The organism is Microbacterium sp. PI-1 (assembly GCF_004337555.1).
In the GTDB taxonomy this organism is placed as follows: Bacteria; Actinomycetota; Actinomycetes; order Actinomycetales; family Microbacteriaceae; genus Microbacterium; species Microbacterium aurugineum.
This window is the reverse complement of record NZ_SJYZ01000003.1, coordinates 108,635-161,978: the sequence shown is the minus strand read 5'-3', so window position 1 is coordinate 161,978 and position 53,344 is coordinate 108,635. Positions and strand designations below refer to the sequence as shown.

The 53,344-nt window shown below is 67.0% G+C and carries 66 protein-coding genes and 1 pseudogene (2 of these 67 cut by a window edge); 25 read left to right on the top strand and 42 right to left on the bottom strand.

The features are described from left to right. Positions 1-182, bottom strand: the 5' end (the start) of a protein-coding gene (locus tag E0W80_RS04710; RefSeq protein WP_052193458.1) for a M23 family metallopeptidase. 556 nt of this gene lie to the left of the window's left edge; 182 of the gene's 738 nt are visible here — the first part of the coding sequence; the start codon lies at positions 180-182; its stop codon lies off the left edge, out of view. Positions 183-532: 350 nt separating this feature from the next. Beyond that, positions 533-1,234, bottom strand: coding sequence for a metal-dependent transcriptional regulator (locus E0W80_RS04705; protein ID WP_131491500.1), 702 nt, complete (start codon positions 1,232-1,234; stop codon positions 533-535). Between the two features lie 101 nt (positions 1,235-1,335). On the opposite strand from E0W80_RS04705, the gene serC reads away from it, so the two are divergent. Beyond that, positions 1,336-2,448: a phosphoserine transaminase gene (gene serC, locus E0W80_RS04700; protein WP_131491499.1), complete on the top strand. Its 1,113-nt coding sequence runs from the start codon at positions 1,336-1,338 to the stop codon at positions 2,446-2,448. Positions 2,449-2,458: 10 nt separating this feature from the next. Here the strand turns inward: serC and E0W80_RS04695 are convergent, their stop codons facing one another. Next, the gene (locus E0W80_RS04695) at positions 2,459-3,103 is read right to left on the bottom strand and encodes a DUF3027 domain-containing protein (RefSeq protein ID WP_131491498.1); all 645 of its coding nucleotides are present in this window, start codon (positions 3,101-3,103) and stop codon (positions 2,459-2,461) included. Then, positions 3,087-3,467, bottom strand: coding sequence for a cold shock domain-containing protein (locus tag E0W80_RS04690; protein ID WP_047522525.1), 381 nt, complete (start codon positions 3,465-3,467; stop codon positions 3,087-3,089). Before E0W80_RS04690 ends, E0W80_RS04695 begins: the two co-directional genes overlap by 17 nt. Positions 3,468-3,585: 118 nt before the next feature. On the opposite strand from E0W80_RS04690, the gene E0W80_RS04685 reads away from it, so the two are divergent. The 3 genes from E0W80_RS04685 to E0W80_RS04675 are packed head-to-tail and all read left to right on the top strand — an operon-like array spanning position 3,586 to position 7,261. Continuing rightward, on the top strand, positions 3,586-3,861 hold the full coding sequence (locus tag E0W80_RS04685; RefSeq protein ID WP_131491497.1) for a multidrug ABC transporter ATPase: 276 nt from the start codon (positions 3,586-3,588) through the stop codon (positions 3,859-3,861). Positions 3,862-3,871: 10 nt separating this feature from the next. Continuing rightward, positions 3,872-5,584 (top strand): helicase-associated domain-containing protein, encoded by a 1,713-nt coding sequence (locus tag E0W80_RS04680; protein WP_131491496.1) that lies wholly within the window; start codon positions 3,872-3,874, stop codon positions 5,582-5,584. 36 nt (positions 5,585-5,620) lie between these two features. Next, complete coding sequence (locus tag E0W80_RS04675; protein ID WP_047522531.1) at positions 5,621-7,261, top strand: DNA repair helicase XPB; 1,641 nt, start codon at positions 5,621-5,623, stop codon at positions 7,259-7,261. Positions 7,262-7,296: 35 nt separating this feature from the next. Here E0W80_RS04675 and E0W80_RS04670 read toward each other — a convergent pair whose 3' ends face one another. Further along, on the bottom strand, positions 7,297-8,304 hold the full coding sequence (locus tag E0W80_RS04670; protein WP_131491495.1) for a type II CAAX endopeptidase family protein: 1,008 nt from the start codon (positions 8,302-8,304) through the stop codon (positions 7,297-7,299). Positions 8,305-8,466: 162 nt separating this feature from the next. Between E0W80_RS04670 and E0W80_RS04665 the strand changes: the two genes are divergently transcribed. The 3 genes from E0W80_RS04665 (at position 8,467) to E0W80_RS04655 (ending at position 11,378) form a co-directional block, all read left to right on the top strand. Continuing rightward, positions 8,467-9,159 carry a response regulator transcription factor gene (locus E0W80_RS04665; RefSeq protein WP_047522533.1) on the top strand — a complete coding sequence of 231 codons (693 nt, stop codon included), beginning with the start codon at positions 8,467-8,469 and terminating at the stop codon, positions 9,157-9,159. 62 nt (positions 9,160-9,221) lie between these two features. Then, positions 9,222-10,928 carry a HAMP domain-containing sensor histidine kinase gene (locus tag E0W80_RS04660; protein WP_131491494.1) on the top strand — a complete coding sequence of 569 codons (1,707 nt, stop codon included), beginning with the start codon at positions 9,222-9,224 and terminating at the stop codon, positions 10,926-10,928. Between the two features lie 162 nt (positions 10,929-11,090). After that, a complete protein-coding gene (locus E0W80_RS04655) occupies positions 11,091-11,378 on the top strand; it encodes a WXG100 family type VII secretion target (RefSeq protein ID WP_131491493.1) in 288 nt (95 codons plus the stop codon). Between the two features lie 66 nt (positions 11,379-11,444). Here the strand turns inward: E0W80_RS04655 and groL are convergent, their stop codons facing one another. From groL to E0W80_RS04635, 4 genes are all read right to left on the bottom strand, one after another. After that, on the bottom strand, positions 11,445-13,064 hold the full coding sequence (gene groL, locus E0W80_RS04650) for a chaperonin GroEL (RefSeq protein WP_047521477.1): 1,620 nt from the start codon (positions 13,062-13,064) through the stop codon (positions 11,445-11,447). Positions 13,065-13,188: 124 nt separating this feature from the next. Then, the gene (locus tag E0W80_RS04645; protein ID WP_227991732.1) at positions 13,189-13,767 is read right to left on the bottom strand and encodes a LytR C-terminal domain-containing protein; all 579 of its coding nucleotides are present in this window, start codon (positions 13,765-13,767) and stop codon (positions 13,189-13,191) included. Positions 13,768-13,846: 79 nt separating this feature from the next. Next, positions 13,847-14,104: a DUF3263 domain-containing protein gene (locus tag E0W80_RS04640; RefSeq protein ID WP_047521479.1), complete on the bottom strand. Its 258-nt coding sequence runs from the start codon at positions 14,102-14,104 to the stop codon at positions 13,847-13,849. 9 nt (positions 14,105-14,113) lie between these two features. After that, positions 14,114-15,106, bottom strand: coding sequence for a DUF2332 domain-containing protein (locus E0W80_RS04635; protein WP_131491492.1), 993 nt, complete (start codon positions 15,104-15,106; stop codon positions 14,114-14,116). 71 nt (positions 15,107-15,177) lie between these two features. On the opposite strand from E0W80_RS04635, the gene msrB reads away from it, so the two are divergent. Further along, positions 15,178-15,582: a peptide-methionine (R)-S-oxide reductase MsrB gene (gene msrB / locus E0W80_RS04630; protein WP_047521486.1), complete on the top strand. Its 405-nt coding sequence runs from the start codon at positions 15,178-15,180 to the stop codon at positions 15,580-15,582. After that, positions 15,579-16,172, top strand: a complete 594-nt coding sequence (locus E0W80_RS04625; RefSeq protein ID WP_131491491.1) for a nitroreductase family protein — start codon at positions 15,579-15,581, stop codon at positions 16,170-16,172. Before msrB ends, E0W80_RS04625 begins: the two co-directional genes overlap by 4 nt. A 4-nt stretch (positions 16,173-16,176) precedes the next feature. Here the strand turns inward: E0W80_RS04625 and E0W80_RS04620 are convergent, their stop codons facing one another. Beyond that, positions 16,177-17,088, bottom strand: coding sequence for a DMT family transporter (locus tag E0W80_RS04620; protein ID WP_131491586.1), 912 nt, complete (start codon positions 17,086-17,088; stop codon positions 16,177-16,179). A gap of 106 nt (positions 17,089-17,194) precedes the next feature. On the opposite strand from E0W80_RS04620, the gene E0W80_RS04615 reads away from it, so the two are divergent. From E0W80_RS04615 to E0W80_RS04585, 7 genes are all read left to right on the top strand, one after another. Further along, a complete protein-coding gene (locus E0W80_RS04615) occupies positions 17,195-17,827 on the top strand; it encodes an SOS response-associated peptidase family protein (RefSeq protein WP_131491490.1) in 633 nt (210 codons plus the stop codon). 79 nt (positions 17,828-17,906) lie between these two features. After that, positions 17,907-18,878 carry a metalloregulator ArsR/SmtB family transcription factor gene (locus E0W80_RS04610; RefSeq protein WP_131491489.1) on the top strand — a complete coding sequence of 324 codons (972 nt, stop codon included), beginning with the start codon at positions 17,907-17,909 and terminating at the stop codon, positions 18,876-18,878. 25 nt (positions 18,879-18,903) lie between these two features. Continuing rightward, the gene (locus E0W80_RS04605; protein ID WP_131491488.1) at positions 18,904-19,314 is read left to right on the top strand and encodes an arsenate reductase ArsC; all 411 of its coding nucleotides are present in this window, start codon (positions 18,904-18,906) and stop codon (positions 19,312-19,314) included. A gap of 105 nt (positions 19,315-19,419) precedes the next feature. Then, positions 19,420-20,331, top strand: a complete 912-nt coding sequence (locus E0W80_RS04600) for an ATP-binding cassette domain-containing protein (RefSeq protein ID WP_131491487.1) — start codon at positions 19,420-19,422, stop codon at positions 20,329-20,331. After that, positions 20,328-21,143: an ABC transporter permease gene (locus E0W80_RS04595; RefSeq protein WP_131491486.1), complete on the top strand. Its 816-nt coding sequence runs from the start codon at positions 20,328-20,330 to the stop codon at positions 21,141-21,143. The genes E0W80_RS04600 and E0W80_RS04595 overlap by 4 nt, the downstream gene beginning before the upstream one ends. A gap of 10 nt (positions 21,144-21,153) precedes the next feature. Continuing rightward, complete coding sequence (locus E0W80_RS04590) at positions 21,154-22,428, top strand: histidine kinase (RefSeq protein ID WP_131491485.1); 1,275 nt, start codon at positions 21,154-21,156, stop codon at positions 22,426-22,428. Continuing rightward, on the top strand, positions 22,425-23,102 hold the full coding sequence (locus E0W80_RS04585) for a response regulator transcription factor (protein WP_131491484.1): 678 nt from the start codon (positions 22,425-22,427) through the stop codon (positions 23,100-23,102). The genes E0W80_RS04590 and E0W80_RS04585 overlap by 4 nt, the downstream gene beginning before the upstream one ends. A gap of 10 nt (positions 23,103-23,112) precedes the next feature. Here the strand turns inward: E0W80_RS04585 and E0W80_RS04580 are convergent, their stop codons facing one another. Both E0W80_RS04580 and ppk2 read right to left on the bottom strand, forming a co-directional pair. Continuing rightward, a complete protein-coding gene (locus tag E0W80_RS04580; RefSeq protein WP_131491483.1) occupies positions 23,113-24,066 on the bottom strand; it encodes an aldo/keto reductase in 954 nt (317 codons plus the stop codon). Next, complete coding sequence (ppk2, locus tag E0W80_RS04575; RefSeq protein WP_131491482.1) at positions 24,047-24,922, bottom strand: polyphosphate kinase 2; 876 nt, start codon at positions 24,920-24,922, stop codon at positions 24,047-24,049. Before ppk2 ends, E0W80_RS04580 begins: the two co-directional genes overlap by 20 nt. A gap of 225 nt (positions 24,923-25,147) precedes the next feature. Between ppk2 and E0W80_RS04570 the strand changes: the two genes are divergently transcribed. The 3 genes from E0W80_RS04570 (at position 25,148) to E0W80_RS04560 (ending at position 26,805) form a co-directional block, all read left to right on the top strand. Beyond that, positions 25,148-25,462, top strand: a complete 315-nt coding sequence (locus E0W80_RS04570; RefSeq protein WP_047521504.1) for a hypothetical protein — start codon at positions 25,148-25,150, stop codon at positions 25,460-25,462. A 4-nt stretch (positions 25,463-25,466) separates the two neighbouring features. Further along, the gene (locus E0W80_RS04565; RefSeq protein WP_131491481.1) at positions 25,467-26,090 is read left to right on the top strand and encodes a hypothetical protein; all 624 of its coding nucleotides are present in this window, start codon (positions 25,467-25,469) and stop codon (positions 26,088-26,090) included. Positions 26,091-26,175: 85 nt separating this feature from the next. Further along, positions 26,176-26,805 (top strand): hypothetical protein, encoded by a 630-nt coding sequence (locus E0W80_RS04560; RefSeq protein WP_131491480.1) that lies wholly within the window; start codon positions 26,176-26,178, stop codon positions 26,803-26,805. A 42-nt stretch (positions 26,806-26,847) separates the two neighbouring features. Here E0W80_RS04560 and E0W80_RS04555 read toward each other — a convergent pair whose 3' ends face one another. After that, on the bottom strand, positions 26,848-29,085 hold the full coding sequence (locus tag E0W80_RS04555; protein ID WP_131491479.1) for an arylsulfatase: 2,238 nt from the start codon (positions 29,083-29,085) through the stop codon (positions 26,848-26,850). 498 nt (positions 29,086-29,583) lie between these two features. On the opposite strand from E0W80_RS04555, the gene E0W80_RS04550 reads away from it, so the two are divergent. The 3 genes and pseudogenes from E0W80_RS04550 (at position 29,584) to E0W80_RS04545 (ending at position 30,862) form a co-directional block, all read left to right on the top strand. After that, positions 29,584-29,910, top strand: a complete 327-nt coding sequence (locus tag E0W80_RS04550; RefSeq protein ID WP_240740454.1) for a hypothetical protein — start codon at positions 29,584-29,586, stop codon at positions 29,908-29,910. Positions 29,911-30,007: 97 nt separating this feature from the next. Beyond that, positions 30,008-30,106 (top strand): annotated as a pseudogene (locus E0W80_RS19340) (DUF2510 domain-containing protein); the annotation flags it as partial. Between the two features lie 102 nt (positions 30,107-30,208). Next, on the top strand, positions 30,209-30,862 hold the full coding sequence (locus tag E0W80_RS04545) for an Ltp family lipoprotein (protein ID WP_240740458.1): 654 nt from the start codon (positions 30,209-30,211) through the stop codon (positions 30,860-30,862). 68 nt (positions 30,863-30,930) lie between these two features. Here the strand turns inward: E0W80_RS04545 and E0W80_RS04540 are convergent, their stop codons facing one another. From E0W80_RS04540 to E0W80_RS19090, 27 genes are all read right to left on the bottom strand, one after another. Beyond that, positions 30,931-31,200 (bottom strand): hypothetical protein, encoded by a 270-nt coding sequence (locus E0W80_RS04540; RefSeq protein WP_131491477.1) that lies wholly within the window; start codon positions 31,198-31,200, stop codon positions 30,931-30,933. Then, positions 31,197-31,691 carry a DUF2746 domain-containing protein gene (locus E0W80_RS04535; RefSeq protein WP_131491476.1) on the bottom strand — a complete coding sequence of 165 codons (495 nt, stop codon included), beginning with the start codon at positions 31,689-31,691 and terminating at the stop codon, positions 31,197-31,199. The genes E0W80_RS04540 and E0W80_RS04535 overlap by 4 nt, the downstream gene beginning before the upstream one ends. After that, positions 31,691-32,386, bottom strand: a complete 696-nt coding sequence (locus E0W80_RS04530; protein WP_131491475.1) for a hypothetical protein — start codon at positions 32,384-32,386, stop codon at positions 31,691-31,693. The genes E0W80_RS04535 and E0W80_RS04530 overlap by 1 nt, the downstream gene beginning before the upstream one ends. 101 nt (positions 32,387-32,487) lie before the next feature. After that, on the bottom strand, positions 32,488-33,609 hold the full coding sequence (locus tag E0W80_RS04525) for a hypothetical protein (protein WP_131491474.1): 1,122 nt from the start codon (positions 33,607-33,609) through the stop codon (positions 32,488-32,490). 8 nt (positions 33,610-33,617) lie between these two features. Then, positions 33,618-34,157, bottom strand: coding sequence for a hypothetical protein (locus E0W80_RS04520; RefSeq protein ID WP_131491473.1), 540 nt, complete (start codon positions 34,155-34,157; stop codon positions 33,618-33,620). An 8-nt stretch (positions 34,158-34,165) separates the two neighbouring features. Next, complete coding sequence (locus E0W80_RS04515; protein WP_131491472.1) at positions 34,166-35,299, bottom strand: hypothetical protein; 1,134 nt, start codon at positions 35,297-35,299, stop codon at positions 34,166-34,168. Beyond that, positions 35,290-36,126 (bottom strand): hypothetical protein, encoded by an 837-nt coding sequence (locus E0W80_RS04510; protein ID WP_131491471.1) that lies wholly within the window; start codon positions 36,124-36,126, stop codon positions 35,290-35,292. Before E0W80_RS04510 ends, E0W80_RS04515 begins: the two co-directional genes overlap by 10 nt. Further along, positions 36,123-38,264, bottom strand: a complete 2,142-nt coding sequence (locus E0W80_RS04505; protein ID WP_131491470.1) for a phage tail tape measure protein — start codon at positions 38,262-38,264, stop codon at positions 36,123-36,125. Before E0W80_RS04505 ends, E0W80_RS04510 begins: the two co-directional genes overlap by 4 nt. A gap of 16 nt (positions 38,265-38,280) precedes the next feature. Next, positions 38,281-38,700, bottom strand: a complete 420-nt coding sequence (locus tag E0W80_RS04500; protein WP_131491469.1) for a hypothetical protein — start codon at positions 38,698-38,700, stop codon at positions 38,281-38,283. Then, positions 38,643-38,906: a hypothetical protein gene (locus E0W80_RS04495; protein ID WP_131491468.1), complete on the bottom strand. Its 264-nt coding sequence runs from the start codon at positions 38,904-38,906 to the stop codon at positions 38,643-38,645. The genes E0W80_RS04500 and E0W80_RS04495 overlap by 58 nt, the downstream gene beginning before the upstream one ends. 82 nt (positions 38,907-38,988) lie before the next feature. Then, positions 38,989-39,570, bottom strand: a complete 582-nt coding sequence (locus tag E0W80_RS04490) for a hypothetical protein (RefSeq protein WP_131491467.1) — start codon at positions 39,568-39,570, stop codon at positions 38,989-38,991. Positions 39,571-39,634: 64 nt separating this feature from the next. Further along, positions 39,635-40,066, bottom strand: coding sequence for a hypothetical protein (locus E0W80_RS04485; RefSeq protein ID WP_131491466.1), 432 nt, complete (start codon positions 40,064-40,066; stop codon positions 39,635-39,637). 2 nt (positions 40,067-40,068) lie between these two features. Next, complete coding sequence (locus E0W80_RS04480) at positions 40,069-40,320, bottom strand: hypothetical protein (protein WP_131491465.1); 252 nt, start codon at positions 40,318-40,320, stop codon at positions 40,069-40,071. Further along, the gene (locus E0W80_RS04475; protein WP_131491464.1) at positions 40,320-40,670 is read right to left on the bottom strand and encodes a hypothetical protein; all 351 of its coding nucleotides are present in this window, start codon (positions 40,668-40,670) and stop codon (positions 40,320-40,322) included. The genes E0W80_RS04480 and E0W80_RS04475 overlap by 1 nt, the downstream gene beginning before the upstream one ends. Then, entirely contained in the window at positions 40,658-41,188 is a 531-nt protein-coding gene (locus E0W80_RS04470; RefSeq protein ID WP_131491463.1) for a hypothetical protein, read from the bottom strand. The genes E0W80_RS04475 and E0W80_RS04470 overlap by 13 nt, the downstream gene beginning before the upstream one ends. Before the next feature lie 15 nt (positions 41,189-41,203). Continuing rightward, positions 41,204-41,497, bottom strand: a complete 294-nt coding sequence (locus E0W80_RS04465) for a hypothetical protein (protein ID WP_205802299.1) — start codon at positions 41,495-41,497, stop codon at positions 41,204-41,206. 118 nt (positions 41,498-41,615) lie between these two features. Further along, on the bottom strand, positions 41,616-42,920 hold the full coding sequence (locus tag E0W80_RS04460; protein ID WP_131491462.1) for a phage major capsid protein: 1,305 nt from the start codon (positions 42,918-42,920) through the stop codon (positions 41,616-41,618). A gap of 21 nt (positions 42,921-42,941) precedes the next feature. Beyond that, on the bottom strand, positions 42,942-43,697 hold the full coding sequence (locus E0W80_RS04455) for an HK97 family phage prohead protease (protein ID WP_131491461.1): 756 nt from the start codon (positions 43,695-43,697) through the stop codon (positions 42,942-42,944). 12 nt (positions 43,698-43,709) lie between these two features. After that, entirely contained in the window at positions 43,710-45,656 is a 1,947-nt protein-coding gene (locus E0W80_RS04450; RefSeq protein WP_131491460.1) for a phage portal protein, read from the bottom strand. A 13-nt stretch (positions 45,657-45,669) separates the two neighbouring features. Continuing rightward, the gene (locus E0W80_RS04445) at positions 45,670-45,879 is read right to left on the bottom strand and encodes a hypothetical protein (RefSeq protein WP_131491459.1); all 210 of its coding nucleotides are present in this window, start codon (positions 45,877-45,879) and stop codon (positions 45,670-45,672) included. Between the two features lie 14 nt (positions 45,880-45,893). Then, positions 45,894-47,474 (bottom strand): terminase, encoded by a 1,581-nt coding sequence (locus E0W80_RS04440; RefSeq protein WP_131491458.1) that lies wholly within the window; start codon positions 47,472-47,474, stop codon positions 45,894-45,896. Between the two features lie 76 nt (positions 47,475-47,550). Continuing rightward, the gene (locus E0W80_RS04435; protein ID WP_131491457.1) at positions 47,551-48,105 is read right to left on the bottom strand and encodes a hypothetical protein; all 555 of its coding nucleotides are present in this window, start codon (positions 48,103-48,105) and stop codon (positions 47,551-47,553) included. Positions 48,106-48,219: 114 nt separating this feature from the next. Further along, a complete protein-coding gene (locus tag E0W80_RS04430) occupies positions 48,220-48,576 on the bottom strand; it encodes a hypothetical protein (RefSeq protein WP_131491456.1) in 357 nt (118 codons plus the stop codon). A gap of 10 nt (positions 48,577-48,586) precedes the next feature. After that, a complete protein-coding gene (locus E0W80_RS19095) occupies positions 48,587-48,763 on the bottom strand; it encodes a hypothetical protein (RefSeq protein WP_165875390.1) in 177 nt (58 codons plus the stop codon). Between the two features lie 2 nt (positions 48,764-48,765). Continuing rightward, positions 48,766-49,041, bottom strand: a complete 276-nt coding sequence (locus E0W80_RS04425) for a hypothetical protein (protein ID WP_131491455.1) — start codon at positions 49,039-49,041, stop codon at positions 48,766-48,768. A gap of 2 nt (positions 49,042-49,043) precedes the next feature. Beyond that, complete coding sequence (locus E0W80_RS19480) at positions 49,044-49,166, bottom strand: hypothetical protein (protein WP_276320529.1); 123 nt, start codon at positions 49,164-49,166, stop codon at positions 49,044-49,046. Between the two features lie 175 nt (positions 49,167-49,341). Then, positions 49,342-49,497 (bottom strand): hypothetical protein, encoded by a 156-nt coding sequence (locus E0W80_RS19090; RefSeq protein ID WP_165875389.1) that lies wholly within the window; start codon positions 49,495-49,497, stop codon positions 49,342-49,344. Between the two features lie 340 nt (positions 49,498-49,837). Here E0W80_RS19090 and E0W80_RS04420 point away from each other — a divergent pair, with 340 nt between their 5' ends. The 3 genes from E0W80_RS04420 to E0W80_RS04410 all read left to right on the top strand — a co-directional run bounded on the left by E0W80_RS04420 (position 49,838) and on the right by E0W80_RS04410 (position 51,895). Next, positions 49,838-50,401, top strand: coding sequence for a hypothetical protein (locus E0W80_RS04420; RefSeq protein WP_131491454.1), 564 nt, complete (start codon positions 49,838-49,840; stop codon positions 50,399-50,401). Between the two features lie 115 nt (positions 50,402-50,516). Next, positions 50,517-50,969 carry a hypothetical protein gene (locus E0W80_RS04415; protein ID WP_131491453.1) on the top strand — a complete coding sequence of 151 codons (453 nt, stop codon included), beginning with the start codon at positions 50,517-50,519 and terminating at the stop codon, positions 50,967-50,969. A gap of 140 nt (positions 50,970-51,109) precedes the next feature. Continuing rightward, entirely contained in the window at positions 51,110-51,895 is a 786-nt protein-coding gene (locus tag E0W80_RS04410; RefSeq protein ID WP_131491452.1) for a hypothetical protein, read from the top strand. Between the two features lie 91 nt (positions 51,896-51,986). On the opposite strand, the gene E0W80_RS04405 is transcribed toward E0W80_RS04410, so the two are convergent. Together E0W80_RS04405 and E0W80_RS04400 are read right to left on the bottom strand one after the other, a co-directional pair. Next, positions 51,987-52,619, bottom strand: coding sequence for a hypothetical protein (locus E0W80_RS04405; protein ID WP_131491451.1), 633 nt, complete (start codon positions 52,617-52,619; stop codon positions 51,987-51,989). Between the two features lie 455 nt (positions 52,620-53,074). Beyond that, on the bottom strand, positions 53,075-53,344 hold the 3' portion of the coding sequence (locus tag E0W80_RS04400; protein WP_131491450.1) for a single-stranded DNA-binding protein. Its footprint extends 207 nt past the window's final position; 270 of the gene's 477 nt are visible here — the last part of the coding sequence; its start codon lies beyond the right edge, outside the window — the gene reads right to left on this strand; it ends in the stop codon at positions 53,075-53,077.

Genomic DNA, 53,344 nt, shown 5'->3' with positions numbered 1-53,344 from the left:
TGCGAGGCGACGACGAGGGACTGCGCGTCGACCGCGGCGAGCTGCTGCAGGGTCGTGGTCGCGGCGGCTTCGGTCGGCTTCGGCGAGGCGAAGGCCGGAAGCGCGATGCCGGCGACCAGTGCACCGACGGCCCCGAAGATGGCGATGGAACGAAGTGGCTTCAGAGCCTTGCGAGCACCCACACGCGCGCCGGTCCGGCGGGCTGGTACTCGGTCTTCAGATGTCTTCTTCGCGGTCGGTTCGATGTCTGCGGCCAAAACGTGGTCCTCCTGGGCCCTCGCGCTTTCGGGTAGCGCTGGCTCGTCGGCACTCTGCTCTCGTGGCATGAATGTAGCTCGGGGTACTTCGTGCGTTCCTGCCGTGAAGACGACGAGCCTGGAAGGCGAATCTTCGCGGTGCGTCTCCAGCGGGCTTCTTCGCTGGCGACTCGACCGAGGTTACCGGAAGATAACGATCGTGTCACCCCAGGAACCTGACAATCATCGCAGAGGCCCGGTCGGTGGCCGTCTCCACGCCGGGATCCCGCGGAGGATCAGGCCGGTTCGCCCACCAGGAAGATGTGCGAAGCCAGCTCGACGGGAAGCTCGAGTCCGTCGGTCTGGCCGTCCATCTGGATGAGGACGTATCCCTCGCTGAAACGGAAGTCACCATGCGCGCCGGGCACCACGCCGGCGTCGCGGAGCTGCTCCAGCAGTTCGGGGTCGACCTGCGCGGGCTCGGCGAGACGGCGGACCGTGCCTTCGACGGGCCCCCCCGCCGCGTTCAGACGCTGCACGAGACCGATGACGCCTTCGTCGAAGGTACGAGCGGGGATGTCGCCGAGCTGGTCGAGGCCAGGAATCGGGTTGCCGTAGGGCGACTCGGTCGGGTGGCCGAGGAGCTCGACCAAGCGGCGCTCCACCTGCTCGCTCATGACGTGCTCCCACCGGCAGGCCTCTTCGTGGACGAACGCCCAGTCGAGCCCGATGACATCCGAGAGCAGGCGCTCGGCGAGACGGTGCTTGCGCATCACGTCGACGGCCTTGCGACGCCCCGCGTCGGTGAGCTCGAGCGTGCGATCTTCGGAGACGATGACGAGACCGTCGCGCTCCATACGCCCCACCGTCTGCGAAACCGTGGGACCCGAGTGGCCCAGGCGCTCGGAGATACGCGCGCGCAGCGGCACGATGTTCTCCTCCTCGAGTTCGAGGATGGTGCGGAGATACATCTCCGTGGTGTCGATCAGATCGGTCATGTGCAGGCCCTCCGGGGTTCTTAGGCAAGCCTACATTCCCGGACGGACATCAGACCCGTGCACGGTGCGGGAGCTCACCGCTCGCCCCCTAGAATCAAGCCATGGCGATCGAGATTCCCCGTGACCTCCTGCCCACTGACGGCCGCTTCGGCTGCGGCCCCTCGAAGGTGCGCCCCGCGCAACTCGAGGCCCTGGCCGCCTCGGGAGCCTCGATCCTGGGGACATCGCACCGCCAGGCCCCGGTGAAGAACCTCGTCGGAAGCGTGCGCGAACAGCTCGCTGCGCTGCTGCGCGTTCCCGAGGGATACGAGATCATCGTCGGCAACGGCGGATCCACCGCGTTCTGGGATGCCGCCGCGTTCGGACTCATCGAGCGCCGCAGCCAGAACCTCGTGTTCGGTGAGTTCGGCGGCAAGTTCGCCGCCGCCGCGGGGGCTCCGTGGCTCGAGGCTCCCGATGTCCGCAAGGCCGAGCCGGGATCGCTGACCGTCGCGGAGGCCGTGCCGGGTGTCGATGTCTACGCCTGGCCCCACAACGAGACCTCGACCGGAGTCGCGGCGCCCATCGCCCGCGTCGACGCCGAGGGGGCGCTCACCGTCATCGACGCGACGAGCGCTGCCGGCGGAATCGACTTCGATGCCGCCCAGGCCGATGTGTACTACTTCGCACCGCAGAAGAACCTCGGTTCGGACGGCGGCCTCTGGTTCGCCGCCGTCTCCCCCGCCGCGATCGAACGCATCGAACGCATCGCCGCGACCGACCGGTACATCCCCGAGTTCCTCAGCCTGAAGAACGCGGTCGACAACTCGCGCCTCAACCAGACGCTCAACACCCCGGCCCTCACGACGCTGCACCTGCTCGACAGCCAGTTGCGGTGGATCCTCGACAACGGAGGACTCGCCTGGGCCGCGGCACGCACGGCGGAGTCCTCTTCGGTGCTCTATGACTGGGCGGAAGCGTCGTCGGTCGCCACTCCGTTCGTCGCCGATGTCGCGCACCGGTCACCCGTGGTCGCGACGATCGACTTCGACGACAGCATCGACGCCGCCGCCATCGCGAAGACGCTCCGCGCCAACGGGATCGTCGACACGGAGCCCTACCGCAAGCTCGGTCGCAACCAGTTGCGCGTGGCGACGTTCGTCTCCATCGAGCCGGACGACGTGCGCCAGCTCACCCGTTCCATCGAGTACGTGCTGGAGAACCTGGGCGCCTGAGCGCCCGGGCTCACTCCTCTTCGTCGACCTCGCCGGCGTCCTCATCGAGGGCGCCGGCTTCGTCGTCCTCGGCGTCTTCGTCTTCGTCCGCGGCGTCGTCCTCGTCGTCGTCCTCGGTCGCGTCCGCGTCGGCTTCGGCGGCGGAATCGTCGAGCTCATCGATGTCGACGCCGTCGACGTCACCCGCATGCAGGATGTCCGAGACGTGGTCGCCCTCATCGAGGTCATCCTCGTCTTCGTCGAGGTCCTCGTCGAGATCGTCGTCCGCGTCGTCGTCCAGCTCGTCGTCGGGCGATTCTCCGTCACCGTCCGCCGCGGCCGCTTCGGCGAGCTCGGCCTGGTGTGCGCGATACTCCGCCAGCCGCTCGGCCCAGGGCACCCACTCCGGCGCCAGGAGAGCACCTTCACCGGGGAGCAGTTCGACCTCGAGGACCGTCGGATCCTCGTCGTCCACTCGGGCGATCGTCACCGTCCAGTACCACCCGGGGTAGCCGGCGAGACGGTTCTCGAATCGCAGCGAGACCGAGCCGTCGTCCTCGGGGAGGTAGCCGGCAGCCGGTCCAATGGAGGACGCAGGGGTGATCTCGCGCAGAGCCGCCAGCGCGAGATCGTGGGCGCCGATGAGACGGGCGTCGGCGTCAGGCTTCGAGGTCATCGGCGACCTTGCGCAGGACGGCCGCGATCTTGCGGCCGTGTCCGGATGAGGGGTAGCGTCCGCGGCGCAGGTCTCCGCCAATGCCGTCGAGGAGCTTCACAAGGTCTTCGACGATGATCGCCATGTCGTCGGCGGGCTTGCGCTTGGCCTTCGACAGGCTGGGCGGCGCCTCGAGCACCCGCACCGAGAGCGCCTGGAGGCCGCGCTTGCCGTCTGCCACGCCGAACTCCACGCGCGCACCCGCCTTCACCGCGGCACCCGCAGGCATCGCAGAGGCGTGCAGGAAGACGTCCTGGCCGTCATCGCTGGCGATGAAGCCGAAACCCTTGTCTTCGTCGTAGAACCTGACCTTGCCGGTGGGCATGGGAGAACCTCGCTGAGATCGATATGCAGAACCATTGACGCGCTCGTGCGCGTACTCCCAGCCTACCGGTCGCGGGCTTCGCCGATCCGATGGTGTCGGTGAGAGTAGGCTGAGGCGGATGAGCACGAAGAATTCCGAACCGGAGGTTCCCGTCCGCCGGCTGGATCGTTTCCTGGCGTTCACCGCGCTCGGTATCGCCGCGGCCTCCGTGGTGTGCTTCTTCGCCATCATCATCGGGACCGCTGTCGGCATGGACCAGAGCGCCTTCGGCGAGGGAGCGTGGCCGTTCATCGCGGCGATCCCCTACTGGGGCCTCCCCGTCGCCTTCCTGATGATCCTCACGCTCCTCATCATGAGCTTCGTCCGAAAGGGACGCGCTTCCACGCGTTCGTGAGGAATCGGCCATGAGCACTCACGCACGACCGCTGGCGGACTGGCTGGCAGCGGCGAGCGATGACGACCTCCGACGGCTCTTCACCGCGCGTCGAGTGCGGCCGGACGCAGCCTGGCAGGACTTCTTCGACGTGGCTGAGGCGCTGCTCGACCCGGCGTCGCTGGCGAAAGTCCTCCCCTCACTGACCGCGGCCGAGGCGAGGGCCCTCACCGACACGACCTCGGGCGCTTCTGCCGGTGCCCTGCAGGAACGACTGACAGCGCTCGCTCTGCTGCGCCCCGACGGCACACCGTATCCACCCGTGACCGCCGCGATCGCGGGACGACCTTCTCCCGAGCCCGTGACGGATCGACCGGTTCCGCCCCGCTCCTCCGACGCCGCCTCGGCGCACGCGGCCGAACGCGCCTTCACGACGGTGGCCGTGCTCGCAGACCTCCTCCTCATCGCGCGGGAGCGTCCCTTCGCGCTGCTCACCGGCGGCGGTGTGAACGCGGGCGAGAAGCGTCAGCTCACCGAAGCAGGTGTACCGGGGGAACTGGTCGACACGCTGGCCTCCATCGCCCTCCAGGCAGGTCTCGCGGTCTCCGCCGACCGCCGTCTTCGATCGAGCCGGTCCGCCGAGGAATGGCTGCGTTCCTCGGCCGTCGACCGCTGGAGCGTGCTGGCACGCTCTTTTCGCGATGCCCTTCCGCGCGGAATCCGGTCCGCGGACGGCGGATGGATCCCGCCGGAGTCGTGGCTCGACGCTCACCCCTGGGACCAGGGCTGGCCGGAGCGCTCTGAGGCGCTGCACGACGCGGCCCGCCTGCTCGGCCTGATCGCCGAAGACGGCACCGAACCCGAGTGGGCCGCGGCACTGCGCAGCGGCGACGCTGCGGAGACGGACGCGCTCGCGAGACTCCTTCCCGCCGAGGTCGACCGGATCTTCCTGCAGAACGACCTCACGGCCATCGCCCCCGGCCCGCTGGAACCCGCTCTCGACGTGCGGCTGCGCACGATCGCCGCCCGGGAGTCCGCGGCGCAGGCTTCGTCCTACCGTTTCACTGCGGAGTCCGTCGCACACGCATTCGCGACCGGAGAGACGGAGCAGTCGATCCTCGACTTCCTCGGCACCCTCTCGCTCACGGGAATCCCGCAGCCGCTCAGCTACCTGATCGCGCAGACGGCGCAACGGCACGGTCTGGTCCGCGTCTCCACGGACGAGGAGACCGGCCGCACCCGGATCGAGAGCACAGACGGACACCTCATCGACACGATGGCCGTCGACCAGTCGCTGCGGCCGCTCGCTCTCACCGCACACGTCGGATCGCTCACCACCCGGGTCGGCCGAGACACCGTGTACTGGGCGCTCACGGATGCGCGATACCCGGCGACCCTGGTCGGGCCTGACGGTGCCCTCCTCGTCCGCGAGCGCCACCCGGCCCCCGCGTCCGACGCCGCACACACCGACGCGTCGGACCTGAGCCCTCTCATCGCCCGATTGCGGTCGCACCAGGGACCGGATGCCGACGCCGCCTGGCTCGATCGCGAGCTCGAGGCCGCGGTACGGACGAAGTCCGTGCTGCAGGTGACCGTCGGCATGCCGGACGGCTCGACGCGAGAGCTTCTCCTGGAGGCGACGGGGATGGGCGGCGGACGGCTGCGCGGGCGTGATCGCGCCGCCGACGTGGAGCGCACCCTTCCCGTATCGAGCATCCGCGCTGCGACGATCGTCGCGCCGTAGGCCCCGTGCCTCGCGCGACCGGTAAACTGGTCAGCTATGTCTGATGGCCCCCTTATCGTCCAGAGCGATCGCACCGTGCTGCTCGAAGTGGCCCATGCCGACGCCGAGAGCGCCCGCCACGAACTCGCGATCTTCGCCGAGCTGGAACGCGCTCCCGAACACATCCACACCTATCGCATCACCCGGCTCGGTCTGTGGAACGCCCGTGCCGCCGGGCACACCGCGGACGACATGCTCGAGACGCTGGACCGCTGGTCGCGATTCCCGGTGCCGCCCTCCGTCTCCGTCGATCTGCGCGAGACGGTGAATCGCTACGGCCGGCTGGTCATCGAGCGTGACGACGAAGGCACCCTGATCCTGCGTTCGTCGGATCCTGCGGTCCTCGCGCAGGTGGCGAACAACAAGCGCATCCAGCCTCTGCTGATCGGTCACCCGAGCCCTGAGACGTACGTCGTCGACGCCTGGGCACGCGGACAGATCAAGCAGGAGCTGCTGAAGATCGGCTGGCCGGCCGAGGACCTCGCCGGCTACACCCCCGGCACTCCGCACGAGATCGACCTCGCCGAAGACGGCTGGGAGATCCGTCCGTACCAGCAGGATGCCGTCGATGCTTTCTCGAAGGACGGTTCGGGCGTCGTGGTGCTCCCCTGCGGTGCGGGGAAGACGATCGTCGGCGCCGGGGCGATGGCCGCGACGAAGACCACCACGCTGATCCTCGTCACCAACACGGTGTCGGCCCGGCAGTGGCGCGACGAGCTGCTCAAGCGCACGAGTCTGACCCCCGAGGAGATCGGCGAGTACTCCGGCCAGGCCAAAGAGGTCAAGCCCGTCACCATTGCGACCTATCAGATCCTCACCGCGAAGCGGAAGGGCCAGTACGCGCACCTGGCATTGCTGGATGCCCTCGACTGGGGCCTCATCGTGTATGACGAGGTCCACTTGCTCCCGGCCCCCGTGTTCAAGCTTACCGCCGACCTGCAGGCCCGCCGCCGTATCGGCCTGACCGCGACCCTGGTCCGCGAGGACGGGCGCGAGGGAGACGTGTTCAGCCTGATCGGGCCCAAGCGCTTCGACGCGCCGTGGAAGCAGATCGAGGCGCAGGGGTTCATCTCCCCCGCCGCCTGCTACGAAGTGCGCGTCGACCTCCCGCCGAGCGACCGTCTCGAGTACGCCGCGGCGACCGACGACGAACGCTATCGGCTCGCTGCTTCCGCGCCGGCCAAGGTGACGGCGGTGCGCGAGCTCATCGCCAAGCATGAGGGCGAGCGCATCCTCGTGATCGGCCAGTACCTCGATCAGCTCGAGTCGCTGTCGGCGGCCTTGGATGCTCCGCAGATCACCGGGGCGACGCCGGTCGACGAGCGCGAGGAGCTGTACCGGGCCTTCCGCGAGGGCGAGATCTCGCTCCTGGTGGTGTCGAAGGTCGCGAACTTCTCGATCGACCTGCCGGAGGCATCCGTCGCCATCCAGGTGTCCGGCTCGTTCGGATCGCGCCAGGAAGAGGCCCAGCGACTCGGACGCCTGCTGCGCCCGAAGCAGTCCGGACACACCGCGAGCTTCTACACCCTCGTCGCCCGCGACACCATCGATCAGGACTACGCCCAGAACCGGCAGCGCTTCCTCGCCGAGCAGGGTTACAGCTACACGATCATGGACTCCGACGCCCTCGCCGCCTGATCTCGTCCGTTCGACCTCCCCGGAGGTCGAGCCGCTCAGCCGTGCAGGGCGCGCGGCAGATGGTGGGTCCCCTCGTGCCGGGCCGGTGCGGACACGGGCACCGTCGCCGTGCGCGTGACACCGAGGCGTCGCGCCCACCGGTCGGCGAGCACCGCGTACACGACCATCGCGATCATCGAGCCGACGAGGTCCGCCGCCGTCCCCGACGTGGCGTTCGCATCGACGAGGGCGACGGATCCGAGCAGGAAGATGAGCACGTTGTTGACGATGTGCAGGGAGATCGCCGCCTCGAGGCCGCCGGTCCGCCAGGTCAGCCAGGCGGCGACGATCGCGAAGGCCCCCACGCTCGCAGCGCCCCAGACGTCGTAGCCGTGGCCGAGGACGAACAAGGGGACGGGCAGCAGGATGGCGAAGGCCGGATGCCGGAGCCAGCTGCCGACCAGCTGCATGAGGTAGCCGCGGAAGACGTACTCCTCTGCGGCTGCCTGGAAGGGGATCAGCACCAGCACGAGGAGGACCATGATCCACAGTCCGGGGTGCGAGAAGTCAGCGACCACCGCCTCTCCGGCGAGCGCCGACCACCCCAGCACGACGGCGAAGTACACGGCGAACACCGCGAGCGCCAGCAGGAGGCTCTTCCCGAGCCACCCCATCCGCAGTCGTGCCGTGACCGAGGACAGCAGCCCGACGCCACGGCCTTCCACGACCCGGGATGCCAGCAGCAGGGCGGGGATCATCAGGATCAAGGGGAGCACCAGCGCGATCAGCAGCCAGGGACGGTCGAGGTCGAAGTACCGCACGGAGGTGAGGAGCACCATCATCTCGTCGCCCCACCCCGGGATGACCACCGCTGCGACGACCAGGGGCACCGTCAGGACGAGGAGGAGGACGATGTAGAACGCGAGGGCGAGGAGCCCGGTGAGGAGCGGCCGCCACCAGCGATATCGCGGTCGCAGGTGCGCCAGGCGGTGGTACGGGATCTGCGTGGCAGGCGAGAGTGTGGGCGGGGCGGGGGCGGCGGACGCGTCCTCGTTCGAGCTCATGTCTCAATCCTGGCCTGTTCACCTGTGCCTCTCCTCCCACCCCGGAATGATGTCGTTTCCCGCGGGTGACGAGCGCGTCGGCGGCCTCCCGGGAGAGCGCGACTCCACGCCGTTCCGCACAATAGTCAGCATCCGCATGGCCGGAGTCACCATAATGGGGACATGACTGCTCCGCGCATCCTGGTCGTCGATGACGAACCCAACATCCGCGACCTGCTCTCCACGGGTCTCAGCTTCGCCGGATTCCAGGTGAAGACGGTCGCCAACGGCGCCGCCACGATCTCGGCCGTCCTCGAAGAGGAACCGGACCTGATCATCCTGGACGTCATGCTCCCGGACATGAACGGGTTCAGCGTGACCAAGCGCCTCCGCGGCGCCGGTTTCACCGCCCCGATCCTCTTCCTGACGGCGAAGGACGGCACCGACGACAAGATCGAGGGGCTCAACGCCGGCGGTGATGACTACGTCACCAAGCCGTTCAGCCTCGACGAGATCGTGGCCAGAGCGCAGGCGATCCTCCGCCGCACCATGCAGGCCGACGAGGAGTCGATCATCCGTGCCGGCGAGTTGTCGATGGACCAGGACACCCATGACGTCCACGTGGGCAAGGAGCCGATCGAGCTCAGCCCGACCGAGTTCAAGCTGCTGCGCTACCTGATGCTCAACCCGAACCGTGTGCTGTCGAAGGCGCAGATCCTCGACCACGTGTGGGAGTACGACTTCAACGGTGACGCGGGCATCGTCGAGAGCTACATCTCGTACCTTCGCCGCAAGATCGATCCCCACACCGAGGAGTCGCTGATCCAGACGAAGCGCGGCTTCGGATACATGTTGAAGGTCGGCAAGTCGGCCTGACCCCCGGGCCACCACCACTCGACGCCGCACAGCGGCGTGTTCGCCGCACCGAGGAGGACCGCATGGCGCACAAGCCCGATGCGGTCACCAGCTGGTGGCGCCGCATCAGCCTCCGGGCGAAGGTGACCGGAGTCACGGTGGCCGTCCTGGCGCTCGGGCTACTGGTGGCAGGCATCGGAACGGTGCCGATCCTGCGCAACGCCCTCGTCGCGAACATCGATGCGCAGCTTCCCGCGCTGGTCTCCGGTGATCTCGTGGAACGGTACTTCGAGACCGCGACGGTGGACGGAACCACCACCTACACACCGCGCGAAGAGCAGCCGCGGGACTTCTCCTTCGCCATCTACGATGCGACCGGGGTGCTGCGGGCCACCGCGCGCGGCACCTCCGGGCCGTCGCCCCTCTTCCCCTCCGAGTATTCGCTCGCCAAGGCGACCGCCGATTCCGAACGCACCCCGATCGAGCTCGCAGGACCCGATGGCGAGGTCTTCCACGCCGCGGTCGCCGTGGTGGGCTCGGAGGGAAGCGGGGGCGCGCTCCGCATCCAGCTGGTCGCCCTGCCGCTCGCACCGGCGGATCGTATCGTCAGCCAGTACTTCGGTATCTACATCACAATCGCCCTGATCACGATCCTCGTCGCCGCGCTGCTCACTCGCGGCCTCGTCACCCTGACCTTCCGCAGACTCGGCCAGGTCGAGGCGACCGCCATGTCGATCGCCGCCGGCGACTTCCGGCAGCGCCTCACCGATCTCGAGCCGACGACGGAGGTCGGCCGTCTGAACGCGGCGATCAACACGATGCTCGATCGTGTCGACCGCTCGCTCGCGCAGCGCGACCGGACCGTGCAGCACATGCGACGTTTCATCGGCGACGCCAGCCATGAGTTGCGCACACCCCTCGTGAGCGTTCGCGGGTATGCGGAGCTCTATCGGATGGGCGCGATCAAGGGCGAGGAGGACACCGCCAGAGCCATGGAGCGCATCGAGAAGGAAGCGATCCGGATGGGCGTCCTCGTGGAGGACCTCCTCGCGCTGGCACGCCTGGACGAGGAGCGGGAACCGGAGATCGTCCCGCTCGATCTGCGTCCGATCGCACGCGACGCTGCACTCGACCTGCGCGCCGCCGCTCCTGGCCGGACGGTCACCGTGATCGACCGGACCGTCGGCGCCCCGGCCACGACCCCTTTGCGCATCACTCCTTCCCCGCAACCGCAGGATGCCGCGTCCCCGGCTCCCCGCGGACTCTCCCGGACAGCACTCTCCCGTCTGCGTCGCCGTCCCCGTGCTCCCGAGCCGGCTCCGGCCATCGACTTCACCGAGATCCCGGACATCCCCGTGCGGACGCCTCCGATCGTGCTCGGGGAGGAGAACAAGGTGCGCCAGGTCGTCACCAACCTGCTGGGAAATGCCCGCCGCTTCTCCCCCGAGGACGGGCCGATCGAACTCATCGTCGACTCCGACCGCGTCCGCGGCACCGGGAGCATCGCGGTCGTGGATCATGGCGAAGGCATCCCGCCGCAGATCCGTGAGCAGATCTTCGAGCGATTCTGGCGCGCCGACACCTCACGGGCGAGGGAAACAGGGGGATCGGGCCTCGGCCTCGCGATCGTCGCGTCGATCATGAAGGCGCTGCACGGGGGCGTCGAGGTGTCGGAGACCCCGGGCGGCGGAGCGACCTTCACGGTCACCCTCCCCCTCGCACCGGCCCGCGCGACCCCCGCACACCTGCTCGAGGACACGCAGCCGTTGGAACGGCTCGACCTCCCCTGACCCGTAGCCGCCACGGACGAGGGGACGATCCGTGACGCCGAGAGTTCTGCACGGCTCACGGGATCGATCGGCTTCCCCCAGGTGCCGAGTCCTCCCGTGACGGACATGATTCTCGGTGCCGCCTCGCACCTAGCGTCGGAGCTCCAACGAGAAGGAGTTCCCATGTCTGTCTTCACCGTCGACACCGAAGCCGTCCACGCTGCCCACGGCGCCGTCAGAGCCACCATCGAGCGCCTGCAGAGTGAATCGGCGACGCTCATGGCCCAGCTCCGTCAGCTGCAGACATCCTGGGTCGGAAGCGCCTCCAACGCATTCCAGGGCTGTGCAGAGCAGTGGCAGGGAGCCCAGCTGCATGTGGAGCAGGTCCTCGACTCGATCGGCACCTCGCTCGGATCGGCCGCCTCCCAGTACGCCGATGCCGACCAGTATTCGGCGAGCCTGTTCCGCTGAGACTGGTTCCCGAGAATGCAGAACGCCCCCGGCCGAAGCCGGGGGCGTTCTGTCAGGAAGGATGGATCAGAAGTCCATGCCACCCGACGGGTCAGCCATCGGAGCAGCTGCCTTCTCGGGCTTGTCGGCCACGACGACCTCGGTCGTGAGGAACAGAGCCGCGATCGATGCCGCGTTCTGCAGCGCCGAGCGGGTGACCTTGGCCGGGTCGATGATGCCGGCGCCGAACATGTCGACGTACTCGCCCGTCGCCGCGTTCAGGCCCTGGCCCGCGGGGAGCTCGGCGACCTTGTTGGCGACGACACCGGCCTCGAGACCGGCGTTCAGCGCGATCTGCTTCAGCGGAGCCTGGATGGCGACGCGGACGATGTTCGCGCCGGTCGACTCGTCGCCCGTGAGCGAGAGGGCGTCAAGCGCCTTCGTGCCGGACTGGATCAGCGCGACGCCACCACCGGGGACGATGCCCTCCTCGACGGCCGCCTTCGCGTTGCGGACGGCGTCTTCGATGCGGTGCTTGCGCTCCTTGAGCTCGACCTCGGTCGCTGCACCCGCCTTGATGACGGCGACGCCACCGGCGAGCTTGGCCAGGCGCTCCTGGAGCTTCTCGCGGTCGTAGTCGCTGTCGGTGTTCTCGATCTCGCGACGGATCTGCGTGACGCGACCCTCGATCTGGTCGGCCTCGCCGGCACCCTCGACGATCGTGGTCTCGTCCTTGGTGACGATGACCTTGCGCGCACGGCCCAGCAGGTCGAGCGTGGCGTTCTCCAGCTTGAGGCCGACCTCTTCGGTGATGACCTGACCACCGGTGAGGATCGCGATGTCCTGCAGCTGCGCCTTGCGACGGTCGCCGAAGCCGGGAGCCTTGACGGCGACCGACTTGAAGATGCCCTTGAGCTTGTTCAGCACGAGCGTCGCGAGAGCCTCGCCCTCGACGTCCTCGGCGATGATGACGAGTTCCTTGCCGTCCTGGATCACCTTGTCGACGATGGGCAGGAGGTCCTTGATGTTGGAGACCTTCTGGTTCGCGATGAGGATGTACGGGTCCTCGAAGACAGCCTCCTGGCGCTCCGGGTCCGTGACGAAGTACGGGTTCAGGTAGCCCTTGTCGAAGCGCATACCCTCGGTGAGCTCGAGCTCGGTGCCGAACGTCTGCGACTCCTCGACGGTGACGACGCCTTCCTTGCCGACCTTGTCGATCGCCTCGGCGATGAGCTCGCCGATCGCGGGGTCCGCAGCGGAGATGGAAGCCGTGGCCGCGATCTGCTCCTTCGAGTCGATCTCCTTGGCGGTCGAGAGCAGCTCCTCGGTGATCGCTGCGACGGCCTTCTCGATGCCGCGCTTGAGCGAGATGGGGTCGGCGCCGGCCGCGACGTTGCGCAGCCCCTCGCGGACCAGAGCCTGAGCGAGGACCGTGGCGGTGGTGGTGCCGTCACCCGCGACGTCGTCGGTCTTCTTGGCGACCTCCTTGACGAGCTCCGCGCCGATCTTCTCGTACGGGTCGTCCAGCTCGATCTCCTTGGCGATGGAGACACCGTCGTTCGTGATCGTGGGGGCGCCCCACTTCTTCTCGAGGACGACGTTGCGACCGCGCGGGCCGAGGGTCACCTTGACCGCGTCGGCGAGGATGTTCAGGCCGCGCTCGAGGCCGCGGCGGGCCTCCTCATCGAAAGCAATGATCTTTGCCATGAGTTTTTTCGTCCCTCCTGGACGTAGACGTTGGGTTTAGCACTCAGAGTGAGAGAGTGCTAACGCCATTCTGGCACTCGACACCTTCGAGTGCAAGCCGCCGGGCGCGGGTCGCCTCCGGAGGTCAGGAGGCGGGCTCGTCGGCGGGTGTCTCCGGCGCGGAGGGCGACCGATCGAGACCGATCACCACGGTGAACTGCTTCTCCCCGTCTTCGGTCTGACCGGAGTAGTAGTCGCTCTGCTGGACCTGTGCACCACCGAGGAGGTTGGCCAATCCGATCGCGGCCTCCTCATCCTCTTCGTTGACGTAGAAGACGGTCGTCTCGGCGAAATCCTGGCTGGAGCTGTCGCCGGCGAAGACGTCGTCGGCCGCCCAGCCGTTGTTGATCAGAGTGTCGCGCATCTGCGTGTCGAGACCCTCATCCGGCGTCCCGTTCAGGACCATCACGGAGATGGTCGGGTCGACGATCCCCGTGTCGACCGGCGACGGGACCACGGACGGCGCGGCCTCGGGGAACAGCGAGACCCGCCCCATCACGACGAGCGAGCCGAAGATGCCGGCGATGATGAGGATGAGCGCGGCGACGAAAGACCACAGCAGCACGACCCAGCCGTTCATGCCGGGAGCTTCGGCGCGGTGCGCTCCCACACGTCCGGAGGAACGGGGAACGTCATCGAAACGATCGCGGGAGGGCTTTGACACCCCTCGATGCTAGCGGCAGGTTCCTGTCAATCGGTTCTGCGGCGAGGCGACGACGCCCCCGCGATTCGGGCAGGACCGCTCAGCCGACGAAACCGGGGGTGCGTGCGCGACGCCGTGCCGCTCGCGAATCGCGGAGTCGACGGAGCCTGCGCACCAGCATCGGGTCGTATTCCAGCGCGACCTCCGAATCGATCAGACGTCCGAGGAGCTGGTAGTAGCGCGCGGCGCTCATCCCCAGCTGCGTGCGGATGACCTCTTCTTTCGCCCCGTCATGCCGGGGCCAGGTCCCTTCCAGGGCGAGGATCGCGCGATCGCGCTCCGTGAGGTCTCCGATCATGGGTACAGGTTAGGACGCGTTCTCAGGCAGAGCCGCTCGCCACTCCCACCAGCGCCCGAGCGGATCCGCGGCAGCGCGCACTCGACCGTCCAGCGCGACCACGAAACCCGGCCAGTCGTCTGCATCGACCGGCGGCTCCCAGACGTCGAGCACACCCGGCGGATCGATCGTGATCCAGCGCGCGTCCAGGCCGTCGATGGTCGCGACGAGCGCGTTCCGGGACGCCCACGGGATGTGCACGAGCACCCCCGGCGTCGTGATGACGAGGGTGGCGTCGTTCGGGGCGGACGCGGCGAGCGCCTCGATGGACGCCAGCGCATCTCCGGCGACGAGCCTCGGAGGATCGGCCGCGACGATGTCGAAGGCAGCGGCGATGCGCTCATCGCGTCCCGTCTCGCCCGGCCACACGAGCCCCCGCAGCCAGCGACGGTCACGCTCGTCCCCTGCGTCGAGCGGAGCCAGGTCGATTCCGGCACGCCAGACCACCTCCGGTATCCGCAGGGGCGGCAGGGGTCCGGACACCCGGGTCTCCAGCACGACCGAGGACGGTCCGTCCACCGGATCCAGTGCGACACGCACCTCCCCGTGCTCATCGGCGACGCGGTACGAATACCGATCCGGATAGAGACAGAGCCCGGCTGCCGCGCCGACCTCGAGCAATGCCACCGGGCCGGGTATCTCGGAGAGCACGGGAAGGAGGGCGGCGAGTCGAAGCGGCTCGTTGGTCTGCAGCGACCGGCGGGCGCACTCGACGACGATGTCGTCCGCGTGCTGCAGCACGAAGCGCCGCCACTGCGGGTATGCGGCCAGCGGTGCGCCGAGCATCCGGGTGACGGCGAACACCAGCGGCGGCTGCCTCCTCGTCTCCGGGATCCGGCGGAGGACCGCCCGCACCGCATCGTCCGACGCGACGCCGCTCGCCCATTCGACGTAGAGGGCGCTGCGACCCGGCGCCTCGTCACGAGCGAAGCGCGCATACCGCTCCTGGACAGCATCCGTCATCCGTCCATTCTGACGCGAAGCACCCGAGAGGCCGTTGCAGGAGGGAGAATGGAGGCGACTCAGGAGGACACATGTCGTACAGCGTGGACAAGACCGAAGACGAATGGCGCGAGGAGCTCGGTGATGAGCGATACGCCGTGCTGAGGAAGGCCGCCACCGAGCGCGCGTGGACGGGAGAGCTTCTCGATGAGGAACGCGCGGGTCTCTACACCTGCGGAGCCTGCAACGCCGAGCTGTTCAAGAGCGGGACCAAGTTCGACTCCGGCTGCGGCTGGCCGAGCTTCTACGAGTCGATCCGCCCCGATGCGGTGGAGCTCCTCGAGGACGACAGCCTGGGCATGGTGCGCACCGAAGTCCGCTGCGCCAACTGCGGCTCGCACCTCGGCCACGTGTTCCCGGACGGGTTCGGCACGCCGACCGGCGACCGCTACTGCATGAACTCGATCGCGATGAACTTCACCCCCGACGCCTCGTGAGCGCCCTGGACGCCGTTCGCGCGCGTCAATCTTGGTCGAAGGTGGAAGACACGGCCCCCGGCCGCGAGGAGTTGCTGACCTTCGTGGCCGCCGCCGGTCGCGTCGCCGATCATTCCTCGTTGCGCCCGTGGCGGCTCATCGAGCTCCGGGGCGCGGACCGCGAAGTCCTCGGCGCCGCCATCGCGAAAGCCCAGGGCGACTCCTCCCCCTCCACCAAGCCGCTGAGAGCTCCGCTGCTGATCGCCGTCGTCGCGAGCTACCGCAAGAGCGAGAAGGTGCCGCGCTGGGAGCAGGAGGCCGTCGCCTCCGGCGTGGCGCACATGCTGAGTCTGCTGCTCGATGAGGCCGGGTGGGGCGTGATCTGGCGCACGGGTCACTACACCCGCGCCAAAGCAGTGGCGAAGGCTCACGGCCTCGGCAAGGACGAAGAACTTCTGGGCTGGCTCTACGTCGGTGGCAAGCCGGAGGGCAAGAAGGCGGGACGCCGCAAGATGCTCGATGCGCGGAAGCTGCTCACGCGCATGCCCGCGCCCGGGTCGGCTTCCCCGAAGAAGTCGAGCAAGAAGAAGAAGGCCGAGAAGAAGAAGTAACGCGTCAGCGGCGCCACAGCCGCGGGACCGCGACGAGTACCGATGCGACCGCGACGGTGACCATCGCGATGACCTGCCAGAGGGCGGGCCCTGCCGCAGCCGGCCAGATCAGGTCGATCGCGACCGAGGTCAGAAGCTGCCCGAGCACGGACCCCAGCCCCATCAGGAGCACTCCGGTGTGCCCGACGATGAACGCCCCGAGGAGGATGTAGCCGGCGCCGAGGAACCCGCCCAGATACAGCCACGGCTCGGTGGGGAGGGCATCGGGCATCCCCCGGAACGCGATGCTCGCTCCGGCCGCGACCATCAGCACGACCGTTCCCGTGATGAAACTCATCAGAGTCGCCGCGAGCGGCGAGCGCACGCGCTGGGCGAGGCGTCCGTTGGTGGCCGCCTGCCATGCGATGCCGACGCCCGCGGCGAACGGCAGCAGCAGCATCCACAGCGGAGCGGCGGCGAGCACGTCCCCGGACAGGGAGATCCCGACGGCGGCGAGCGCGAGCACCCCACCGGCGACGCGCCCCGGCGTGACCGCCACGACGCCGGCCGGCCCGAAGCCGATCCGATCGAGCACGAGTCCGTGCAGAGTCTGGCCCGCGACGACGCCGACGCTGAACAGGGAGACCCCCAGCACGCCGGCCGTCAGCCCCTGCGTCGAAACCGTGAGCGCTCCGCACGCGCCGCCCAGCAGCATCCAGAACGGGATGGTGTTCTCACGGATCCCGCGCCACAGACGCCCGACACCACGACGGGCCGACGGGATGCAGGAGATCACCGCGACGAGGGCCAGCAGGCCCACCGAGAACGAGAGCAGTCCCGCGACGATGCCGTCATCGACGCGCACCCCGAGCACACCGTTGATCCGCGCCTGTACGGCTGTCATGACCCCGATCGCGACAGCTCCGCCGAGTGCCAGCGGAGCGGGGAGGCGGCGGGGTTCTGGCACCCATCGACCCTACCCGAGCACGCCCGCCTCGCCCGGTCGCCAGCGCGATGTCGGAGCCCGGGTCTACGCTGACGGCATGTGCGCGAGCTATGGCCTCGATCCCCGGTTCACCAACGACGCCTATCGGGATGCGCTCGATGCCGACGTCCTCGAGGGGCTCCGCTCGTGGGCAGCGGGCAATGACGGCGAGATTCTGCGCCCCACGGGAAAGAACCTGCGCAACCTGAACCCGATCATCACCGACCCCTCCACCGTGCAGCTCGCTTGGTGGGGGTATCTGGTCAACGGTGCGCCCGCGAGCTTCGCGTCGATCAACACCCGATCGGAACGACTCGCCACTGCCAAGGGAGCACTCCCCGATCGCGCGATCGTGCCGGTCTCGTTCTGGCGAGAGATGGCCAAGCCGTCCCGCATCTGGCACCACTTCACCGCGCCCGATGACGGTCTCCTCGGGCTGGCAGCGGTCACTCGGCCCGGACGCACCGCCGACGGTGTCGACTACACCTGCTACAGCATCGTGATGCAACCCGCTGCGGGGCATCTGGCGCACATCCACGACCGGATGCCCTTGCTCATCAATCCGGGTTTCGCCGAAGAATGGCTCACGACGCCGAACGCACCCGGGGAGTTGATCAACGCGGCCGTCGCGGCTGCCGCTCCGATCGACGAAGGGATCCGTGTGGAACCGGCCGACGGGCGATCCTCGTGATCTGAACACCACGGTGACGAACAGGTGAACTCTTCCGGCACCGGTTGCGGTTGATATCGACAGGCGTCAATATAGACACATGTCGATTCAAGAAGGCCCCGTCGCCACCCACGCCATCGGGCTGGAAGCAGCCTCTTCCGTTGCCGCGACGTTGAAGGCTCTGTCGGATCCGCTGCGGCTGCGGATGCTGTCGGCCATCGCCTCCGACCCGCGCGGGGAGTCGTGTGTCTGCGATCTCGCCGAGCTCGCCGAGGTCTCGCAACCGACGGTTTCTCACCACCTCAAGGTGCTCAAGGACGTCGATGTCCTCACCTCCGAGCGGCGAGGAACCTGGGTCTGGTATCGGATCACCCCGAACCGCCGCAGCGCGGTCACAGCTCTGCTGGAGTCGTTCGCGCCCGCGACGCTCGCACCCGGGGGTGTCACCGGCGACCACGATCACCCGCGACCGGACTTCGACGCCCGCGTGACCCGTCTCGCGGACGAGCTCGCGGCGGAAATCCCCGACCTCGACCCCGACGTGGTGCTCACCATCGTCCGAGAGTCGTACACCGCGCTCGCGCGCACCGCCAGGGTCACTTCCGCCCTCGTTCCTCTGACCGAGCGCTTCGCGCGTCAGCGACTCGCGGACCTCACTCGTGACCGCGATGCGTCCGTCCCCCAGGTGCTCTTCGTCTGCGTCGCCAACGCCGGACGCTCGCAGCTCGCCGCCGCGCTCGTCAACACGCTCGCCGCCGGCAAGGTCGTCGCACGTTCGGCAGGATCCGCTCCCGCGGACATCATCCACCCGCACGTCCGCTCGATCCTCGCCGAGATCGAAGGCGACCGGGCTGACGAGCGCTTCCCGAAGCCGCTCACCGACGACGCCGTCCGCGCGGCCGACGTCGTCATCACGATGGGCTGTGGCGACGTCTGCCCGATCATCCCCGGTGTGCGCTACGACGACTGGGCCGTCGGTGATCCCGCCCTCGCGTCGCGGGAGGGCGTCGAAGCCATCCGCGACGACATCGCCGCCCGCGTGCGCGCGCTCGTCGACGATCTTCTCTCTTGACCACACTCTCGCACCAGGAGCAACCATGACTGACACGACCACCGCCAAGCCCTCCGTCCTCTTCGTCTGCGTGCACAACGCCGGACGCTCGCAGATGGCCGCCGGGTTCCTCCGCGACATCGCCGGCGACCGCATCGAGGTCCGCTCCGCCGGCTCCATGCCCGCCGACCAGATCAACCCGACCGCGGTCGAGGCGATGCAGGAACTCGGCATCGACATCACCGCCGAGCAGCCCAAGGTACTGACGACCGAGGCCGTACAGGCGTCCGACGTCGTGATCACGATGGGGTGCGGCGACGCCTGCCCGTTCTTCCCCGGCAAGCGCTACGAGGACTGGAAGCTCGACGACCCGGCGGGCCAGGGCATCGATGCTGTCCGTCCGATCCGCGACGACATCCGCGCACGCATCGAGCAGTTGGTGAACGAGCTGGTCTAGGCGAGGCCCGAGCCCGGGATGTCCTCCGCGGGGAGGACGTCCGGAGCAGAAGACGGTACCTGGGGCGGATGCAGAGTCCGGAGGATGCTCCGTAGCGTGGATGTCATGATCACAGCAGAAGGCCTCACGAAGAGGTTCGGAGACAAGACCGCCGTCGACGACGTGTCGTTCACCGTCAAGCCGGGCAGCGTCACCGGGTTCCTCGGACCGAACGGCGCGGGCAAGTCCACCACCATGCGGATGATCGTCGGGCTGGATCGCCCGACCTCCGGCCGCGCCGCCGTCGCCGGTCGTGAGTACCGCAAGTTGCGCGCGCCCCTCACCGAGGTCGGCGTGCTGCTCGACGCGAAGGCCGTGCACACCGGCCGCACCGCGCGCAATCACCTTCGCGCGATGGCGGCTACCCACGGCATCTCCTCCTCGCGGGTGGACGAGGTGATCGACCTCGCGGGTATCGGCTCCGTCGCCCGCAAGCGGGCGGGCAAGTTCTCCCTCGGGATGGGACAGCGCCTCGGCATCGCCTCGGCACTGCTCGGCGACCCGCACACGCTGATCCTCGACGAGCCCGTCAACGGCCTCGACCCGGAGGGTGTCCGCTGGGTGCGCCAGTTCGTCCGGCATGCGGCTTCCGAAGGGCGCACCGTGCTGCTCTCGAGTCACTTGATGAGCGAGATGGCGCAGACGGCGGATCACGTCATCGTCATGGGTCGCGGTCGGGTGCTCGCGGATGCGGCCCTGGCCGACCTCGTGCGTTCCTGGACCAGGAACACCGTGCGGGTTCGCACGCCCCGACCGGCTGACCTGGCCGCGGCCGTGGGCGGCCCGGATGTGGAGATCGTGAGCTCCGCTCCTGATCTGCTCGACATCGTGGGGCTGCCCGCCGCACGCATCGGCGACCTGGCCGCCGATCGTGGCATCCCGCTACACGAACTCACCCCCACCACCGGTTCGCTCGAAGACGCGTACCTCGCCCTCACCGGCGACTCCGTCGAGTACCGCACCAAGGAGATCTCATGACCACGACACAGGCACCCGCTCCCACGCGGCCGCGCGTCGACACCGGTCGACGCCTGACGTTCGTGCGCGCACTGCGCGGCGAGTGGATCAAGCTCGCCACCCTGCGCTCCACCTGGTGGTCCATCGGGATCGCCGCGGCTCTCACGATCGGGATCGCCGTGCTCATCGCACAGGCGGTCGACATGCCGGGCTTCGAACCGATCCAGGCTGTCATCATACCGATCCAGTTCACCATGCTGCTCGCCGGCATCATCGGAGCGATCTCCGTCACCGGGGAGTACTCCACCGGCATGATCCGCTCGACCCTGACGGCCAACCCGATCCGCGGATCCGTGCTGGCGGCGAAGTCGATCGTGCTCGCCGTGTTCCTGTTCCTGTCGTCGCTGGTCACCTTCGCCCTCGCGGCCGTCGCGGTCTCCCTCGTCGTGGCGCAGCGCGACCAGAGCATCGATTGGTCGGACCCGTCGATGTCGCTGCTCCCGATCGTCGTGGCCTCGCTCTCGATGGCCGTCTTCGCCCTGATCGGGGTGTCGTTCGGGTTCATCCTGCGCTCCGGGGCGGGTGCGATCGCCGCGACCGTCGGTGTGCTGTTCGTGCTGCCGACCGTGGCGAGCTTCTTCGCCGTCGCTGGGGAGGCGTGGGCGTGGCTCGTCGGCGCCGCGACCTACCTTCCGGTGGCAGCAGCGCAGAGCGCCATCCTGCCGAGCGATGGCGCCCCGCTCGACGCTCCTGTCGCCTTCCTGACGCTGGCCTGCTGGGTCGCCGGCGGCGCCCTGGTCGCCTGGGCTGTTCTGCGTACCCGCGACGCGTAGAGTCGAGTCCGTGAGGAGAACGCGAAGCCGCAGCGACTCGATCCGCGAGGATGAGGAGCTGCGGCTTCCGCGTGCGCCCGGGCTCTTCCGGCGCTTCTGGGCGCGGCATCCCCTCCTCGCCGATGTGCTGCTCGCGCTTCTCTGTCTGCTGCTCTCGCTCGTGCCCGCCGGGCGACTCGTGGACGATTCGATCCCCGAAGCGACCGCCATCGCGATCCACATCGCCACGCTGTCGATGGTGGTTCTCGCCTGCAGCACGCTCCTGTGGCGTCGTCGGGTACCGCTGGCCCCCTTCGTCGCGTCGGTGGTCCTGGGCACCGTCGGCCTGTTCACGGGACTGTCCGGGGGGCTGATCCTCCTGCTCGTCGCCTGCTACGGACTGGCGGTCTACGGTTCCTCCCGCGCCGCCTGGACCTGGTACGGAATCGGCGCCGCATGGTTCGTGGGCCTCACCGCTCAGCTCATGCTCACAGGCGTGATCGTGCTCCAGAGCGGATTCGACACCGCCCTCAGCTATGTCGTGCTCGGCTTGATCGGCACGCTCATCGGCGTCAACGTCGGAGGACGCAAGCGCTACCTCTCCGCCGTCATCGATCGCTCCCGACAGCTCCTCGTCGAACGCGACCAGCAGGCCAAGTTGGCGGCCGCCTCCGAGCGCGCACGCATCGCACGCGAGATGCATGACATCGTGTCGCATTCGCTGACCGTGATCGTGGCGCTCTCCGAGGGCGGCGCGGCGACGTCGGACCGCGAGCAGGCGCGCAAGGCCGCGCTCTCGACGGCGGACACCGCTCGTGCCGCGCTCACCGAGATGCGGTCGATGTTGGGCGTCCTGCGTGGCGACGATTCACCGCTGCCTCTCGCGCCGCTGCATCCGGTACCGCCCCGGGACACCGTCGAAGCCGCGCAACGCGCCGGCTTTCCGGCCACGCTCACCGTGGTGGGGCAGCCCGATGTCTCCCCCGCGGTCGCACACGCGATCGGTCGCATCGTCCAGGAGGGCGTGACCAACGCGATGCGCCATGCACCGACCGCGTCGGCGATCACCGTACGCCTGGACTACGCACCGGAGACGGCGACGATCGAGATCGTGAACGACGGCGTCACGGGCGAGGTCGGAACCGCCGGTTTCGGTGTCCGCGGACTGTCCGAACGTGCGGCCCACGTGCACGGCACGCTGCAATCGGGGCCGGCCGGTGAAGGACGGTGGGTGCTGCAGGCCGTGCTACCGACAGGAGGAAGCGCTCCCGGCGCCGGGAGCGAGTCGATGGAGGGCGACAGATGACAGACGCGATCAGAGTGCTCCTGGTGGACGATCAGGAGCTCATCCGAGTCGGGTTCCGCATGGTTCTCGAAGCCGAGGGCGACATCGTCGTGGTCGGTGAGGCCGCCGACGGGAGAGCCGCGATCATGCAGAGCAGGAGCCTCGCCCCCGACCTCGTGCTGATGGACATCCGCATGCCGGAACTGGATGGCATCGCGGCCACCGAGACGATCGTGCGCGAACATCCGCAGACGAAAGTGCTCGTGCTGACCACCTTCGACCTCGACGAATACGCCTTCGGCGCCATCCGCGCGGGCGCGAGCGGCTTCCTGCTGAAGGATGCGCAGCGACAGGAGATGATCTCTGCCGTGCGCGCCGTGCACCGCGGAGATGCCGCCCTCTCACCGCGCGTCACACGGATGCTGCTCGAGCACGTGACGCCGCACCTGGGCCCCTCCGCGACCCCGGCGCCCGACGCGGCGGAGAGCGCCGCGCTCGCCTCCTTGACCGAACGAGAGCGCGATGTGTTCCTGGCGATCGGACGCGGCCTCACCAATGCCGAGATCGCCCAGACGCTCTACGTGGGCGAGTCCACCGTGAAGACGCATGTGGGCCGGGTACTGACCAAGCTCGCCGCCCGCGACCGCATCCACGCGGTGATCCTGGCCCACCGACTCGGCCTCGTCGGCGACTAGCCGCCTCGCATCACGCCTGGGCGGGACTCCACTCCGAGACCTGATCGAGCACGGCCACCTCTTCCGGGGAGAGTTCGAGGCGTGCTCCCGCGAGCAGGTCCGGCACCTGCTCGACCGAGCGGGCGCTGGCGATCGGTGCGACGACGGTGGGCTGCGCACGCAACCAGGCGAGCGAGGTCGCCGCGATCGACTCGCCGTGGGCATCGCCGATCTCCTCCAGCGCGTCGATGATCCGCAGGCCGGCCTCGGTGGCGTACTTCGCGGCGCCCTGTGCGCGCGGAGAGGCCTGGCCCGCGGCATCCGTCGAACGGTATTTGCCGGTGAGGAATCCGCTCGCGAGAGAGTAGTAGGGGACGAGCCCGAGCCCGAACTCCTCGGCGACCGGGATGATCGCCTCCTCGACCTCGTTGCGGTGCACGAGGTTGTAGTGCGGCTGCACGGCGACCGGCACGGCCGCTCCGGTGCGTCGGGCGATCTCGATCCATTCCCGGATCCGATCGGCTGAGTAGTTCGAGACGGCGACGTGCCGCACCAGGCCATCCGCGACGAGCTGGCCGAACGCGGCGACGGTCTCCTCCAGCGGGACGGTCTCGTCATCGAAGTGCGCGTAATACAGATCGAGCTCGTCGACGCCCAGGCGCATCAGCGATGCCTCGGCCGCCTTGCGGATGTTGCCCGCGGACAGCCCTCGGAACTGCGGGTGCTGGCTGACCTTGGTCGCGACGACGATACCGGCGGGCTTGCGGGAGGCCAACCATTCGCCGACGATGGTCTCGCTCTCCCCGCCCTCGTTGCCCGCCACCCAGGAGCTGTAGGAGTCGGCGGTGTCGATGAAGTCGCCGCCCCCGTCCACGAAGGCGTCGAGCACCGCGAAGGAGGTGTCGCGGTCGGCCGTCCAGCCGAACACATTGCCGCCGAGCGAGAGCGGGAGCACGTCAAGATCACTACTGCCGATACGAGTCATGTCGGTCATAACCGCCCGCGGTGCCTTGCGCATTCCCGCTCGCCTCCTCCTCGAGCCGGACCTGCGACGGGCGCCCGACGAGACGCGGATCGGGAGCATGAGCGATCAGGGGGTCCTTGCCGGGGTAGTCGAATCGGGCGAGAACGCATCTCATGGCCTCGAGCCGCGCTCGCTTCTTGTCGTCCGAGGCGATGACGATCCACGGGGCGGCCGATGTGTCGGTGTGGATGAACATCGCCTCCTCTGCCGCCGTGTAGTCCGCCCACCGATCGACGCCGGCGAGATCCGTCGGACTCAGCTTCCACTGTGCAACCGGATCTGCGCTGCGTCGCTGGAACCGCCGCCTCTGCTCCGTCTCACCGACGGAGAACCAGAGCTTGACGAGACGGATGCCCGATCCCACGAGCATCCGCTCGAACGAGGGAGCCGTCTGCAGGAACTCCTCGTAGTCGGCGGACGAGCAGTAGCCCATCACCCGCTCGACACCGGCACGGTTGTACCAGGAGCGGTCCATCAGCACGATCTCCCCACCGGACGGCAGGTGTGCGACATAGCGCTGGAAGTACCACTGGGTACGCTCGGCATCCGTGGGCTTGTCGAGAGCGACGACCCGCGCCCCGCGCGGATTGAGGTGTTCCATGAAGCGCGTGATCGCCCCTCCCTTGCCTGCCGCGTCCCGCCCTTCGAACAGGACGAGCACACGTTCGGAAGCGCTCTTGACATGGGATTGGAGTTTGAGGAGTTCGATCTGGAGCAGTCGCTTTTCCCGTTCGTATGCCGCCGCGGAGAGCTTCTCGGTGGGCGGATCGCCGTGCTGCCCCTCCGTCGCGACCGCGGCCACGTCCGATGCGCCCATGAGGTACGTCCCTTCCCGACCGGCCGATCCGAGCGCACCGCGCCTCACCGCGGCGCAGGTGGCCGGACCGGGGAGGCGGCCACCTGCGCCGTCTCCCCCGGTACGACTCCATCGGGCACCGGAGGATCGGCGTGGGTAACATATCACCCACTAAGGTGATATGTCAGGATACGAGATCACGCCGCGAAATCGGCGAAAGGCGCGAATCGCGACTATCGTGCGGGGATGGGAACGATCCAGTACGGCAACGGCGAAGAGATCCACATCGAGGACCGCGCGCTCGCCCATCTGAAGGTGGTCATCGCGACCAAGCTCCGCCGCAACGAGAGCTTCACCCTGTCCTGGCGTCATCCCGATGGCGAACCCGCCGGACGCTCGACGATCTGGCTGCACCCGTCCATTCCGCTGCGTTTCACCTTCGAGGCACCCGAGGCACCGCAGCTGAATCCGACCTGGATCCAGAACCTGATGCACTCCGCGAGCTCGACGGGCGGAATCAGCCTCGTCGACGAGGTGCTCGACGTGCCGCAAGAGGCGTGACACCGTGGCACCGCGCGAAGAGCACGTCGACGGCCGCCCCATGGGGAACCCCGCGACCCGGGAGCGACATGGCGAGGTGAGACGGCGCTCGCTCCTGGCTGGTGCGGCATGGTCGGTTCCCGTGATCGCTGCGGCTGTCGCGACACCGCTCGCCGCCGCATCGGCGGGTGCGCGTGGGCGGTTCGTGATCGAGTCGATGTTGGGCGGCACCTGGATCGATCCCGAGTACTACGGGGCATCGATCCAGCTGCGCAACGACGACACACAGGCCGTCTCGCTGCCTGTCGAGCCGATCACCAGCGGCGTCGTCGTGGTGAGGTTCGCCTCGATCGATGTCGGCGCCGTGGCACCCGCCATCATCGCGAACGCCGGCGGCGGCAGCCCGGTCGTGGGTGCACTGCCGGCGACCGACCCGACGTGGACGGCCGGAGGCGCGGTCGACAACGGCGACGGCACAGTGTCCTACACACTCGTCTTCGCAGGGTCGGTGGCCGGTCAGGGCGTGACCCACGTCAGCTTCGGCATCCTCGGCTCGAGCCCGCTGCATTCAGGCATCACCGTGGAGCTCCGAGCCACAGGCGACCCGACGGACGGGACGACGAGCTCTCGCACGGTGACCCTGTTCTGAGTGCCATCGGGTGAGTGTGCCGCCGGTCACCCCGTCCGGGTGAGAAGAACGGCAGCGCCCGCGTCGAGGGCCGCAGAATCGGCTCATGCACAGAGGCGCCTCGGACGAGTCCACCCCCACGACACGTGTTCTGGACATCATCACGGTCGTCCTGCTCTCGGTGACCGCGGTCGTGACGGCGTGGTGCGGCTTCGAGGCCTCGAAGTGGGGCGGCGAGATGTCCATCGCGTTCAGCCAGGCCTCCAGCGCTCGCGTTCAAGCGGCTTCCGCCCAGTCCACGGCCCAAGCCGCGCGACAGTACGACCTCACGCTGTACACGGAATGGGTTCTCGCGGAAGCCGACGGGCGGGACGATCTGGTGAGCTTCGTCGAGGAACGCTTCACCGAGGAGTTCGCGGTGGCTTTCGACGCATGGACCGCAGAGGGACGCGCCGCGCGCGGGCCGTTCGTGATGGAGGAATACGTGCCGCCCGGCACACGGGAAGCCGAGCAGTTGAGCGCGCGAGCGGATGCGAAGTTCGACGAAGCGCTCACCAACAATCAGCGCGGCGACAACTACTCCCTGCTCACCGTGCTGTTCGCGCTCGTCCTGTTCTTCGCCGCGATCTCTCAGCACCAGGCGGTCCCCTGGCGACGCCGGGTGTTCCTCGGCCTGAGCGGCGTCATCGTGCTGTGCGGACTCGCCCTGTTGATCACGTTCCCGATCAAGATCTGACCCGGGTGGACGCCACCCCGACCAGAACCCCCGCCGCCGCCATCAGAGATAGGCGATGTGCACGTCGTCGATGAGGCCGTCGAAAGGAAACGGCATCCGATCCGCATACCGACGTGAGACGGGGCCGCCGTATGCGCGCCCGATGTCGAGGCAGTCGTTCGCACTGAACAGCAAGGGCGCGCTGACCGGCACCACCCCGGACGCCACCTCGACGCCGTCGGCCCGGAGCACGACCTTCAGCGGACCGCCTGGTCGACGTTCCACATAGTCCGTCACCACTTCGATCACCGACTCCCCTGGGGCGAGAGGCGACTCTGTCGCGATGGTGGTTCGTTGGATGAGGAAGAGGTTGTACTCATAGGTGAGGACACCGTCATCGAGGAAGCACGTCAGCCCGCCTCCCGAGCCCCCGAGCTTGTACAGAACCCCGTTCGCCCGCTCCGGAAGGGTGACGCCCAACCGGACCACGTTCGGCTTGTTACCGAGAGCGGGAGCGCAGAACTCCGGAATGCGGAACGTGTCGCCCGTGAAACTCCACTCCGTGTACGGCGGCGCGATGCGCTGTTCCGGATGGAGGGCGACGACCCACAGCCCGCCCCCGACGGGCAGCACCTTGTTCTTGGCCGCTTCCATGGCGAAGAGTTCTTTGAGCTGTGCGAGCTTCTCCGGGTGCTCCGACGCCACGTCGTGGGCCTGGCTCCAGTCGTTCTCGAGATCGTAGAGCTCCCACAGGTCCTCATCCGGGGTCCAGGTCCGGATACCCGCAGGCAGGCCTTGCACCCAGGGCAGACGCGGTCCGATCGCGGAGGCCATCCACCCATCCGAGTAGATGGATCTGCTCCCCATGATCTCGAAGTACTGCGTGTGCCGGCGTCCTTCCGCCTCCGCATCGTCGAGCGAGTACGCGAAGCTGACGCCGTCGAGGGGCTCCTGGGGGATTCCGTTCACCACGTCGGGTTCGCTGATTCCCAGGATGTCGTAGATCGTCGGCACGACGTCGATGACGTGGTGGAACTGAGTACGCGGAGTCGCATCGGGCTGGAGCCGCGCGGGCCACTTCACGATGAGCGGGTTCCGAGTGCCCCCGAGGTGCGAGGCCAGAAGCTTCATCCCTTGGTAGGGAGTGGAACCCGCCCAGGCCCAGCCTGCGTGATACTGGTTGTCGGTCGCGGGCGTGCCGATCGCGTCCAGCCCTCCGAGCTCTTCGAGTGCGGCGATGTGATCGGAGACGTTGCTCGGGATGCCGTTCTGCGCGAGCAGCTCACTGATGGTGCCGTTCTGCCCCTCGCCGGACGAGCCGTTGTCGCCCCACAGGTAGAGGACGATGGTGTTCTCTCCGTAGCCGAGTCGTTCCACCTCGTCGATGACCCTGCCCGCCTGCACGTCGACGTGCTCGGCGAAACCGGCTGCGACCTCCATCAGACGACGTTGGAATGGCTTCTCGTCATCGGGAATGTCATCCCATGCGGCCATTTCGGGATGGCGGGGAGTGAGCTCGGCATCGGCGGGGATCCACCCTGCGCTCTTGGCCCGTTCATGGACGCGCTCACGGTACGCATCCCACCCGTCGTCGAACTTGCCCTTGTACTTGTCGGCCCAGTCTTTGGTGACGTGATGGGGACCGTGGATCGCTCCGCTCGCCCAATACATCAGGAACGGCTTCTCGGGCGCGAGCGCCTTGTGCGCGCGGAGCCAGCCGATGGCATCATCGGCGATGTCCTCGCTCAGGTGATAGCCCTCCTCCGGCGTCTTCGGCGGCAGCACGACCGTCGTGTTGCGCACCAAGTTCGGTTCATACTGCGACGCCTCCCCCGCGAGGAAGCCGTAGAAGTACTCGAACCCGTATCCGGTGGGCCACCTGTCGAAGGGACCGGCAGCGGTGGTCTCCTCCGCGGGAGTGTTGTGCCATTTCCCCCACGCCGCGGTGGAGTAGCCGTAATTGCGAAGCACCTCCGCGACGGTCGCCGTGCTCTTCGGAATGTGGCCGGAGTAGCCGTCCCAGTCGTTCGCCAGTTCGGCGATCTGTCCGTTCCCGACCCGATGGTGGTTTCGCCCTGTCAACAACGCCGCTCTCGTGGGCGAGCACATCGCCGTCGTGTGGAACCTGTTGTAGCCGACTCCCTCGTCACGCAGCCGGTCGAATGTCGGCGTGCTCACCTCGCCGCCGAGCGAGGTCGGCAATGCGGGGCCTGCATCATCGATCAGAACGATCAGGATGTTCGGCGCATCCGAGGGAAGATGCGACTCGACAGGCTTCGGGGAATACGTCGATTCCTGCATGATGCGCCCCGCGACGCTTCCCGATGGCGGCGGCGGAAAGGGCAGCACCCTCGCAGGCGGCAACGGTGCCGAACGAATCGGCCGAACTCCTTCGGATCCAGCAACCATCGACTTCTCCGAACTCCCGCCAGAGACGAAGGTCGGATCGATCCGAGCACCGCGCACTGGATGGCGCTCAAAGTAGCGCATCGCCCCCTCGGCGACAAGACCTCGTCGTGTCGACGAGGGGCCTCCCATCGGAGCTTTTCACTGCGTGTGCTGAGCCGACTACGGGACTCGAACTCTACTTTGCGACATGCAACTCCGGCGCATCCGCGAAACGACGGGCGCAATCACCGACCCTGAGTCACCGATAGCCACACTCAGACGTGAGTAACCGTGGGCAAAATGTGGGCACGTCGTTCTGCTCGCACACAAGCGTGAGATCTCTCTCATCCCGACGTCGGATACCGCGACGTAGAATCGAGACTCTCGGCCGGAGAAAGGAAAACCGGCCATATGGGGAACCCCGGGGCGACGCTCTCCGCCTACCGCGACATGCAATCGCAGGAACGATCGATCCTCGAGGCTGCGAAACGCGGCCCACTACAGTCGCTCACCGACCGTGAGATGGATGCGCGCGAGCAACCGATGACGATCTACCCGCGGCCGAAGCGTGTGCGGGCGTGGGTGCGTTTCGGCGCGGAGGCCATCCGCGTCGACGCGAAGCTCGTTCGCTCTACTCCCCTCGCGGCCGGGATCGAGTTCCGTGCCGCGGGTGAGACTTTCCGATGTTGGGTGTGGGGTAACGCCGTCGTTCTCGTCTCGGCCGAAACCAATTCATAACGTTCTTCCATTGAATGTCCGAACCCCCGATAGCATTCGGATCATTCGGCCTGCGCGTCTCTCTGGGGGGCCGATCACGCAGCCGAGAGGAACCCTCATGTCAGACCCGACTCCCGCCGCCGGTTGGTACCCGGCTCCGCACGCCAACAACGAACAGAGATATTGGGACGGCACGCAGTGGCTCGAGCCGACACCACAGCAGGCCTCTGCCGTCACACCGACCGCGGACGCGACGCATTTAGGCCTTCAAGCAGATGCTGCCGTCCCCGCGGGGACAGAAGGCGTTCCCACGGAGAAGATGTCGACGAAGAAGAAGTGGATCATCGGCGGATCTATCGCCGCTGGCGTGATCCTCGTCGGAAGCGTCGGCAGCGCTCTCGGGCTCGGCAATAAGGACGGCGCTCCCACATCTGACATGAAACCGACCACGTCGGCGGAACCGGCTACCGAAGCAGAGCCCGCACCGACCATCGTCGTTCCCGACGTCGTCGGCATCCCCGTCTCCGACGCGATCGCCGTACTCACCGACGCCGGCCTGATTCCGCCTGCGCTGTCGACTTTCGAGGATCCAACCGCCCTGGTCGTATCCACCAGCCGCGCCGCGGGGTCTACCGCGAACGACGGTGCAGCAATCTCGATCGTCGTCGAGGAAAAACCCAAGCTCACCCTCGGTCAGCAGAACGCGATCGACAAGGCGCAGAGTTACCTCAGCTTCGCCGGGTTCTCGCGCTCCGGGCTCATCGAGCAGCTTGAGTTCGAAGGATTCAGCACCGAAGACTCAACTTTCGGCGCCGACAACGCAGGCGCGGATTGGAACGCCGAGTGCGCCGAGAAGGCTCAGTCCTACATGGACATGTCTTCGTTCTCTCGACAAGGCCTCTACGACCAGCTCGCATTCGAAGGGTTCCAGGCTGCTGAAATCGAATTTGGTCTCGCCGCAGTCGGATACTGACCTCGAACGAACGACAAAACGACCCCCACCAGCCGAGGCTGAGTGGGGGTCGTTTCGTTCTCGACGTGTCAGAGCAGAGTGTGATTCTTCTCGTTTGTCCGGTCGTACACGGGCTGCTTGGGGAGGCCGAGGAGCCACCCGAGTTTCGGCGACACGTAGAGCTCGAACACTCGGGCGAGGAAGTACCAGAGCAGTGACGCGCCGCCCATGAGGGCGAGCGTGACCTGCACTTCGACATCAGGATCGAGCGGGATGCCGAGGCTGACCAGCCAGCCGATGACGACACCAGCGAGCCAGGGAACGTACGTTCGGACAAGGGAATCGAACAGGGCTTTCATGGGTTCTCCTTCTTCTGTTTAATCGCATCGGTCAGTCGACCGATGTCTTTGCGGAGGCCGCGCACGTCGGCGCGCACCTCCCCGGTTTCGAGACGTCCGGCCTGTACGTCTTCGCGCAACTGGACGGTGTCGTCGGATGCTTTTCGTGCCGCGCGCACCGCGTGCTGTGCGATCTCGCGAACTTCTGCGATCTCTCGGCGGGTATCGTCAACGTCGTCGCGAAGGTTCGTCCCATGAGAGTTCTTCACCTGGTGACGGACCTCGCCAGTGCGTTGCAACAGCAAGGCAAGGAGCGTGCCCGCGGCGCCGAGTAGCGCGACCAAGACCTTTGCGGTCGGCTCGTCGAGGAGTGCTTCGCCCGCCTCGTCCCGCAATCCGGACGACCACAGGAGCGCCGCCCCGGTCGCGACAACACCGACGCTAACGATCACCCACGCGGGAATCGACTGTCGCCGGTGGCGGGGTGTGTGGTCGGGAATGGCGCCCGGCATCAGCCGTCGACGCCCGCGGAGAGGCGTGCCAACTGCTGTTCGCGGGCACGAAGCGACTTTTGGTGCTCGCCGAATTTCTCCAACACGTAGGCGAAATGACCCGGCGTGAGGATCTTGAGACCACCCTCGGTGAGCCCTTCCGCGAACGATTCCGTGTATGCCTTCGGCGTGTTCTTCAACTCGAGTTGTGCGCCGTCGTCCCAGTCCAGGGCAACGGATTCGATTGCATCTAGGTCATCGTTCTTGCGGTAGCCGATGACCAACGATCGGAATGACATTAGATCCTCCAGGAGTGGTTCGGGGACCGGGACCGGTATCGGAACCGGGACCGGCTTGACCGGGATGGGGGTCGCGACGAAAGCCGGGACAGCCCAGATGTTGTTGAAGTCGCCGATGTGCCACAGTTCCTCCGGCGACACGAAGTTCACGGTGAACCCTGCGAGGCGGCACAGTGCCACGAACCGAGACCATGCGAGATTCCGGTTTCCCGGTGCTAGGCTCTGCCAGTTGCCCACGTCCACCGCGGCAACCTGCCGGCCCCGGTAGATCAGACCGTGCGACGAGTACCCGGGGACGGCCGCCCAGATCCCCAGATCCTTTCGGTACTGCACCTGGACGTCATACGGGCGGTATCCGTTCCATCCCGGGGTGACGTACAGCGTGATGCCGTACTTCGCCTTCGCCTGAGCGACCATCCACCGCCACCGTGCCGCAGTCCCAGGTGGGAGGTATACCTTCCCACCAAGGTGAACCATCTTCGACAGCGGGTAGCGACCATTCGTATAGCCGCCCATGATCAGCTGCACCCATACACGGACACGGATGCTGCGTTGATCGTCTGGCCGGGGTTGAACCGGATGCCGTCGAGGAGGGTGGTGAGGCCGAACTGCGCGGCGACGTCCGTGGTCACGAGAGCCGGGCTACCACCTGACGCATGGTCCTTCCCGCCGAGCATCGTCACATCACCCGACGATGGTCCGAAGATGTCGAGAGCGAGCCTGTGTCGGGTCGCGGCGACACCACTCAACGTCATCCCGGATGTCGTGACGATCGACGTCGCGCGAGCGGTCGCGCTGGAATCCCAGCTGCGGTTCAGGGTGTAGTTGTTCGTGGCAAGGTCCGCTCCGTTCGCGCGGAAGGCGGCGTTGAGTGCAGTTGCGGCCGCCAGTGTGAAGTCGGCGAGGATCCGGTAGTTCCGGAACCGCGGGGAGAAGACGTTGTCCAGAATCAGCGATGTCCCGGAGTTCGCCGCGACGGTGCGGATCAGTGTCATTCCTGAGCTGGCATCTACCCATGCTGACCCGTCGTGCTGGTAGAGGGTTCCTGTGTCCAGGGCGATAGCCCGCTGGCGGGGCGCCGGGTTCGACCACGCGTTCAGGAGTGATGCGTTGCGGAACGGCACGACACCGCCTGCGGCCACGGTGCACTGGTAGGTCTGCGTGATGACCACCCCGGACGACAGCGTCGTGGTCGCCGACGACGGGATCTCTGCCGTGGCGAGTTCGAACGCCCCGGCCGGGATGCTCGGCTTCGACGGGATCGCCGCGGCCACACCCTGAGTGACACCGATCTCCGGAAGGTTCGAGCCGTCCGCGTGCTGAACGAAACGGGCGCGCGCCCAGATCACATCAATGCGGGAGTTCGAAGCCGGCGACGCCGTCGTGGCGACGATCATCGAAGCATCGTTCGCGATGAGTTCGATGCCGTTGTTGATCCGGGACAGTGCCGCGAGGAACGCGGCGACGTTGTATCCCATGCTCGCCCGGCCAGTGACGATCGGCGCATCGCTCGCCAGGAATACGCCCGGTCGCGGCGTGCCATCGGCGTTACGTGTGACCAGTCCGGCCATCACACGACGCGTGTCTGTGATCGACAGTCCTGCCGGATCCTGCGTGGGGAATGTCTTCGTGAGAGTCACGATGCCTCCTAGGCGATGGTGAAGCTGCCGATGACAGCGAGCTGCGCGAAGTTCTGCGCGTGCGGCGGAAACGCGGCAGGGTTCAGCGGTTGGAGCTGGAACTCGACCGTGACTGCGCCGAGCGCGGAGACGTCGACCTCGGTGGCCGATGTCGCGGTGATGACGTTGTTCACGAGCGTTGCGCCGGCATCCTTCGCCGCGGGGAACTCCCGCGACGCGGACCCGTTGATGAGGATCCGCCCGTACGATGTCGTCAGCCCGCCGCTGGTCTGATCCAGCACCGCAGCAGTACCGATCGCGAGCACCTGCAGTCGCGTCTTCCCCGCCGGAACGGGCAGGGACACGCTCGCGTAGGTCGCCCAGCTGCCGGAGAGGCCGATCCCGCCGGCCTGACCGATCCGGAAGTCTTGAAACGGCAGACGCCGGACAGCCTGCGCGCGTTGCGTCCCAGACGGTGACTCCAAGTCGCTCAGGCGCTTGTCGAGCTTGCCGATCTTCTCAAGCAGCGGGCCGAGATCACCGCCCGCCGATGGTGCCGGATCAGCCATGGCGCCTCCTAGCTGTCGTAGACCTCACCGCACGTCACGGTGATCCAGTCGGAGATCGCGCCGGAAAGACCAGCGATCCGCCGCGTGTACGTTCCGGGCGGGACGTAGCCGCCAGCGACGGGAGCATCCTCAGTGACCGTGACGTTAATCAGCGACCCCGGTCCGTACTCAAACGGGTAGGGCGACTCATCGGCCCTCACGTTGAACGACCAGAACTCCCATGGCTTCTTCGCGGTGCGAAGCGTCTCCACGTTCCACGAATCGAGGGTCTCCGGCAGGACCGTGTTCGACGATGCGTCGCTTTCGAGTTCGAGCAGCGGGAATCCGCGATCGATGAGCGTCGGATCGTAGAGGCTGCGGACGAGGGTGGTGTCGTCAGCACGGCCCCCTTGTGACCAGGAGAGCGAGCCCATACGGGATGGGTTGGTCTGCACGGACAACCCGGACCCCTGCCCCACTTCCCAGTCGAACGCGTCCGGACCCTGCAGTCGCGGCTGCTCCTCGGTCCCGGTCTCGAACACCCAGCGGAATCGGTCGGGTCCGTCCCATTCGAGGCGCATCCGGATGTCCGGGCCGTTCTCGACTTTCGACAGGTCGGACCACGCATCGTCGACGTTCTTCCGATCGATTGCCGCGTAGGTCCGCTCGCGAATACCCGATCGGTCCTCTGGCCACACGATCGGCATATTCGAACCCGGCCACGCACACGCCTGCTGCCCGATCTTCTTCGCGATCGTCCCCAGATCGAAGCCCGCCCATGTCGAATCGAGCGAGGTGTCAGGTTCACCATTGGGCAACACCAGTGACTGGGTCAGCGCAGCCGGAGGCAGCACCGAACGGCGAGAGAAGACGATGCGTCCTCCGCGAGCGGTGAGCTTCAGACTGCCGCCCGCGTCCGAGAAGTCGTGCGGCATGATCGGGCCGCCCAGAAGCCGCCCGTTCGCGTCGACGGCGATGGAGTGCTTCCACGGTGTGCCGAGGTTGCGCCAGTCCCGTGAACCTTCACTCGTCGAGTTCAGGTCGAACGCCCCATCGACCGTCTCCGCCTGGTTCGCGTTCTCCGACCACTGCAGGTCCGACGGCTCCACTTCCTGCAACAGATTCCCGCTGAGCGTCTCGAAGACGAAGCACCTCACCACCATGCGGAAAGCACCCGCCCTTCCAGGATCGGCGACGCCACCGGGGCGGTCACATCGAACTGATACGAGCGGGACTCCCCCGCCGGCACCAGCTCCCACTCCCGCCACCGCAGCCAGCGCGAAACGTCTGACTGGCCGTCGATTGTCGCGCGGCGTTCGGCAGTGTCGATCACCACCACCGACCCCGACGGCACGAGACGATCCAGCCCGATCCGCGCGCCTGTCTCTACGCATGTGATGAGCGCCGATCCGAAACCGCCGTGCAGACGGAACCTGGGTGCGGAAGGCGCCTTGCCCGAGTTCGTGAGCGTGATCCGCCCCGACGAACCGCCCCCCGGCCAGATCAGAGGCCACACTGCTGGCCAGACAAGCCCGTTTCCCTCGCTCGGCGGCGACGTCTGCACCCAAGGGACATCCGAATCCACCGCGTACCGCCGAGGATCCCGTGCGATCATGTCGACGGCAACGTCGCCAACGGGGCGACCGTGATGGTCCGTCGGCGACGAGACCTGCACCGATACGCGACGTCCGCTCCGGCCGCCTGGCGTGATGACGATCATCATCACAGGGCCTTCGGCACCGATCGCGGCGAGTGTGTCAAACGCATCCTCGAGCTCAGCCTGAGTAGCGCCGAGGTACGCGGCTTTGAAGCTGACCGCTCGCGAAACACGGAGTGACTTCTCGGTGTCGAACGCGCCGTGCGCTTGCGGGCGTTCGACGGCCTCGACCTTGTCGTCGGTCTGGCCGAACCAGTCGATTAAGTCGGAGAACGTCCATCCGGTTGATCCGGTGTCGGCGAACGTGAGTGGGCCGAGCTGCAGTGTGGTCATGATGACGCGAATGCCCTCTCTGCTTCCCGTCCGAGTTGCCGCATCGCGAGGCGCGGATCCGGGTGCTTGATGGTGATGTGCTGCTGCACAGTCGCCGTATGGTTTCCCGAAAGGCCTTCCTCGAGCGCCTGGTTCATCAGTCCCGTGTCGACGACGGACTCGGGGTGGCCCGCTTCCGCGAGGACTGCGAGCGTGCCACCAGCACGAGGAAGCACCGTGGCACCGTCCGCGAGTCGTGGGATCTTCCCGATCGAGAAGTCGATCGTGCCGCCCGTGACGTCAGAGACGAAGTTGCCGACTTCGTTGAGGCCGCCGATGAACCCGTTGATCCCATCGATGATGAAGTTGATGAACGCTTTGAAGGTGTTCCTGATCCCGGACCAGATGCCTTCGAAGAAGCCACCGAGGCCGCTGAACACGTCCGTGAAGATCCGGCCGACTTGCTTCACGACCGGGATCACGAACCCGTTGAACAGCGGCACGATGATGGAATTCACCAACCAGGTGATGACGCCCGCGAGGGCAGTGATCACGGTGGCGATGACGTTGAATACCGGGACGAGGACCATACCGATGATCTCGGCGACCGTCGTCAGGATCGGAGCAAGCGCCTCGACGAGTGCTCCGATGAGCGGAGCGAACGCCTCCATCAAGCCGACGACGACCGGGATCAGCGCCTCGATGATCGGGAACAGTGCCGACACGAGTGTGCTCACCACGGGGATCAGCGCTTCGAACAGCGCGCCCAGGATGCCGCCGAGCGTCGACATCAGCGACACGATCGGCGGGAGCACGGCAGCGAGTGCTTGCCCGATGACTGCTGCGAGCTGACCGAACAGCGAAGCCAGCATCGGCAGAAGCGGCTCGAGCGCCCGGAAGATCAGCATGACCGGCGAGACCGACATCCACAGATCCAGCAGCACGGGCAGCAGCGGGCTGAGCGCCTGCCAGATCTGCGCGAACGCCGGCGCGAGCGACTCCCAGATGACCGACGCGATCTCCCCGAACGTGGAGAGGATGGGCCCGAACGCCGAACCGACATCGGGCATGTCGTCGAAGAGACCGTTGACGAACTTCATCGCCCCGCCGAGGGCGTTGAAGATCGCCGTGCCGATCGGCTCGATCGCGGTCAGTGCCCGATTCTTGAACACCTGCCACTGCTCGCCGAAGTCGGCGGTCTCGTCGGCGACGGCGAGGATCGTGTCCCCTGTCGCGCCCACCGAGGCCTGCAGGTCGTCAAGGTTCACGACGCCGGACTGCAGCGCCCCGACGAACTGCGCGGCGCCCCGGGTGCCGAAGATCTGCGACGCGAGGTCGAGCGCCGCGGCAATCTCCCCCTCGTCGACAAACGACTGCATCTCGCTGGTGACACGCTGGAACGCGGCCTGCGGCTCTTCGCCGTCCTTCGCGAGGGTGACGAGACCCTTCGACAGGGACGCCATCACCTGCTGCGAGTTCAGGCCCGCCTTGTCGAGCGAGCCCAGCAGCGACACCGAGTCCTCGAACGAGAAGCCGAGATTCTGCAGCGCCGGCGCCGCAGACTGCGCACCCGACGCGAGCTCGTTGATCCCGACACCGGTGGCCTGCGACACCTGGAACAGGGTGTCCATCGCGGTCGAGACGCCCTCGCCCTCGATCTTGAAGGCGTTGAATGCGGCCGAGGTCGCATTGATGTCGACGTCTTCGCCGAGAATACGACCGGCCTCGAGGTACTGCGCGGAGACGGTCGTCAGCGTCTCACCACTGAGACCGAGACGGGTGTTCAGGTCGGCGACTGTCGACCCGATCTTGTCGAACGAGGCAGGCACGTTCGCGCCGACGTTCTTCGCCACCTGCACGAGACCGTCGAGAGCCTCGCCCTGCGCGCCAGTGCCGACACGGATCGTGTCGGTCACGTCATCGAAGATCGAACCGACTTCATACAGGCCCTTGAAGGTGCCGACCACAGCGGCGCCGATGGCGGCGACACCGATGGCGCCCTTCGCCTTCGCCGCCCACTCGGAACCCGCCCGCTTGCCGGACTCCCCCGCGGCGTTCTCGCCGGGCGCGAGCGCCTTGACGATGTTGTCGGTCGCGTTCTCCATGGTGGGCACCATGCGCAGCCACACGGTTGCGAGCTCGACACCCTCAGAGGCCATCGTGCACCTCCTGTTGTCACCGGCGGCCGGCGGACTCCCACCAGGCGTTGAACTGCGAGATCGGGATCGGATCGCGCCCGAACTTCTGCTGCTTGCGCTTCTCCCACCAACGGGTGAGGCGCTTCGGGCGTACGCCCTTCCCCCGGCGCAAGAGGAAGTTCGTCGCCTGGACCTGGTCGACGAGTACCGCGAGGACCTGCTCGATCCATGACGGGATCTCGTGCCCGTGGACGGCAGCACCCAGCGCGTTGCCGGGGAGTTTCTGCCACCGCCGCACGAGCACGAACAGGTCGCGCCAGGTGAAGGCCTCGGAGCCGATGTCGCGCCAGCGGAGGCCAGCGGCGATCAGCTCGAACTCGACGGCCTCCTGATGCTCTTCTACGAGGTCGAGGAGGCCGAGGATTCCCCCAGAGTCACGCTCGATCCCGTGCGCCACGCGTTCGCGAACTCTTCGAGTCCCTCACGCGTCAGCGTGTCGAACGCCGCGAGCTGCGCCTCGTCGAGGTAGCTCTCGATGAGAGTGAGGATCTGGTCGACCTGACCGAGCTTCCGAATCTTGCGGATGACACCGACCTCGATGTCCTCGAACCGAGGCAGCGTGATCTCGGTGTCGCCGACGACGTAGTGGAACTTCTCCAACATGGGAACCTGCTTTCTGGGAACCGGGGGCTGGTACGTCGCGGCCGGACGGGTTCCCAGCGCCCGACCGCGACGGTCTGAAAGATCAGGCCGCGACGACGCCGTCGTCCAGGAAGATGTAGACGTTCTTTCCCGCGGCGTCCGGGTACGTCGTGAGCGTCACCGGGAGGGTGACCGCGGCGGAGGCGAGCAGCGAGATCTCGCCGCGTTCGGTGACCTGGCCGTGAGGCACGAAGATCAGCACACGGCGGTCGCCGTCCTTGACCTTGATGTACCAGGCCTTGATCGGGCGGGCCTCTCCGGCGATCGCCGCGCGGGTGAGCGTGCCCTTCGACGCGGTCGCGGCAGTGACCTCGACGTTGTCGTCGCCCATGTAGTTCTTGAGCGCCTCCTCGGACAGTTCGAGGTGCGCCCAGGCGAGCGTCGCGTCGAACTCGGTGAGGATCTTGCGGATCGTCTTCAGCGACCAGTCCTTGATCGACTCGGTCGACTCGGTCGGCGTGATCGTGACTCCGTCCTCGCCGACGTACCCGGAATCACTCAGGCCGGTGAGGACGAAGTCGTCGATCGTCTCCGGGATGACATCCGTCTCTGGACCGGTCAGGATCGCCCCGGTCGCCGCCTGATCGGGCGTACCGACGAACACGTTCTTGCTGTTCACTGACATCGCAGTTGCCCCTTTCAGGCATGGATGAGCGCCGCCCCGGACGGGACGGTGCGCGAGTGGGAACTCAGACCGCGACCCTGCGGAGGTCTACGGAGATCAGAGCGGTGAACCGGAAGTGATCCGGCACCAGGGGGTTCGGCAGGTTCTGAGGCAGAGCGATCGTGCGATACCGGTACACGGTTGCGCCGCCGAGCGACCCGGCGCGCACGGCGGCCTCGATGATCGCGAGCATCAGCGCGCACAGGTCCCGTGCCTGTTGCTCCTTCACGGAGTATCCCTCGAGCGTGAGAGTCGGAGAGTCGGTCACGAGGTCCCGCCCGGTGCCACCTGCCGCGATCAGTCGTCCGAACACGTCGGGCTTTGGGTTCTGGGCCGGGATCTTCGTGCCGAGGCGTTTCGCAGCCGTCGTGACGCTCGGAAATCCGTGAATGGGGAGCACGGCGGAGAGTTCTGCGAGCGCGTGCACCTCGGCGTCGGCGGGGATGAGGAGCTCCACGGTCACCTCCCGGCGTCGATGGCGCGCGTCAGCGCGCGATCCTCGGCTTCTGCTCGCTTCGCCTCGGTCGTCCTAGATGTCACGAACACGACGACGCGATCACGGTTCCTCGTGGTCGTCGCTTCGAATCCTTCACCCGCGGCGGTTGCGATGCGTTCACCACGAGGAGTGAGGTTGTCGGCTGTCTCTTGGGAAGACAGCAGCTTGCGGACAGCGTCACGGTTGAGCTTGATGCGCATCCCCTTGACGGCCATCAGCCCTCCCAGCTCACGAGCATGAGGATCGTGTGAGACGTGCGCGGCGAAGGACCAGGCTGACGCACCACGGCGCCATCGATCTTGAACTGCTCGCCGAAGACGACGATGCGGTCGTGGCGTTCGACATCGGCGTCGAACGGTCCGCGTGCTGTCCATCGGATCGAAGCGGCGTCACGGTTCTGTAGATCGGCGACGGTGTTGCCGGCGTCGAGTGCCCACCCGTGCAGATCGGTCGGCGTCGCGTTGGTGAAGTCCGCTTCGACGCCGCCGCGGCCGTCGTCGACCATCTGCGGGCGTTCGCGCACGAGTGAGTGTCGAGCGACGATGCCGCCGATCATGGCAGCCATCCGATCTTGTATGCGGCGAGGCGGTCGTGGTCGGCGGGCTGCAGTGCGCCGGAGTTGCGGGCGTAGGTGACGGAGACGCCGCCGGCCTGCTCGCGGGTGATGCCGGTCGGCGAACCGAGTGCACCGGCGGCGAGCTCAAGCGTCAGCGTCACGAGATCCGCCGGCACGTCCGCGAACCCTGCGGTGAAAGTCACGGACCGGCGACGACCGCAGAGGTTCGTCCAGCCGGTCATCTTGTCGAACTCGATCGAGTCCGCAACGAGCGAGGTGCCGTCTACCGTTGCTGCAGTCACGGATGCGATCGCCATCGCGGGCAGCCAGACATGTTCGGCGTAGGGCCCGACGCGCTCGAAGATGCGGGTCTCGACCTTCGCGATGTGCCATCCGCAGGCGTTCCGGATGGCCGCGGTCGCGGCCTTGAGTTCCTTCTCGAGGAAGGGGTGGTTGACGGGGATCGCGCCCTGCGACCGATCAGCCATTTCCTGCGCTGTCGCGAACGACTCGGTCTGAAGCGCCATCCCCGCCACCCCCTGCTACTCGCTTGCGTCCGGGTCGGACGCGTCCTCGACGCTGCCAGCGGGCGGCGTCGCCGGTGCCGCCGGAGCGGTCTTGTCGGCTGCGGGCTTGGCAGCCTTGTTGCGTGGCGTGCGCGCCTTGCGGGGCGTGCTCGTCTTCGCTGCCGCCTTCTTGGGCGCGGCCTTCGAGTCGGACGTCTTCGACTTCTGGTCGAACACGCCCAGTCGCTTCGCGTCTTCGTCGGACAGCATCAGCGTGGTCTTGTGCGGGTGCCGTCCTTCGGTGACGACTTCGTATGCCTGCAGTCCCATGTCTCCTCCTGAAGATCGGGTCACGTTCGAGTCGACGGGGATCACCGTGGTCTGCGGCCCACACGCGCGATGCGGTGCGCCGCAGACTTTGCATTTCGCCACGGTGATCCCCTTTCGACTACGCGGTCAGGTCGACCGAGACGAACGCCTTCGGACGGGTGACGCCGAACGCGACGCGCTCCTCGCCGAGGATGGCGACGAGGTTGCGGATGAAGAAGTCCGCGTGCGAGTCGGTCGCGGTGATCGACGCCTGCTCACGGTCCCAGAGGACCGCCTTCGAGAAGTCGCCGACGAGCGCCGTGCCGGCCGCGATGGCTTCCGACTCGACGACGGGCATACCCCAGACCGGGCGGTTGCCCGCGGGTCCGAACGGGCCGAGGCCGTAGAACTGCTCGTCGCCACCGGTGGCGCGAGCGAGATCGATCCGCTCGGCATCCTCGGGGTTGACGACCATTCCGTTCGGGATGACGCGGCCGACGGTGCGGACCTTGGTCTTCGCCTTGCGGATGGTGGTGAACAGGTCGTCGGTCCACGCCTGCGTCTGGATGCCGGAGGTCTGCAGGATGCCGGTCAGGTTCTCACCCGAGCCGGATCCGTTGAGGATCTGGTCCTCTTCCTCCTCCGCCAGGTCGGCGCGCAGCTCGTCGTCGATCAGGCCGCGGAGCTGCGACGCGTCGGCGAGGCCGCGCTTCGTGGCCGGGACCCACTCGGCGATCGTCTTGACGGTGGCGGTGACCTTCTCGAAGGCCATCGTCCCCTCGGGCTTGTACCCGCCACCGGCAGCCGGCACGAGTGCGCCTGCGGTTCCGGGAGCGGTCGGCGCTGCCGCCGACGTCGCCTCGGGCACCGGTGCGGCGCTCGAGAGCTGCGTGGTCTGGCGCACGTACTCGACCGTGTCCGTCTCGGTCTGGCGGACCGAGATCAGATCGCGGACCGTGAGCTCGCGGCGGCCGAGCAGTTCGAGGATGCCGGTGTACTCCGTGTTGACGAAGGCACCGCCCGAGGTGTCGGATGCGCCGGTGACGAGCGCCTTGAGGCCCATCGGCTGCGACTGCACGCGGGCCTTCTCCTGGATGTTCCCGTTCGGGAACTGTCCGAGGAGACCCTTGTACTCCTGCGACTCGACGAACATCTGACCGATGCTCTTGAGCTTCGACGGCTGGCGGAAAGCCTCAGGCGTCGCCTTCTCGCCGGCAGGCTCGAGGCCGAGGTCGACGCCGATCTCCGAGAGCGCCGACTTCAGCGCCTCGGTCGACTGCGTGCGCTCGAAGTCCTTCTTCGCCGCCTTGTAGTCGAGAAGAGCCGCGGTGGCCTTCTCGTTCTCCTCCGGCGTGAGGTCGCGACCTTCGCGCTCCGCAAGCTCCGAGATGTCGCGCGCGGTCTTCAGCGCTGCGCCCATCCGCTCCTTGATTGCTGCACTCATGTGCGTTGTCCCCTTTCAGGACTAGATGGTTTCGAACTCGCCCTGCGCGAGCTCGAGCTGCAGACGCGTCAGGGCGGACGGCGTGCGCGTGGGCTCCTCGACGGCCTTGACCCCATCGGGCTCTTCGGTCGTCTTGGCCGGTTCGCTTCCGCGGGCCTTGCCTTCGTCTTCCTGCTCGCCGACTGCGGCGAGCACGTCCTTCACCGCGGTCACTCCGGACTGGATCTGTTCCAGCGCGGAGCGCAGCGCGGTCTCGTTCTTCGCGGAGAGCACGCGGCCGGCCTTCATCCCGTGCTTCACTGCGAGGATCTCTGTCTCGGCGTTCGCGCCGAGCGGCACGACGGACACCTCGTAGAGGGTCAGGTCGAGCAGCTCGTTCACGTCGATGCCGTCGACCGTGCCTCGTCGAGAGGACTCGGTGTCGAAGGCGAACGACATCTGCGCAACGCGACCGCCCTTGATGAGGCGGTACACCTGCGCGGCCTTCGGGTTCTCGAGGTCGAGGACGCCTTCGACCCAGAGGCCGTGCTCGTCTTCCTTCGCTTCCTCGATGTGACCGATGTTCGAGAAGGGATCGTAGAAGTCGTGCCCCCACAGCAGCGGCAGCTTCTCCTCCTTCTCCGCCCACTCGGCGAGCGTGCGCTCGAACGCGCCCTTGCGGACAACGTCGCCGTAGCTGTCGACGTTGTCGAACACGGAGGCGTAGGCCTGGAAGGTCCCGTCGGCGGTTTCGTCGCCGATCGCCTTGACCTTGACGGTGCAGATCTTCAGATCCATCGCGGGACCCTCCTACTCGAAGTTGATCTCGACGTCGCAGGAACAGCCGGCGACCTCGTCGACGTCGAGTGCTGAGCTGTCGCCCGGCCACTTGGCGCCATTGGTGAACGTGGAATCGATGGGAACTGTCTGTCCGGCCATCGCTGCGTGCGATGCTCGGGGGTTGCTGGATGTGACGATCCACGTCTTCGTCGCGGATCGGGTACCTCGCACCTGCTGCACGGCTTCGACTGAGGCGAATCCGGCGAGCGAGGTCGCGAGCGTGAGCCCTCCCTGCTGCGCCCTCGCGGACTTCGCGACGTCGAAGACGTGCGCGACCGCCGCCGGCGTGTCCTCGTCACTCGCGATCGCCGCAGTCACGGCAGCCTCGGTGGCGGCGTTGATGCTCGATGCGTTTGCGGATGAGACCTTCCGCATCCACGCCATCGTCCGATCGACGTCGTACTCGTCAGGGTCGACGCCGAGACGTTCGAGCTGCTTCCGCGCGACGGTCGTCGTGATCGACGACGACAGCGCCAGCAGCGCCCCGCCGAGTTCTCGATCCCACCGTTCGCCGTCCCACCAGTCCGCGTTCTTCGCGCCGAGCGCGGAACGCACGGAGCGCTCCTGACGCTCGAAGAATTCCGCGAGCACCTGCGCCGATTTCGCAACCTGCGGTGCCGAGGGCCGCGCCTTCGACTGCAGACGCGCCGTGATCGCCTTGACGGCTTCCTCGTCCGGCACATCTCCGCCGCCTGCGCCGGCTGCGACCTGATCCGTCGGGGACGCAAGACCTCCGATGAGCACGTTCAGCGGCACGACGAGCTCGTCGGCGCCGTCGATGCGCGGCAGGTTCAGCTTTGCGCGCGCTTCGTTTCGCGTGAGGAACGGCGCACCGACCGAGGACTGCATCTGAGATGCCTGCTCTTCGAAAGAACCGCGCAGCTTCTCCATCATGTTGAACTCGTTGTAGAGGTCATCTGTGTCGTCGAAGTCCGGGAGGATCTGCAGCGCGATCTCCTGCTGCACCTCCTGCAGAATCGGCCCGAGCGTGTCCTGATAGAGCATCTTGTGCTGCTCTTCGATGTTGCCGAAGGTCGCATGATCGAGGATGCCGACCATGGGCGGCGGGATGAAGTATGCCGCGGCGGCCTCTTCCCGTGAGAGCTTGCGCGCCTCGATGTACTGCATGTCCTTCGCGGAATGACCCGCGGCGACGAACGTCATCCCGTCCTCAAGAACGGGTGTACCCCCGCCCTCAGTCGCGGTCTGCCCGGCGTACTGCGAGCGCCACCCTGTCGCGAAGCGCTGCCGTGCGGCTTCCTCCCACTTCGGCGCGTCCTTCGGCCGCTGGATGTAGCCACCGATTCGAGCACCGTTGCGCATGGCTTGCTCGCGCATCTGGCCGGCGGCGTACTCCTCGGAAAGGACGCGACGAAGCGATTCAATCGGGGAGAGCCCGTAGCGCTCGTCCTCGGGGTTGTACCCGCGAAAGTAGACGACGTCTTTCGCGTTCAGGGTGGTCTTGCCTCGGTTGCCCTTGACGATGAACTCCGTCGGCGCTAGCCAGTTGTCATCGTCCTTGATCGTCCACAGGCGCGGCGGGATCCGCACGAGCATCGACCGGCCGTCCTGCCACACTTTCACCCATAGCGCGCGGTCGTAGATGCCACGGTCGGCGATGAGGGAGAAGATGAGGCGGTAGCCCGTGGTGTACGGGTTCGGTGTGCGCATCATCTGCGCGAACGGGTGATCCGTCACTCGTGCACGGTCAGAGTCATCGAGACGTCTGAACGTGTGGAGCGAGAGTTGCGCGATGTTGCGGGCGAGAAAGTCGACCACCGTTCGCACCGAGGGCTGCTGGCGGTAGATCGCGGAGTAGTCCTGCGACAGGTCGTCGCTGATCTTCAGTGCGGTCGGCGCCTGGTAGGTCGGCTTCTGGACGGCGAGGAGCTTGCCCTCAGAGACAGCGAAAACCATCGTGTCTCCTCCCCTACGGTGCCTGCACGAACAGCACCTGCGCGCGGTCGATGACGGTGTCGCCATCGAGCCCGGCCGGTTCCGTGCCCTGCTCGAAGTACGTCGCGTTCTTCAGGATGATCAGGTTCCCCGGGTCGCGGTACAGCACGCCCGAGATGGATGCCCCGCTCGTGAGGTTCACGATCACGGTTCGGTGCAACAACACCTTCCGAAGTGCGCCCATATCAACACCTCTCGTCAGACGACCATGAGGTCGTTGCTCTCGTAAGCCGAGGCCGAAGGCGGCGCCGGGTTCGTCTGCAGCAGCCCGACGGCGGCGATGAAGGCCAGCAGCGGCGAGGCATCCGCCGGGGATGCCTTGCGGTCGATGACCCATCCGTCGCCGACGGCCTTGATCTGCGCGGTTGACGCGGCGACGTCGAGCACCGGCTGCGCGCCGTGGGAGATGCGCACGCGATCGCGGAACTCGTCCTCGGTCTCGCCCTTAGGCGACTCGTCGGTCGCGGCCTTGCGGATCATGTCGTAGACGGCGCCGTGCCATCCGGCGAGCTTGTCCTCGCCCCACGGTGTGACCTCGATGCCGGCGTCCTCGAAGTCGCCCCACATCGACGAGATCGGCGCGCCGCGTCGCTGGAATGCGACGTGCGTCGGCGCGATCTTCCTCACCGGGGAGAGCAGCCACGGCAGCACCCAGTCGGGGCCGGCGCGCTGCGCGACGATCTCGCCGCGGATCCGCCCCTCGGTGTCCCAGAAGGCGAGCGCGATGTAGACCATCGTGCGGTCGTGTGACATGTCGATGCCGTAGCACGCGGGCCGGTCGGGGTCGCGGGTGACGTCGCGCTCGACGCGATCGTTCTTCGTGTCGAGGGTGGCGGCCCACGACCCGGTCGGGAACGGCCCAGTTCCGAGCATGTTCACGAACTGGCACATGACCTCGGTGCGGAACACCCACTCGGGATCCGTCGAAGCGGCGGCGGCGATCGAGCGCAGGTCGATCGTGTAGCCGAGCGAGGGGTTCGCCTCAGCCCAACCTTCGCGATCCCACACCCCACGGCCGGGCGCCGATGACCACTCGAAGATGCCGAGCGAGTCGTCAACCTCGGTCGTCTCGTCCTGTGCGTCCCCGAGCTTGTCGAGGTCATCCATGCCGTCCTTGCCGTCCGGCCAGCCGAGCGCGCGGTGCGCGAGCGAGCGGAGACGGCGGAGGACGACGGATGCCATGTCGCCGGCGTTGGATGCGGCCCAGATCTGCGCGAGCCTGCGCGCCATGGTGGTCTTCGTGACCGCGCCCCATGCCTGCCAGTTCTGATGCTCGCGCAGCTCGTCGAGCAGCACGAGGTCTCCGGAGAGACCGCGGCCGCCGCGACGCGATGCCGCGGCGACCTTGTACCGCTCACCGGAGTCGAGGCGCAGCGCCTTCTTCCCATTGGTGCGATCGACGTGCTCGATGAGCTCGGCGAGCTCGGGGATGCCCTCGGCGATCTCGACCGCACCGGACCACTGCTCCTCGGCGATGTCGAGCGACTGCGCCGTGCCGATGACGAGGGGTGCGCCCTCGGCGTACATGCGCCACAGGGCGAGCACCTGCATCAGTGTCGACTTGCCGTTCTGGCGGGCGACGAGCAGCAGGATGGTCTTGAAGCGGTAGGTGCCGTCGGGGTTCAGCTCGAGCGCGCGGATCAGCAGAGCGCGTTGCCACGGCAGCAGTTCGATCTCGAGGATGTCCTCGGCGAACTCTATGCAGGCGAATCCCTTCGACGTCGCCGGGGTGAGTTCGCGCAGCGGCGGTGTGCAGATGCGCGGCTCGGTGCATCCCACGCGTCGGCGGAATGACTCAGCGCGCGTCGGCCCGCCGACGGCCTTGAGGTATGTGGTGCCCGGTCCCTTGGTCGCGCTACGCCGAGCGGCCCGAGCGGAGGGCGGTGAGCTTCGCTTTCTTGCCACCTTCGCCCCCGTCCTTCACCCCGAGCGCCTTCCGGCCGGTCGGAGTGAGGCCGAGCTGATCGCAGTACTTCAGGTAAGCCGAGATCGAGACGTTGTCGTTCTGGGGCACAGCCGGTCGTGCGCCCTTCGTCTCGGCAGCGTCTTCGAGCGCCCAGTCGACGATCTGATCCCACGCGTCGATCTTCCGCGCGAGAGCGCGCAGCGCTTCGATCGCTCCGGCATCCATGTCGGTCAGAATCTTCGACGCGGCTTCGAGCGACTTCTCGGTCGCAGCGACCATGTCCACAGGGCCGGGGAGTGCGGTCTCGATCGACCGCAGGGCCAACGGCAGCAGCTCGTCCCGCATCTCCGGAGTGAGGGACGACGCGTCCATGATCCGATCGGCGACGATGCCGTGTGCAGCGTCCGGTGATCGCGGTGTCACGATCGCGACCGGGTCGATGCCGAGGTTCTTCGCCTCCTGCATTCCGGACCGCTTCGTGGCGGCCAGAACGATCACTCGCATCGGGGATACTCCTTTACCGCGCGCGACCCCCTCCTCACGGTGCGGGGGGAGAGAGATCACTGCCGGAGAAGTGGCCTCGGTCGTCAGTCTGTAGAGATTGAGACGCCCCTACCCCTATGCGCGGATGATCTCTGCACTCGGGCTCGAAGCGACGCACGCATGGAAGCTGTCCCACACGCTCGGGTCGGTCAGCTCTCGGTCGACTCCGGTGTCCAGATAGACGGTGTCGACGCTCACCCCTCGATGGCCTCGACCCTGGTACGAGCGGAAGACGATGCGACCACCCGACATGAGCTCGATGCGCTCGGCACCGTTCGCCGACGACACTCGTGACACCTCATCAGCATCCAGGCGCGACCGGCACTCATCGAACGACGCGCGGACGTCCCTGCCGTTGATGCCGACCACCATGATGTGGCGACCCTGCATGGCCTCTTCGACCATGCCTGCAGCCACGTAGCGATTCAGCATCTGTCACTCCTCAGTCCGTGAACGCCTGGATCTCGACGTGAGCTGTACCGACCTCGTATCCGCGCTTGGCGGATTCGTGCTTGGTGCTCACATGGATGGGGATCTCGACCGTGCCGACCTCGACCGGCTCACTGTCCCCTACCTGGATGAGCACCTTGCCCTTGATGGTCGAGATGATGGCAGCCATCACTAGGCCTTCGACGGAGACTGCTCGACGGATGCGTCCGCCGACGTCGGGGCAGCGGGCTTCGCGGGTGCCTTGCGTGCCGGCTTGCGCGGGGCCTTCGGTGCTGCATCTTCCGTGCTCGGTGCTGGCTGCTTGCGGTGCCACGTCGCGCCGTCCTTCGTCACCTCGTAGTGGCCGTTGCCGGCGTGCGTGGTGAACGTGGACTCGTTGACGTGCACCTCGACGGTCTTGCCCTTCAGAGGACCGTCGGTGATCGCGATCTTGCGCATGCTGTCCATGGTCAGAACTCCTCGCTGGTCTCGCCCATCGTGGGCTTCGCTTCACCGGCCTGCTTCGCCCGGTTGCATCGCGTGTGCGATGGCTGACAGTTCGTCGGATCGAGGAGCAGCTGGGGCTTCCCCATCGCGAGGCACCGCTTCCGGCTGATCTCGTGATCGAGCTCGAAGCTATTCCGCGCGTTACGTGGACCGTCATACTCGATGTCCGCCTGCCCACAGAGAGCGCACGGTGCGTTCCTCGCGCGCCACTCGGCCTTCAGCGTCGCGCGAAGGTCACGGTAGGCACGGGAGTGAATGACGTCAGACACGACCGCGGACGACCATGCCCGCGACGATCTCGGCCATCGATACGAAACCGAGGCCGCGCACCTGGTGGTAGACGCGAGTCGGTCTCTTCTGCGGCTTCGAATAGCGGACGCCGGCGCGCTTGCGGGCCTTCCTGGCAGCAGTGCTCACGGTCAGCCTCCAATGCGCGAAGAGGTCCAGCTTGCTCAGCCCGCGCGCGAGGTAGGTGCGCCGCAGCAAAGGCGAGCCGGAAGTCAACGCTCTCCACCGAGGATTCGAACCTCGACCTCACGGACCCGAGCCGTGCGCCCTGGTATTAGGCCAGCGGAGATCACCCAGGAGCGACGAAAGCCCCGCCAGATCGGCGAGGCTTCGGGTCATAGTTCAGGTGCAAGCACAGCTTAACACCGACTGGCGACACACCGCAGAAGAATCATGTCGGCGAGTCGGACGCGGGTGAAGATGCGCCACCGAAGTCTCCAGTTCAGGTCATCGATGTCATGCTGTCTTCGTGCAGGCAGAACTGATCGGTTGGATACAGGCAGGCGGCTCGATCGTCCTCATCGGTGTCACGGCTTGGTACGCGTGGTTGACATCGAAGATGTCGAAGGCGGCCGTCGACTCGGCTGAGAGCGCCCGGTTAGCGGCTGAAGCCGCCTCAGCGTCCGTGCTTGCCGCCATGGCGAACATCAAGGTTGAGTTCAGGCTCGCTCAGTCGTACTACTTCACCAATGGCAAAGAGAGCCTCGGAGTTAGCGTCTGGTCGGCAGGGTCCACCGTCTTCGTGCATCGGGCACACTTACGTGTCGCCTACTACATGGGGCGAAGGACGCGAGACGGAGGCTGGCCGGTAAAGACGATCGCGCAGGACCACAGTCTCGAACCAGTCGACGTCGACTTGCCCATCCGGCTGCATCGCAATGAGCGAGTCGAGTTCGTCCTGTCCCCCGCGCTCGCACATCCAAACCCTCCCGCGGGTGTCTCGCGGCTCGAGATGTCAATCTGGTACTCGCTCGACGGACGCGGCGAAGGCACCGAACGGATCGTCACATGGGACAACCCCGAGTCATCGTGACCCGTGCGTGCGGCCGGCGACAGCCTCGACGCGTGCGCGCGGCGGCTCCCCGGTATCCGAGGTACTCGGCTATCGACTCTGGCTCTCGCGCCTGGGAGATCCTAGAGTGACGCGCATGGATTTCGAGTGGATGAAGTGGGGTGTCCCCGCCCTGATCTCGACAGGCGGAGCGGTTCTCTCGATCATCAGCCTCGTGCGCGCGGGGCGCGCAGACAGACGCTCAGAGCGGACCGAGCGTCTAGATCGAGTGCAGTTCGAGTTGCGAAATGCTCGCAATCAGCCCGGCCTGTATCGGCTTTTCAATGTCGGAACAGATGCGGTGACCGGTGTGGAAGTCGAGGCGACAGCCGCACTCGGAGTCGCGTACATAGGCCAACGGACGGCGACCAAACTCAATCCCACGGAATGCATCACCTTCACGCTGTCCTTCACAGATGTCAACGTTCCGGTATCGCTACGAGTCACGTGGTCGGGACCGTTCGCGGGCGAACGCTGGGTGCTGTTGCCCGAGGACCCTGCCGCGCCGTGGGCTGGTGTGATCTGGAGTCCGCCTTCCTCAGCTGGATAGGTGCCCGCTAGGAGCTCGGCCCGTCGGCAGGCGCAGACTTCTTTGCTCCGCTGCCCTGGTGACCGTGCTGCCCAGTATCGACGTCGGTCATTCGTGGCGTTCCTTTCTGATCGCCGTGCGAGGCACGGCATACTGAGCGGATGAACTGGGATTCGTTCGTGCCAGACCTGATCGTCGGTATCGCGACTGGTGGTCTTGTGGGTCTGGTCGTCCTGGGCGCGGAGCGACGAATATCCGGTCGGGCCCGGCGCCGCGAGGTTGAGGACGCTCAATCGAACGCAGTAGAACGCGCCCGCGCCTTGTTGCCTCACAAAGTGCGGAGCAAAACAGATGTCGAGGTCCTCCACCTCGACATGGCGCAGTTTGATCGACTACGCGAGGTAATTCGGTCTGTCCCATCAGGCGAACCGCGCGAACTCGTGCCGGGTTACTCCTGGGCGGCTGAGGCGTCGCGCCTGGCTGACGACATAGAGGCTCTGGCCGATGCTCTCGATGGTCGAATCTCCGACTACACGCGAGACACCCCGAGTGACATGAACACTGCGAAGTGGATGCGAAAGACGATCAGCGAACTCGCCTCCAATCAAGGATCCACCCACAGTGCCTGGGAATGGCAATGGAACCGTGACGTTCACCCGCGGTACGCCCTCATGATCGGAAACGACACTGAGCTCACGGCGATGGTTAATAGGTACCTGTGGAAGTGCGACCTCCTCATCGCGCACCGCGAAGCGTTCCAGGAGGCGGACGAGATCTGGCGCACGCGATCGTGGGAAGTGACGCGACCAGATCCCGTCGGCTACAAGCCGAGCCTGATTCAGGCCCTCCTCCGCCCTTGGAAGAGAAGGCGAGCGTTGGCGCGTGCTCGCTGGGACGCCGATCAGGCGGCCGGAGCGATCGTGATCGCGGCGCACGCTGCCGCCTAGCCTGAACTGCTGGCAACCGCCGCCTCCTGCGTGAACCGATCGAGGTCGGCATCGGTCACGAACCGCTTCCCAAGCTCGTCGTGCGCCTTGGTCATGACAACTCCTCGCGTAGCTGCGTGAACTGTGACCGGCTCTGGTTCCCTCGCATCTCTTCGGCGGCCGCGTCGACAGCCGAGGCGTGTACGTACTTCATGACCGACCCCCGGGGCCCACGGTGCTGAGCGACCACGGTGACGGCCTCCTTCTGAACCCACCTCTGCACCTGACGCTGGGATACCTTCGCGCGCTTCGCTGCCTGCTGCAGCGTCAACAGCGGGTCGTACCACTCGCGCACCGGCACCGCCTCGGGCTGATCGTGACCCTCGTCGTCCGGGTAGATGAACACGTCGGTGCGGCGCTCAGCGCCCCACTTAGCCATCGCGTCCGCGACCGACCAGCCCTCGCGCAGCCCCTCGACCTCCGGGTGCCTGTCGAGCACCACCTCCCCGAGCCAGGTCATCACCTCGAGGTCATTCGAGTAGTCCGACAGGGGGACGTGCCACCACGGTTCAAGTTTCTCAAGGACGGCCAGGGCGTCGATGAGGTCCGCGTCGATCGGGGCCGGCGGCTCGGTCGCCGACGAACGTCCGCCCGGCGCCTTGTCCGTCGGCGTGGCCTTCATCGGGTCCGCGAGCGACCGCACCCGGCCGATCAGGTCCGGACCGTCGGCGAGAAGAGCACGCATCCGGCCGAAGCAGCGATCGCAGATCATTGACCCGTCACGGCAGTCGCGCGGCGCGCAACCGTCACACGGGAACGCGCCCTCGTAGTCCGGCCCACTGAACTGGCACGCTGCATAGTGCTCGCCCCGGCGCACGCACCCGCGGACGCAGTATCGCTCAGACATCGTGATCCTCCGGCCAGTTGCAGTTCATGTGGTCATCGAGCGTCCAGCCGACCGGGACGACGTCCTTGCAACTCGGGCAGGTCCGAGAGGACTCGCACCCGCATGCGCAATCCACGAACTCGTCGCCGTCAGAGAGCGCCTGGTGGATGCAGATCGAATGCTTCCCGTCCCGGCACTCGGGGCACGTCGCCCGCTCCGGTAGATCGGTGCACACGCAGTCGACCTCTTCATCGGGATCCCGAGACACGATGATCGACAGCTTCCCGTGGCAGTACGGGCATGCATCCTGTGCTTCAGAACGGAGTGTCGTCGCCAAAGGTCCATCCCCCTTCCGTGGGCGGCTCGGCGGTCGCCCACTGCTCTTCGTTCGACGGCTGCGCCGATGATCCCTTCGCGTCAGCCGTCTTGGCGGCGCGGGTGACCTGCGCCGTCGCGTACCGGAGACTCGGGCCGATCTCGTCGACTTCCAGCTCGATCGCCGTGCGCTGGTTGCCCTCGCGGTCCTGATAAGAGCGCTGGCGGAGGCGCCCCTGTGCGATGACGCGCAAGCCCTTCGTGAGCGA

What these genes read in the sequence shown, in the direction of transcription:
- serC (WP_131491499.1), top strand. Translation starts at nt 1,336, where the DNA reads ATGGCGATCGAGATTCCCCGTGACCTCCTGCCCACTGACGGCCGCTTC.
- E0W80_RS04560 (WP_131491480.1), top strand. Translation starts at nt 26,176, where the DNA reads ATGCACAGAGGCGCCTCGGACGAGTCCACCCCCACGACACGTGTTCTG.
- E0W80_RS04450 (WP_131491460.1), bottom strand. Translation starts at nt 45,656, where the DNA reads ATGGTTTTCGCTGTCTCTGAGGGCAAGCTCCTCGCCGTCCAGAAGCCG.
- E0W80_RS04510 (WP_131491471.1), bottom strand. Translation starts at nt 36,126, where the DNA reads ATGACCACACTGCAGCTCGGCCCACTCACGTTCGCCGACACCGGATCA.
- E0W80_RS04635 (WP_131491492.1), bottom strand. Translation starts at nt 15,106, where the DNA reads ATGACGGATGCTGTCCAGGAGCGGTATGCGCGCTTCGCTCGTGACGAG.
- E0W80_RS19095 (WP_165875390.1), bottom strand. Translation starts at nt 48,763, where the DNA reads ATGGCTGCCATCATCTCGACCATCAAGGGCAAGGTGCTCATCCAGGTA.
- E0W80_RS04570 (WP_047521504.1), top strand. Translation starts at nt 25,148, where the DNA reads ATGGGAACGATCCAGTACGGCAACGGCGAAGAGATCCACATCGAGGAC.
- msrB (WP_047521486.1), top strand. Translation starts at nt 15,178, where the DNA reads ATGTCGTACAGCGTGGACAAGACCGAAGACGAATGGCGCGAGGAGCTC.
- E0W80_RS04670 (WP_131491495.1), bottom strand. Translation starts at nt 8,304, where the DNA reads ATGAGCTCGAACGAGGACGCGTCCGCCGCCCCCGCCCCGCCCACACTC.
- E0W80_RS04465 (WP_205802299.1), bottom strand. Translation starts at nt 41,497, where the DNA reads ATGGGACTGCAGGCATACGAAGTCGTCACCGAAGGACGGCACCCGCAC.
- E0W80_RS04425 (WP_131491455.1), bottom strand. Translation starts at nt 49,041, where the DNA reads ATGGACAGCATGCGCAAGATCGCGATCACCGACGGTCCTCTGAAGGGC.
- E0W80_RS04470 (WP_131491463.1), bottom strand. Translation starts at nt 41,188, where the DNA reads ATGGCGCTTCAGACCGAGTCGTTCGCGACAGCGCAGGAAATGGCTGAT.
- E0W80_RS04595 (WP_131491486.1), top strand. Translation starts at nt 20,328, where the DNA reads ATGACCACGACACAGGCACCCGCTCCCACGCGGCCGCGCGTCGACACC.
- E0W80_RS04535 (WP_131491476.1), bottom strand. Translation starts at nt 31,691, where the DNA reads ATGCCGGGCGCCATTCCCGACCACACACCCCGCCACCGGCGACAGTCG.
- E0W80_RS04605 (WP_131491488.1), top strand. Translation starts at nt 18,904, where the DNA reads ATGACTGACACGACCACCGCCAAGCCCTCCGTCCTCTTCGTCTGCGTG.
- E0W80_RS04705 (WP_131491500.1), bottom strand. Translation starts at nt 1,234, where the DNA reads ATGACCGATCTGATCGACACCACGGAGATGTATCTCCGCACCATCCTC.
- E0W80_RS04675 (WP_047522531.1), top strand. Translation starts at nt 5,621, where the DNA reads ATGTCTGATGGCCCCCTTATCGTCCAGAGCGATCGCACCGTGCTGCTC.
- E0W80_RS04455 (WP_131491461.1), bottom strand. Translation starts at nt 43,697, where the DNA reads ATGGATCTGAAGATCTGCACCGTCAAGGTCAAGGCGATCGGCGACGAA.
- E0W80_RS19480 (WP_276320529.1), bottom strand. Translation starts at nt 49,166, where the DNA reads ATGGGGAAGCCCCAGCTGCTCCTCGATCCGACGAACTGTCAGCCATCG.
- E0W80_RS04410 (WP_131491452.1), top strand. Translation starts at nt 51,110, where the DNA reads ATGAACTGGGATTCGTTCGTGCCAGACCTGATCGTCGGTATCGCGACT.
- E0W80_RS04490 (WP_131491467.1), bottom strand. Translation starts at nt 39,570, where the DNA reads ATGTCAGTGAACAGCAAGAACGTGTTCGTCGGTACGCCCGATCAGGCG.
- E0W80_RS04690 (WP_047522525.1), bottom strand. Translation starts at nt 3,467, where the DNA reads ATGCCCACCGGCAAGGTCAGGTTCTACGACGAAGACAAGGGTTTCGGC.
- E0W80_RS04680 (WP_131491496.1), top strand. Translation starts at nt 3,872, where the DNA reads ATGAGCACTCACGCACGACCGCTGGCGGACTGGCTGGCAGCGGCGAGC.
- E0W80_RS04445 (WP_131491459.1), bottom strand. Translation starts at nt 45,879, where the DNA reads ATGGGCGCACTTCGGAAGGTGTTGTTGCACCGAACCGTGATCGTGAAC.
- groL (WP_047521477.1), bottom strand. Translation starts at nt 13,064, where the DNA reads ATGGCAAAGATCATTGCTTTCGATGAGGAGGCCCGCCGCGGCCTCGAG.
- E0W80_RS04695 (WP_131491498.1), bottom strand. Translation starts at nt 3,103, where the DNA reads ATGACCTCGAAGCCTGACGCCGACGCCCGTCTCATCGGCGCCCACGAT.
- E0W80_RS04545 (WP_240740458.1), top strand. Translation starts at nt 30,209, where the DNA reads ATGTCGACGAAGAAGAAGTGGATCATCGGCGGATCTATCGCCGCTGGC.
- E0W80_RS04435 (WP_131491457.1), bottom strand. Translation starts at nt 48,105, where the DNA reads ATGCGAGTGATCGTTCTGGCCGCCACGAAGCGGTCCGGAATGCAGGAG.
- E0W80_RS04495 (WP_131491468.1), bottom strand. Translation starts at nt 38,906, where the DNA reads ATGTTGGAGAAGTTCCACTACGTCGTCGGCGACACCGAGATCACGCTG.
- E0W80_RS04540 (WP_131491477.1), bottom strand. Translation starts at nt 31,200, where the DNA reads ATGAAAGCCCTGTTCGATTCCCTTGTCCGAACGTACGTTCCCTGGCTC.
- E0W80_RS04615 (WP_131491490.1), top strand. Translation starts at nt 17,195, where the DNA reads ATGTGCGCGAGCTATGGCCTCGATCCCCGGTTCACCAACGACGCCTAT.
- E0W80_RS04665 (WP_047522533.1), top strand. Translation starts at nt 8,467, where the DNA reads ATGACTGCTCCGCGCATCCTGGTCGTCGATGACGAACCCAACATCCGC.
- E0W80_RS04640 (WP_047521479.1), bottom strand. Translation starts at nt 14,104, where the DNA reads ATGATCGGAGACCTCACGGAGCGCGATCGCGCGATCCTCGCCCTGGAA.
- ppk2 (WP_131491482.1), bottom strand. Translation starts at nt 24,922, where the DNA reads ATGGGCGCATCGGACGTGGCCGCGGTCGCGACGGAGGGGCAGCACGGC.
- E0W80_RS04415 (WP_131491453.1), top strand. Translation starts at nt 50,517, where the DNA reads ATGGATTTCGAGTGGATGAAGTGGGGTGTCCCCGCCCTGATCTCGACA.
- E0W80_RS04505 (WP_131491470.1), bottom strand. Translation starts at nt 38,264, where the DNA reads ATGGCCTCTGAGGGTGTCGAGCTCGCAACCGTGTGGCTGCGCATGGTG.
- E0W80_RS04530 (WP_131491475.1), bottom strand. Translation starts at nt 32,386, where the DNA reads ATGGTCGCTCAGGCGAAGGCGAAGTACGGCATCACGCTGTACGTCACC.
- E0W80_RS04580 (WP_131491483.1), bottom strand. Translation starts at nt 24,066, where the DNA reads ATGACTCGTATCGGCAGTAGTGATCTTGACGTGCTCCCGCTCTCGCTC.
- E0W80_RS04655 (WP_131491493.1), top strand. Translation starts at nt 11,091, where the DNA reads ATGTCTGTCTTCACCGTCGACACCGAAGCCGTCCACGCTGCCCACGGC.
- E0W80_RS04660 (WP_131491494.1), top strand. Translation starts at nt 9,222, where the DNA reads ATGGCGCACAAGCCCGATGCGGTCACCAGCTGGTGGCGCCGCATCAGC.
- E0W80_RS04550 (WP_240740454.1), top strand. Translation starts at nt 29,584, where the DNA reads ATGGGGAACCCCGGGGCGACGCTCTCCGCCTACCGCGACATGCAATCG.
- E0W80_RS04475 (WP_131491464.1), bottom strand. Translation starts at nt 40,670, where the DNA reads ATGGCTGCCATGATCGGCGGCATCGTCGCTCGACACTCACTCGTGCGC.
- E0W80_RS04585 (WP_131491484.1), top strand. Translation starts at nt 22,425, where the DNA reads ATGACAGACGCGATCAGAGTGCTCCTGGTGGACGATCAGGAGCTCATC.
- E0W80_RS04520 (WP_131491473.1), bottom strand. Translation starts at nt 34,157, where the DNA reads ATGGCTGATCCGGCACCATCGGCGGGCGGTGATCTCGGCCCGCTGCTT.
- E0W80_RS04405 (WP_131491451.1), bottom strand. Translation starts at nt 52,619, where the DNA reads ATGCGTGCTCTTCTCGCCGACGGTCCGGACCTGATCGGCCGGGTGCGG.
- E0W80_RS04430 (WP_131491456.1), bottom strand. Translation starts at nt 48,576, where the DNA reads ATGCTGAATCGCTACGTGGCTGCAGGCATGGTCGAAGAGGCCATGCAG.
- E0W80_RS04610 (WP_131491489.1), top strand. Translation starts at nt 17,907, where the DNA reads ATGTCGATTCAAGAAGGCCCCGTCGCCACCCACGCCATCGGGCTGGAA.
- E0W80_RS04685 (WP_131491497.1), top strand. Translation starts at nt 3,586, where the DNA reads ATGAGCACGAAGAATTCCGAACCGGAGGTTCCCGTCCGCCGGCTGGAT.
- E0W80_RS04460 (WP_131491462.1), bottom strand. Translation starts at nt 42,920, where the DNA reads ATGAGTGCAGCAATCAAGGAGCGGATGGGCGCAGCGCTGAAGACCGCG.
- E0W80_RS04600 (WP_131491487.1), top strand. Translation starts at nt 19,420, where the DNA reads ATGATCACAGCAGAAGGCCTCACGAAGAGGTTCGGAGACAAGACCGCC.
- E0W80_RS04555 (WP_131491479.1), bottom strand. Translation starts at nt 29,085, where the DNA reads ATGCAGGAATCGACGTATTCCCCGAAGCCTGTCGAGTCGCATCTTCCC.
- E0W80_RS04480 (WP_131491465.1), bottom strand. Translation starts at nt 40,320, where the DNA reads ATGGCCGTCAAGGGGATGCGCATCAAGCTCAACCGTGACGCTGTCCGC.
- E0W80_RS04515 (WP_131491472.1), bottom strand. Translation starts at nt 35,299, where the DNA reads ATGGTGGTGAGGTGCTTCGTCTTCGAGACGCTCAGCGGGAATCTGTTG.